Genomic DNA, 57,671 nt, shown 5'->3' on the forward strand with positions numbered 1-57,671 from the left:
GCCGCGGCCGTACTGCTGCAGGTTCGTGCCGAGCTGCGCGAAGTACTGGTCGTACGCACCGGCGGCACAGTCGTTCTCGTTGGCGCCGTCGACCGGCTCGCCGCTGTCGTCGACCGGCCAAAGCGGGACGGCGACCGAGATCTGGCCCGGCCACTTGTCCCTGGTGTACGCGTCCAGCGGCCAGTGGGGTGAGACCAGGTTGCCCCAGCTGTCGCGCGTGACGAACATCAGCGCCAGGTCGACGGGCCGCCCGGTCCACTTCGCCCACTGCTCGATGTCCGCCGGGTAGTTGGCGTTCGCGCCGGACACCCAGCGCACGCCCGTGCCGCCGAGCGCCGCGATGGCGGGGCTGGGCTCATCCGCCTTGTCCTTGTCCGACCCGCCCGAACACGCGGCGAGCCCCACCACGGCGACCAGCATGGCCGTCAGCGCGGCCCCCGCCCTGAGGGCGCGACCGCGCGTCCGACGGCGCCCGGCCGCCCGAGCGCGTGCCCTCCCGGCAGTCGCGACCGCCGCGGACTGCCCGCCCGACGCCTGACCTGTGCCATGGCGCTCGCCCACGTGTTACCCCTTCACGACGACGGTGCCGCTCGACGTCCGTCCCATGGGCGCGGCGCGCGGCTACCAGACTGGCGAGCCGGGCATCACGAGAACGCCGCGTCGCCGGCAACCCTTACCTTACGTAAGACTTGTTGACCTGGGTACCTATCTATCACCCGGACCTGACGATGCCTGCCCACCACTTGGTTCCCACAGGAGCGCATGCGTTGTGGGCGGCGCCCCCGCCGCCGGGCCACCGGCCAAGGCGGCATAGAGTGAACTGCTTGATGGCGTCGATGCTCGTATTTGTGATGTCTGTCCTGGCAGTAGCCTGGACGCCATCGTATGAGTGGAAACGCCCACTCAGTGCACTGTGGGTCGCCCGACAGCCATGGATGCGGCCGCAACGTAGACGCCGCGGCAGCGGCCAGCACCGAACCGGCCGCGCGGCGGCCGCTAGCGATGGAGTGGTAGTGGCAGACCGCGCAGGGTCGACAGGAGACGGCCGGACATGGTGACGACGCTGACCACCCGGATCCCGCGGACCTGGGTGATCCCGACTCCGGACGCGGCGCAGCGCGAAGCTGAGGCGGACCGGTCGACTCTGCGGGTCCTGACCATCCTGATGTTCTGCGAGCTGTTCCTGCAGCGGATCGCGATCCCTGTCGGGGGAACCGGCGTCTCCGTGGTGCTACCGATACTCCTGGTCAGCGCGATGCTGATGGTGGCCCGGGGCGGCCTGCGCATCCATCTGGTGCGCACCAGGGCTTACCTGATCGCTATGGCGGCCTGCTGCACCGTCGCGTTCCTTGCGTTCACGCGTGGCGAGGACAACGTCTCGCTGAACTCGCTGCTGCTGCTGATAGCGATCTACCTGCCGTTCTGCCTCGGACTGTCCCGTGCGCACAGCAAGGTGCTCCTGCCCCGGCTGCTCGACCGGTTCGTCGTCATGACCTCCGTGTTCGCCGGCCTCGCCCTGCTGCAGTTCGCGCTCCAGCTGGTCGGCTGGAAGTACTCGGACATCCTCGCCAACATCGTGCCGTCGCAGCTCCTGATGCACGACTTCAACACCTCGTATCCCGTGCAGTACGGCTCCTCGCTCTACAAGTCGAACGCCTTCCTCGCGCTGGAGCCGTCGTACACCTCGCAGTTCCTGGCCATGGGCCTCGTCGTCGGGGTGCTGCGCCGCACGCGCTGGTGGCGGTACCCGCTGTACCTGCTGGCCATCCTCACCACCGTGTCCGGTACCGGCGTCCTGCTCCTCGGGGTCGCCGGCGTGCTGCTCGCGGTCCACAAGGGCGTCAGGTTCACCGTCACCGCGCTGGCCATAGTGGCGGTGATCGTCGTGGTGCTGTCCTTCACCCCGGCTGCCGACATCTTCGCCTCCCGGGCTACAGAGACCTCCTCCAGCCAGTCCAGCGGCAGCCTGAGGTTCGTGCAGCCGTACACCCGGATGTACGACGATCTCTCCCAGCATCCGGGCACGGCCCTGGTAGGCCACGGGCCTGGCTGGTCCGACCGTGACTCAGCCGCCTTCCTCGCCCGCACCGGACTGCCGCTGAACTACGCGCTCGTGCCCAAGCTGATCCTCGAGTACGGGCTGATCGGTGGCGTCGCCTTCCTCATCTTCCTTGTCACCGCGTTCGTCCGTGGCTCACCGTCGTTCGTACTGTCCGGTGCCCTCATATTCTTCTACTTCGTGCTGTCGAGCAGCCTGCTCAGCCCGGTCGTCGGCTACCTCGTCCTCCTACTGCTGAGCTGGTTCTGCGAGGACCTGCATCCGCTGGTCTCCCGAAAGCCCGCCTATCGGCGGGCCGTGATCCCCGCCCAGCGGAGCTACGCCGAGCAGCACTGACATCGCCGGTCAGACCCCGCCCCCGCGACGCGGTCCGTGAGCCCCTTCAGGCCAGCAGCCTGAAGGGGCTCACTCGTCTCGGACGCAGGTCGGCCAGCCGGGGTTCGGTGGATGAAGACAGCCAACAACGTCCCGGGCCGCCCGCACGGTCCAGCGGCTCCGCGGGTGCGTCCCGGGCCCCGCGGGGGGCCGCTCCAGGCTGCGTTCAGGCGGGCTGGAGCACAGCCGGTCGGCCGGCGGCCCGGAACAGCGGCCCCCATGGCTCGCACGCCCCCGATGGGGCCCGCTGGCCGTATGCCCGCGGCCGTCGTACCCGAGAACCACCAGCCGTCCTCGCTACAGGCGCCGTCACCACGCGACCACCCCCGGGACACGGAGACGAAAGAAAAAGCCCGGCTCCAGAGGACGTCTCGTCCCTGGAGCCGGGCTTGGACCCGCGTCTTGATTCCTAGTACTTGCTGCCGCCGCCAGGACGGGCGTAGCGGTCCGTGGCCTCAGGGTCGCCGCCGCCGTCGAGATCCCGGTCCATGGCGCCGCCGACAGTCAGGCGGCCGCCGCCACCTCGGGCCTCCGTCGCTATCGACGAGGGCCGAAAGCCGCCCCGCTCGGCGTGGATGACGCCGACGATCCGCTCGGCGAGCGCCGGCCAGTCCCGCGGGACCGACGCGAGCTCGTCGGTACGGGTGACCGGCGAGGTGATGACGACGACGGCGTCGGCCTGCAGCGCCGACGCGGCGGTCATCGGCAGGTCGGTCAGCGGCGGCGTCAGCAGCAGCACCAGGTCCACGACCGGGGCGCGGTCGGCGAGGATGGGCGCGAGCCCGCCCGGCCGGGACGCCCGCGACGGCGAGACGCGGTTGTAGAGGACGTGGCCCCGGCCGCTGCCGGAGGAACGGGCGAGGCAGGTCGGCTCGTGCGCCCACCGGGGCAGTTCCCCGGAGGTCGCCCGCGGCAGCCGCTCCAGCATGGAGCGGACCTCGGAGCTGGGCGAGGCGTCGAGGACGAGCACGACCCCCTGGTCATCGGACCAGCTGGCCGCGACGCCGGCGACCGTCTCGGCGGTCAGGTCGCCGGGGGTCGCCGGGGTGAGGGCCACGACCTTGACCGTGGGCGAGAGCACCGCCGCCATCGCGGAGACGATCGTGTCGATGCTCGGCGTGACCCCGCCGGAACCGCCGACGATCAGCGGCGCGCCGAGGGAGTCTGCCGCCGCCCGGCCGTCCAGCACGGTGGGCCGGCGCAGGTAGCGGATCCAGATGACGGCGATGGAGACGAAGAGGCCAATCAGTCCGGCGATCAGGACGCTGGTGAACGGCTTGGGCGCGATCTGGCCCGCGTCCTGCGGGTCCTCGGCAAGCTGGACGGATGTCGCGGCGACAGCCTGCGCCACGCTGGCGTCCGCGAGCTTCTGGTTCAGCGCCGAGATCGTCTTCTGGAGAACCTCAGCGTTCGGCGTTGGGGGCATCCCAGGGCGGGTGATCCTGGTGTACTCCGCCTGGGCGTCATCGCGCGCCTTCTGGATCGCGGTCACGGCGGCCTTGTCGCCGCCACCGTAGCTCGACAGCAGGGACTTGTAGACGTCCCTGGTGGTGCTGACCAGCTTGGTGGCCCGGACCTGACTGTCGGCCAGGGCGGTGATCGTGAAGTAGTAGCCGGAGTCGGCGGGGACCGCGGAGACGTGCGCGGCGACGTAGTCGGGGCTCTGGTTCAGCCTTGTCCCGACCTCGATGTCCGCCTGCGTCGACGTGGCCAGCTCCGCCTGCGTCTGCACCACCCGACTGAGGTCGACGGTACCGCCCGACTCGGGCGCGTCGGTGGACAGGAAGATGCGACCGCTCGCCTTATAGGTCGGCGTGACCGCCATGCTGACGATGAGGCCCAGCGCCCCCGCGACGACCACGGCGATCACGATGTGGAACCAGCGGCGCCCGAGGACCCGCAGCAGTGACAACGCCGGCGCGTTGCCGCCGTCACCCGTCTGAGAACCAGCTGAGCTCACCGCTCCGCCTCACTTCCAACTTGACGCGGTCGAGTTCCGCGATCCCGAGGGAGCCACCGAGAGGCTCCGCATTGGCGCGCTCTGGCACCTCACGACGGCAGATACCTCACGGCGGTGGGGTACCTCCACGACGACCAACACCTCACGACAGCAGTTCTCTTGACCTTGAGGCCCGGAATGTGAGCATAGCCCAGCCGGCCGAGGCACAAATCGCCAGGGCGGCAACACCCCGCCAATCCCCGGGAGTTCGCGCGTGGGCGCCGGCCTACTTCAACGTGGCGTGCATCCACTCCTCGACGGACCGCACCTCCGCCTCCCAGTCAGTGCCCGGAGCGAGCTGCCCCATCTCCATGTGGGTGGCCAGGTCCGGGTCCGGCGCGACCAGGACGCGCCGGCTGTGCTCGGGCCGCGCCAGCGCCACGGCGTTGAGCGTGCTGCGCACCCCGGTCAGCGCGACCCGGCGGGCAAGCCGCTTCACGGCCGGGTGCTCCTCCGGCTCGTCGAGCGGCTCACCGGCCAGTTCCGACAGTCCGAACGGCCGGTAGCCCTGGTAGGCGAGGCAGGTGGCATGGTCGAAGGCACCGCCGACGAAGGGCGCCGTCCTCAGCAGCCGCTCGTCCGCGACGATCGTGTGCACCCAGGCACCGAAGGTGCTCGTGGAGCTGACAGCCCGATACCAGCGCGCCCGGTCGATCGGAACGGCCTCGTCGTCGCCCTCGGCGCGGTCCAGGGCCGAGATCGTCGGACGACGGCGGGTCGCGCCGGGAGCGAACCGCAGCCGGCTGTAGATCGTGAAGTAGTCGGCCTCCGGCAGCTTGCCCGCGGCGGCCACGACGCCGGCCAGGGCATCGGCGGCGTAGAGGTAGTCGTCCTCGGCGAACCAGACGAGATCGTTCGCGTCCCAGCCGCGAATACGGGGAAGGCGAAGCACGAGCCGGTAGGACGAGCGGTTGCTGCCGCACCTGATCGGCAGCACCTCGCCCGCGCCCGACATCATCGCCAGCCGTTCCGGCGGGATCGGCCCGTCGTTCGCGAACACCACCTGGGTCGGAATATCGACGTTCTCCACCGCGCGCAACAACGAGGCCAACGCGAGAGTCTTGTTGTAAAAACTCGGCCGGTTCTTCGCGTTCTCCGAACCGACCGATCGACAGACGACGTACAGCCGCATGTGGCTCACTCCACGCTCAGGTGCTTCGATGCCGGCGCGCCGCGTCCCGGGGCAGGCCGCTGGTCCTGGTCCCGCTCGCCGCGCCGGTCCCGCCGGTCGCTGTGCTCCAGCCGGTCGTCCACCTCATCCGGCTGGTCCCCTCCGGTCCCGGTGGCCTTGGCCCCTCGGTCCCCCGGGGCATGTGTCTCGTCCCACTCGCGCTCGGAGTCCTTGGCTGCCCGGCGCAGCAGCCGGAACCAGGCCGGCACCATGACCCAGTTGGCCACGATGAAGCCGATCACCGCGCCGGTCCCGCCGCCGAGGAGTACCCCGATGAGCGGGTAGAGCAGCAGTTGGGGGGCCATTATGACGTTCAGGCGGAAGGTGTCCTTGGCTCGGCCGAGGGCGATGAGCATGCAGCTCACCCCGACCGTGGACGCGGCGCCCGCCTGCTGGATGATCGACAGGCCGAGCAGGTGGTGCGTGTTGGCCCAGGTGTCGCCGAGCAGATACTCGCCGAGCGGTTTCCCGCCGGACCTGATCTCGCCGAAGACGAGGAAGGCGAGGCCCCAGATGATGCCCATGGCCGCCACGGCCGCCGACAGCAGGTAGGCCGCGCGTACCCGGGCGGCGGCCGTCATGTCCTTGCGCTGGGAGAACTCGGGGATCGCCCAGCTGACGATGCCGATCGCGAAGATCGTCGTGGGGCCGAGCACGGTCTGCACACCGCGCATCGCGCCGACCAGCTCGATCGTGCCGATCGCGCCGATCACCAGCAGGGTCGCGTTCAGCGCGCCCTGCACGGTGACGAACTCGGCCGCCAGGTAGCCGTTGATGTCCCGGTGCTCGCGGACCCAGTCCAGAGCGCGGCCCGGCGCCGGCCAGAACCCGGCCTGCACCACACCGATCAGGGCGGCCACGGCCGCGGCCGCGCCCCAGGCCAGCAGCATCGGCGAGGCGAGCGCGATATGCCGGGTGAGCAGCACCGCGACGCCGGCGATCTGGACCACACCCCAGACGGCGTCGTTGGCCGCCGCGGCCGCCGGTCGGCCCTGCGCGAAGAACACCTGCCGCCACAGGTCCTGCACGAGCAGGCCCGGGAGCACGACCGCGAGGGTCAGCAGCGCCGAGCCGACCGCGCCGCCGATCAGGGTGCCGACCACCGCGCAGCCAAGGCCGACACCCACCCCGAGCACGAGCGCCGAACCGGTGGCCTTCGCGGCGGCGGCCGAGAACACCGACGCCGGGGCGCCGGCGTACCTGATGCTCAGTGGCTGACCGCCCGTGGACTTGGAGAAGCCGATCACGACGGCGAACACCGCGAACGCGACCGAGAAGGCGCCGAACTCCGCCCCGGTCACCTTCCCCGCCACGACGAACATCAGGATCGAGTTGGTGCCACTGGAGATGAGCTGGTCGAGCAGCGTCCACAGCGCCCGGCCGCGGGTGGAGCCCTTGGCCGGAGTGGCCGCCTCGCCGTCGCGCGCCCAGGTCGCGGGCGCCAGCCTGCGCGGCTCCTCGACGAGGTCCAGGTCACGCAGGCCGAGCTCGTCCGCGCCATCCGCCGGCGGGCGGCGGTGCCCGGCCGGGTCGCGGTAGAGATGCTGGGTGCCGTCAACGTCGGCGCCGGGCCGGCCTCGCCCGTAGAGCCGCGCCGTGGCGTCGGAACGGCCGGCCGCGTCCTGCTCCTCCAGCCGGCGGCGCAGCGCGGTGAGGTCGATCGTCTGGGTGAAGCTGTTCATGAAGCTGCTCTGGAAGGGCTGCGGCAGGCCGCGGTCCTCCCGTGAGCGGGCGGGGGGCTGTTCGCCCTCCCGCGATCTGCCGGTCCCGGGCCGGTGGTGAGGCTCCTGCCCGTCCCGCGGGCGTCCCGCGGGCGGTCCGGCCGGCGAGCCGGGCTCGCCCGGGTGCCCAGGCCCCCGCGCGGGCCTGGGCACGAACGACTCGGCGGGCGGCGGCGCGGTGCTGGGCACGGCGCGGCGCGGCGCGGCGCCGTGATCACCTCCGGGGCGCGGGACGCGGGTACGCTCCGCCCGCGCGTCGGGGCGGGAGATCACGTCGGTGCGCTCGGTGGCGGCCGGTCCGTCTGAGCGCGCTCGCCCGGTCCGCTCGGCGCGGTCCGGGCGCACGTCAGGGCGAGAGATCACCTCGGTGCGCTCGATCGCGGCTGGTCCGTCTGGGCGTGCTTGGCCGGTCCGCTCGGCGCGGTCCGGGCGCACGTCAGGGCGAGAGATCACCTCGGTGCGCTCGATCGCGGCTGGTCCGTCTGGGCGTGCTTGGCCGGTCCGCTCGGCGCGGTCCGGGCGGTCCGGGCGGTCCGGGCGACGAGGCGGCTCGGGCGGGTCCGCCTGGGCAGGCCTGCGCGGCTGGCCTGGTCGGGCCGGCCTGCCGGGCCGGCCGGCGCGCGGATCGTCGCCACGGCCGCGCGGATCGTCGCCGCGGGCGTCGTTCCCGCGGGCAGGCGGCGGCTCCACCGGGCCGGCGGGCCCTGGCGGGCGCTGCCCGGCGTGCCGCCCGGGCACCGCCGCTCCGGGCGGCTCCACCTCGGGCGTCCAGGGACGGTCCGCGGGAGCGTCCCGCCGGGAGCCGTCCGGCTGGGGGCGCCGGGGCCGCTCCCGGTCGTCCTCGATGTCCAGGTCGGTCACGGGAAGGCACCGCGCACGGCGACAACCGGCCGGGGCGCGGGTGCCTTCGCCGACGCCTGGCCACGGGGGCGGATGTCTTCCCCAGGCCAGCGCCGCGGGCCCCTGGCGGGCCGCTCCTCGAGGCCGGCGAACACGGCGGCCCGCCTCGTCGTCCTCATCCGCGGCCTACAGGACGACCGGGCGCGGCACGGGGACGATGAACTTGCCGCCGCGCGCCGCGTACTCGGCCTGCTGCGCCATGATCTCGTTCTTCACGTTCCAGGCGAGCAGGAGCAGGTAGTCGGGCTGCCGTTCCTGGAGCGCCTCGGGCGGCAGGATCGGCAGCCGGGCGCCCGGCATGTACTTGCTCTGCTTGTGCACGTTGCGGTCAACCACGAAGTCGATCAGCTCGGTGTTGATGCCGGTCGAGTTGAGCAGCGTGGCGCCCTTCGCGGCGGCGCCGTAGGCCGCGACCGTCTTGCCCTGTGCTTTCAGGTCCGTCAGCAGCGCGCGCAGCTGCGTCTGCAGCTCGTTGACCTCGGCGCCGAAGCTGCCGTAGCGCTCGAACGAGTCGAGCCCGGCGGCCCGCTCGGCGGCGAGGACCCGCCCCGCCGAGTCATCCGGGGTGACGGCGCCCGCGTGGGCCATCCGCCAGCGAAGCGTCCCGCCGTGCAGTTCGGGGAACTCGGTGACCCCGACGAGCTCGAGGCCGTGGCGGCGCATCAGCGCCTCGACCGCGATCGTCGAGAAGTAGCAGAAGTGCTCGTGGTAAACGGTGTCGAACTCGGTGTGCGCGAGCAACGCGCCCACACCCGGGTTCTCCACGCTGACGACGCCGTCATCCTTGAGCAGGATCGAGAATCCCTCGACGAAGCTGTTCAGGTCCGGCACATGCGCCATCACGTTGTTCGCGATGATCACGTCGGCGCGCAGGCCCTCGTCGACGAGGCGCTGGGCGAGCTCGGCGCCGAAGAACTCCTCACGCGTCGGCACGCCGATCTCCCGGGCCGCCGACGCCGGGCCCGGTGTCGGCTCGATGCCGAGCACCGGGATTCCACGCTCGACGAACGCCTTGAGCAGGTAGCCGTCGTTGCTCGCCACCTCGACCACCAGGCTGGTGGGGCCGAGGTTACGGCTCTCGATCAGGTCGATGACCTGCTTCTCGGCGTGCCGGACCAGCATGTCGGAGAACGACGAGAAGTACGGGTAGTCCTCGTCGAAGATCTGGTCGGCCGGCAGCACATGCGTGAGCTGGACAAGCGCGCAGCTCTCGCAGAAGCCGACCTCGAGCGGGAAGCTCGGGTCGACGGCGTCCAGCGCGTCCGCGCGGACCAGCCGATTGGCGATCGGCGTCGCGCCCAGCGACAGAAACGGCCTCGGCCGTTCGCCCCCGCACGACCGGCACGTCGTCACCTCGGTGGCCGCGGCCGCTTCCCCTGCCATGCGTTCCCCTGCCCTGTGAATCCGGCCCGGTGGTCGGGCCGGACATATGGTCTCGCCGCTCGTCGTCCTACGGCTCGGCGCCAGCCGAAGCTGGTGTGAGCCTCATGGTCCCCATGCCCGGCGGGAGGGGCGACGCACCTGCCAGATATCCGACCAGACAGATGTGACGATCCCGCTAACTGACGGGCACAGACAGCCGGCCGCGCAGGCCAGCCAGGCGTATGGCCTGGACCCTCTCGCGCCGTCATGGTATCGCCCGCCTCGCGCTGGCCTGGGAAGGCACATGCCTGGGCACGCGGTCGGATCGCCCGGGGCGAGCCGTGGCGGAGCACCTATGCCTGGCCGGCACCCACCCCCGGCCGGGAGGCCCCGTCGGTCAGCAAAGGCCAGGAGCGGTCCTTGTCCGAGATCACGGTTACGGGCAGCGGCCAGTCGATGCCGAGCACGGGATCGTCGTGTCGCAGCCCCCGGTCGTGCCCCGGTTGGAAGGGCACGTTCATCTGGTACGTGGCCTCGGTGTCGTCCGTCAAGGTCTGGTAGCCATGCGCGAGGCCCGCGTCGATGAAAAGCGCGCGCCGGTTGTCCGCCGTCAGCTCGACGGCGACATGACGCAGCCAGGTCGGCGAGCCGGGCCGAGTGTCGACGATCACATCGAGCAGCGCCCCCCTGGTCACCCGGACGAGCTTCGTCTCGCGCACCGGCTCGCCCGCCCAGTGCATGCCGCGGACCGTCCCGGCGCGCCGGTTGTAGGCGACGCTGCACTGGGCGACGTCGACCGCGAGCCCGGCGGCGGCGAACTCATCCCGGCAGAACGTCCGGGCGAACAGGCCACGTTCGTCGGTGAACGCCTCGACGTCGACGAGGAACACCCCGTCGATCTCGGTCGGCGTGATGATCACGAGAAACCCCCTGTGCTACTGGTTCGCTCCGTCCGGGCGGCGCGCTCCGGCCCGGAGTTGGATCCGGGGCAGGACAGAGACCCGGACGGGGTCGGGCGGGAAGGTTGTTGCTGGTTCGCTCCGTCCGGGCGCGGCGCTCCGGCGCCGTCCTCGCCTGGCGGCTCGGACGACACCTCCACGCCGCGTCCTCCTCCGCTCACGGGCGCTCCGGCGACCTCGCTGCGGCCCGGCCATGTTCGCTTCGCTCCATGGCCGGGCCTCCGCGAGGCGCGCCTCCGCGCCAGCACGGTCACCTTCCGCTGGACCGTTCCGGAACCCCATTCGGGCTGGTGCCGAGGGCACGTCGCTGCGCTCGCGCAGGCGGGGTTCACATCCGGCCAACGGCCAAAACCGGACTGGTGACGATCCAGCGCAACGTCACCGGGCTGGCCCGGAGGCGCACCTCGCGGAGGCCCGGCCCACGAGCGAAGCGACGTGGACCGGGCCGCAGCGAGGTCGCCGCAGGGCACGTTCGCGGAGGAGGACACGGCGCGGAGGTCCCTTGGGAGCGAAGCGAGTAAGGGGCCGTAGCGCCGTGCCCGCACGGAGCGAACCAGAGACTCAGTATGTCCAGAAGAGGTCGGCGTCGAGCTGCTTCGTGGCGATGAGGTACTGCAGCTGCTTGAGCCGGGTGTGGCCGCGGCCGGTGAACGTCGCTTCGTCGAGGTCGATCCTCGAGAACACGTCGTACAGCTGCTGGGCACCGCGCAGCGCGTTCCAGTCGCACGAGAAGCCGGGCAGCTGGGCGTGGATCTTGTCGAAGTTCACCCGGTAGCTGCGGTTGTCCCCACCGCTGTCACCGAAGCTGAGCTTGCAGCCGGTGAACACCGTCGCGACGGCGTCGGCGATCTCCCTGACCTGGTAGTTCTGCGAGCTGTCACCGACATTGAAGATCTCGTTGTGCACGGCGTCACGCGGGGCGTCCAGCACGCACCTGATCGCCTTGGCGATGTCCAGGCCGTGAACCAGCGGCCGCCACGGGGTGCCGTCGGAGGTCATCGCGATCTCGCCGGTGGTCCAGGCGACACCGGAGAGGTTGTTCAGCACGATGTCGAACCGCATCCGCGGCGACGCTCCGTAGGCGGTCGCGTTGCGCAGGAAGGTCGGCGAGAAGGTGTCGTCCGCCAGGGGCGTGACGTCGCGCTCGACCAGCACCTTGCACTCGGCGTACGGCGTCTGCGGGTTCACCTCGGACTTCTCAGTGACATCCTGGCCGGTGGCCACGCCGTAGACGCTGCAGGAGGACATGTACACGAAGCGCTCGACGCCGGCCTGCTTGGCCAGGGTCGCCAGGTGCACCGAGCCCTGGTGGTTCACCTTGTAGGTGACGTCGGGCGCCAGCGCGCCGAGCGGGTCGTTGGACAGCTCGGCCATGTGCACGACCGCGTCCACCCCGGCGAAGTCCTCGACGGTAAGGCTGCGCAGGTCCTTGTCCAGGGTGAGCGCGGTCCGGTCGGTACCACGGTAGAGCCAGCCGTACTTGTAGTAACCGGTGTCGACACCGATGACGTCGTGGCCGGCGCGAAGCAACTCGGGCGCCAGCAGGTTGCCGAGGTATCCCTCCGTGCCCGTGACGAGCACCTTCATGCGCGAGTCCTCCCGCTACTCCAGGGCGCCGCGGCTCGTGGCCCGCCAGCCGCGCGGCCGGGTGACCACGGCCCTCTGGTCCGCTGTTCCACATCGACCGGATGTCCGGACACGCAACATCGCGGTTATGCGCCGCCGGCTCAGGGCAGGGCCGATGCTCAGCTCAGAACCGTACCGACCGCCGGCACTGCCACCGCGACCGCCGCCCCAGAAGCGGAGCGCGGGTCGCGAGGCCATCACGCTGCGCGGCACCGACAGCCGCCTGCGTTCCCGCGCCCCTCGGTTGTCACGGTGACACTCGCGGCGGCACTTCCAGGGGAGGCCCAGGCCGCGGACACCCCATGGACCACGGAGCCCAACCGAGCGGGTTCGCGACGGGCTGGTCCGCGAGGGGGCCGCCGGAGAACCCGACAGCCTACCCGGTTCCCCGGCGCCGGGGAACCGGTCCTAGGAGAACCGGACCACGCGCCACTCGCGGCGGCCGCGGCGGACAAGGATCACCGAACCCTGCAGCAGGTCGGTTGTGACAAGCGCCGCCGCGGTGTCGGTCACCTTGGTGCCGTTGACGAGGACGGCGCCGTTGCCCACGTGCTCGCGGGCGTCCCGCTTGCTGCTCGCGAGCCCGACGGCGATCAGCAGGTCGACGACCGGCCAGCCGTCACCCTCGAGCCTGGAAGCCGGCTCGGTGACGCTCGGCACGTCGGCGAACACGTCACCCAGCATCTCCGCGCCGATGGCGCGCACATCGCCCCGGAACAGGGCCTCCGAGGCCGCCTCGGCCGCTTCCATCGCCGCCTCGCCATGCACCAGCGTCGTCATCTCGCGGGCCAGGTGACGCTGCAGCGCCCGGCGCGCGGGGGTCTCCGCGTGCTGGGCGAGCAGCTTCTCCAACGGCTCCCGCCCGGTGAGCGAGAAGAACAGCGCGAACCGGCGGGCCTCCTCGTCCGAGAGATTGACCACAAACTGGTAGAACGTGTACGGCGAGGTGCGGTCGCCAGAGATCCAGACCGAGCCCTTCTCGGACTTACCGAACTTGGTGCCGTCGGAACGCAGCAGCAGCGGGCAGGTGATCCCGTACACCGGGGTGCGCAGCACCCGGCGCACGTAGTCGATGCCGGCCACGATGTTGCCCCACTGGTCGGACGCGCCCATCTGCAGCGTGACCCCGTGGTCCTCGCACAGCCGGCGGAAGTCGTACGCCTGTAGCAGGGCGTAACTGAACTCGGTGTAGGACAGACCGACGTTCGGGTCGTCCAGCCGGCGGCGGACCGTGTCCCGCCTGGTCATCTCGCCGACCGGGAAGTGCTTGCCGACGTCCCGCAGAAACTCGACCATGCCGAGCCGGCCGAGCCAGGACGCGTTGTCGAGGAACAGCGGCATCTGCTCCGGCTCGAGGGCTCGCGCGAAGATCCCGCGCATCAGCTCCTGATGGCGCGCCACGTTCGCGGCGACGTCCTCGGGCGACAGCAGTGTGCGTTCGACGGATTTCCCGGACGGGTCACCGATGAGGCCGGTACCGCCGCCGAACAGCACCACAGGCGCGACACCGGCCCGCGCGGCCCGGATCAGCAGGGTCATCGGCAACAGGTTGCCGATCGTCAGCGATGGCGCCGTCGGGTCGAAGCCGATGTAGACGCGTCGCGCACCACCGTCGAGATGTTCCCGCAGCTCAGCGGGATCGGTGCTGTCGTGGATCAGCCCACGCCAGGACAGCTCCTCCAGTAGTGATCCTGGGGACGACGGCCGCCGGGCGTGCGAAGAAAGAGCATTTTCGCACGCCCTTTGGCCATCCAGCGCGCTCGTCATTCCCCCATGCTACTGAGCCGCCACCGGCAAGATCGTCGCATCAGGGCCAGGCGGGCCCGCCGGGCGGGACCGGGGCCCCGCGACGGCGCAACGCCGTTCTGGCCACGAAGGCGGCGAGGCCGGCCGCGATGCCGGCGAGCACCGCGGCGGCGAGGCCGCCCACCCAGGCCAGGGCACCGGGACCCGTCTCCTCGCCCGCCGCGGCCACGCCCGGGGGAACGCTGGCCGGAGCGCCAGGGGCCGGCGGCGTGGGCTCGGCGGCGCCGGTTCGGCCTTCGCCGGCCGTGCCAGCGCTCAGCAGAGCGTCCTCGTCGGTATTCAGGGAGTCAGGCTCAAGCGGGGTCGGCGTGACCAGCAGTGGGTTGGTGGCGACCGTTACCGGCACCGTGCGCAGCGCGGCCACCGGGTCGACGACGCCGTACCCGAACCACTCGTCGCGCCCCGACGGCCCGTTGTCGTCCGCGGTCCTGACCAGCAGGTCGATCACGCTCGGCGCGCCCAGCTCCGGATGCTCGGCCCTGACCAGCGCGACCACCCCGGCGACGATCGCGGTCGAGTTGCTGGTCCCGTCGGCGGTCTGGGCGCCGGTCGGGGACAGCGCCACCGGGACAGGGGCGCGGATGCTGGGCGCCGGCGCCGCGAGCACCGCCAGCGGGCCGCTCGCGGAGCCGTCCCAGAAGTCGCCGCGGGGGTTAGAGCCGGTCACCGCGATGACGCCAGGGATGTTCGCCGGTGAGTTGATGGCGTGGTCGGCCGGGTCGTGGTCATCGGAGTCGACGTTGCCCGCCGCGGCGACCACGACGACGTCGCGCGCGAGGGCGTAGCGCACGGCCGCCCGCTCGCCCGGGTCGGCGGGGCCGGAGGAACCGAGCGAGAGGCTGATCACCTTGGCACCCCGGTCCGTCGCCAGCCGGATCGACTCGGCCACCTCGTCGGAGTCGGTCTCGCGGCCGGTGGAGATCGAGAGGATCTTCGCGCCGGGCGCCACGCCGGCGAACCCGGTCGGCTGGCCGTCCGGCCCGACGGAGCGGGCGGCGACGATGCCGGCCATCGAGGTGCCGTGACCGTCCGGGTCGTCGTCGCGCAGCCCGTCCGGCGCCGCGTCGTCACCGATGCCGGCGCCTGGCAGGAGCTGACCGACGAGCGCAGGCACGGTCGGGTCGACGCCGCCGTCGATGATGGCCACCACGACGCCGGCACCGGTTGAGATCTCGTGCGCCTCGTCGAGCCGAAGCGTGGTCACGTACCACGGGCCGGCCCCCCGCTGCGAGGCCAGCGCGGCCCCGCCGAGCCCCGGGGCCAGCAACAGCATCCCGCCGGCCAGCGCCGTCGCCAGCAGCCCCGGCAGGACACCCCGCCGGGACCGGCCGCCGAGGGAGGGCCCGGGTGACGCGGAGAGAGGTACGTGGGCCGGAGGCCGGCCGGGAAGGCGGACGGGCGCGGGTGACACGGGCGCGCCCCCTTCAGCGAGCGGCGACGGCGCACCGCGAACCGCGGACACCTCCTGGTTTCCGGCAGTTTTCCACAACGAGGGCACTCAGGAGACGACCGGTCTCGAACGTGACATCCCGCCCGGGCTAAGGACCGTCGGAGCCTCGCCACCAGAGCTCGCGCGGACACCCCGGAGCAGGGTCCCTGCCGGAGGTCCGCGATCTGGGAGGTAAGACTCAGCGCCCGATGGCCGTGCCGTGGTGGGGCGCTCCGCGGCCCTCGGCCCTAGGCCGTGTCTGACGGCCTCCGGCCACGCGAGGCTCCGCCATCATCGCGTGGCCTTTGGCCTAGGGCTTCGGCGGGCCGACCAGCAGGCCCTTGATGTACGCCGCGTGCTCCTGCGCGGTCGTGGTGCGGCCGCGGGCACGGGACAACATTGTCCGGCCGGCGTAACCCGCGACCAACAGGGAACGCATCGCGTTCACCCGGCCCGGCGCGTTGTGCTTGCGCATGTAGCGGATCATCGACGCGCCGCGCATCTGCAGCATCCAGGTCTTGGCCGCGCCGGACCCACCGGCCCCGTGCTGTACCAGCAGGTCGGTGCGCAGCTTCTGGTGCAGCCCCGCCTCCCGGATCGCCCGGCCGAGCGCCATGTCCTCGTTGTAGACGTAGAACGTCTCGTCGAAGGCTCCGAGGTCGAGGAAGGTCTGCCGGCGCACGGCCATGCAGGCTCCGGTCAGCCAGTCCGGCTCCATCGCCTTGCCGGGGACGGGCCTGGCGAACAGCGCGGACGACGGCGCGATCTTGTGAGCGCCGAGGACGTGCATCAGCACCCGCCGCGGGGTGGGCTCCCAGCCGCCGTTGCCCAGCTCCGGCTTGCCGTCGTGCCCCTTCATCGTCGCCGCGCTGGTGACCAGGGAGGGATCCTCACGCAGGTCACCCACCAGCGCCTCGATGATCTCGACGGTCGGCCGGCTGTCGGGGTTGCCAAGAATGACGTACTCGTAGGTCGACGACCTGATGCCCATGTTGGCGGCCTTGGCGAAACCCTTGCCGCCGCCGGAATCGAGGTAGCGGCCATTCGGCCGGCCCGCCACCAGCTCGTGGACCCGGTCGGCGCCCTTGGCGTTGTCGATGATGACGACCGGCATGTCCAGGGGGAGGCCGGCGAGCATCTGCTCGAGCTGCCCACGACTGTGGAAGCTGACGATGACGACCTCGTACGCCCACCGTGGATCGGCCACGGGCTCAGTCTGCCAGGCCACCTTGGCGAACCCGTCGACGGCCGGGCCGTGCTCGCCCACAGCCGCCGGGCGGTCGCTGACCCATGACGGCCGCAGGCCCGGCTCGTCGCCCGTCGTCTCCTGGTGCCTCGGCGCCGCCGGCCTGGCCCCGGCGGCCTCGGCGCCGTGATCCCCCGCGGTGGTCCACTGGTCGGTCACCGTCACAACTCCCCTAGTGCGCCTTCTGGCCGCCTGTCCCGCCACCGGCCTACTGCGCCGGCCCGTAGGTCCGCGCCTGTCCCTGAGACTGCGTGGAACCAAAACCATCCCCATATTCGCCTTGCTCGAACGCCTTGGGGTCGTAGATCCGGCCGGACCCGAAGCCCGGCGGCATGAGGATCGGACCCGTTGCCGCCGCCTCGGGGCCGATGACCGGCTCACCAGCGTCGAGGGCGCCTCGCGCGGCGGGCGCGCCGCCGCCACCCGGTGCGGGCTGTTCGCCCGGCGCGGTCGGGGCCGGTGTCGCCGCCGATGCCAGTCGCTCCGGCTTCGGCCAGACGGCCGGCCGGTCGTGCGCGAGGAAGCGGCGCACCCCACCCAGCGCCACCGCCTGCAGGAAGAACACCTGCGCGGCCAGCCTCGTCGGGCCCGGTGGCGTCCTGCCCACCGCGAGCGCCCCGGCGCTGCCCGCGCCGACGAGGTTGCCGGCGAGGAAAATCCGCGCGGCCCAGCTGTGCCGCGCCGCCGGAACGCTCATCGCGACCAGCGCGACGTGCGCCATCGGGCCGAACGACGAGCGCACCACCCGGTGCCCCCACAGCTGCGGGGTGACCAGCAGCGCTCCCGGCGCCATGGTCGCGCGGCGCCGCCACATCATGTCGAGGTTGCCGGCGACGATCCGCGTCCGTCGCTCCCACTCCTCGGTGTACGTCGGGCTCGACGTCTCGACCGAGTAGGCCTCGGGCTCGTAGACCACCCGCAGACCGCTCTCGAGGACGTCCAGGGCAAGCCAGGCGTCGTCGACCGCGGTGTCCCCGGGCAGCTGGCGAAACGCCTCCCGGCGGAACGCCAGGAACTCACCGACGACCCCGATCGTCGCGCCCGTCGCCGACTCGCAGCGCTTGAGCCAGGACTCGAACTTCCAGTAGAAGCCCTGCGCTCCCTGCGGGTCGTCGACCTGCTTCTCGCCGGCGACGGCGCCCACGGTCGGGTCGCCGAAGTGCCGCATCGCGGCGCGCATCGCTCCGGGCGCGAGCGACGCGTTGGCGTCGGTGAGCAGGACGATGTCGTTGGTGGCCGCCGAGACACCACGGTTGACGGCGCGTGCCTTGCCCAGCCGCTCGCCGGAGGAGAGGACCCGCACTCCGGCGCGGCGCGCGGCGGTCGCGGTGTCCTCGTCGTCGGCGACTACGATGATCTCCATCGGGCCCGGGTAGTCGGCGGCCAGCAGCTCGTCGAGCTTGGTACCGATGACCGCGGCCTCTCGGTAGGCCGCGACGACGACACTCACCGATGGCCATTCGTCCGGGTCCGTCGGCGTCACCGGGGTGAGGCCCCGGCTCTTCAGCCCGATGTAAACCGGATACAGAACGTGACCATAGAGGGTCGCCGCCCCGAGAAGGGCGACGGTGGCGCCACGGCCGAGGGCCCGCACTCCTGCCATGACAAGTAACCGTAGCTGCCTTGGGTCACCAGGGATCGATGGGGGCGCCGCGCGTCGCGCCGCATACGGACGGATGTGTCTCCGGACACTCACGAAGGTCACCACGGCCCGCCAACCGCCTGCGTCGCCACTCGGCGAACCGCCAGATCGCGACACTTCGCCCAGCTCGCCCGCACCTAACCTACAAGCGGCCAGCCACAGCACTCCCAAAAGACAACAGACCGAGGAGGATGGGGCTGGCGGGTACTACCGGCCCGCGGGCTACAGTGAGCGCCGTGAGCGACGCCGAACGCTGGATCGTGGTCGTCGAGGAGCCGTTCCTGCCGGCCGACGCGGGCGGGCGCGTCGAGACCTTCGGCTTTCTGACGGCGGCTTCGAACGCCGGTATCCGCATGCAGCTGCTGGTTCCGACCCGCGACGAGCTCGATGTCGAGGCCTACGAGGCCGCCGTCCCCGGAGCCGCCGTAATCCGGCTGCCGCGGGACCCGAGCCCGTTGGCACACCTGCGCGCGCAGCCATACATGTACGCCTCCCGGCCGGTCGGCCCGCTGCGCCGGGCGCTCCAGGCCACCCCGCCCCGAGCGGAAGCTGTGATCAGCTACAGCTACCGAGGGTCACACCTCGGCGAGGAGATCGCTCGGATCTGGCGCCTCCCGCATCTCGTGCGGGCGCACAACATCGAGTCGGAGTTCTTCAAGGCCTTGGCGCGCAGTTCGTCCGGCCCGCGCGCCGCCGCCTACGAGATGGAGTACCGCAAGCTCCAGCTGGCCGAGCGGACGCTGTACCACTCGCCACTGGTGACGGCGATCGGCGACATCTCGATCGAGGACCACCTGTGGCGCAGCGAGCGGGCCAGCGTGGCGACATTCCACCTGCCGCCGTTCCTGCCGCTCGACGTACTGGCCCCGGGCGGCGTTTCCGCCGCCGCCGGCGCGGACGTGCCCCGACGGGCGCCCGCGACGCTGGTGTTCGTCGGCTCGCTCGACACACCACCGAACATCGAGGCATTGCACTGGTTCGTCGACAGCTGCTGGGCCGCCATTCGGGCGCGCTACCCGGAGGCGGTGTTCCAGGTGGTGGGCCGCCGGCCGGAGCCGGGGCTCGCCGACTGGCTGGGCGGGATCACCGGCGTCGAGCTGTACACCGACGTCCCGAGCACCGACGAGTACGTGTCGGCGGCGACGGTGTCCGTGAATCCGATGCGGTCCGGTTCCGGGGTGAACATCAAGGCCGTCGCGGCGATGGCTCTCGGCACGCCGGTGGTGAGCACCCGCACGGGCAGCCGGGGACTGAACTGGGAGGCCGGCACCCACCTGTCCGTCGCGGACGAGCCGGCGTCGTTCGTCGACGCGGTCTGTGGCCTGCTGGCCGACCCTGGGCGGGCGCAGCTGCTCGGCCGGTCCGGCCGCGCGTACGTCCTGCGCAACCTGGGCCACGAGGCCCTGCTGCAGCTCATGCGCGACCAACTGCCGCCGGTCACCACAGCTGCCAACTGAGCCGCACCCACCCGACCACAGCCAGTGACGGCGCCTCTAGCACACCACCAAACCCGCAACACATACACGACCAACCTGCCGACATCGCCGCGGCACCGGCCACCACAACTACCAGCTAAGCCGCACCCACCCGACCACAGCCAGTGACGGCGCCTCTAGCGCAGCGTCAAACCAGCCACCTCCTCAACCCCGCACCACGCGAGCCACGGCCATAAGCCTCTATCCGGCACCACGCAGGGGAGGACGCTCAGCGTCCGACCGGCAGGGCGGCGCGTCCAGCGCCCGCACGCCGCTCAGCGTCCGACCGGCAGGGCGGCGCGTCCAGCGCCCGCACGCCCTATGCGAGGGCGTGGAAGCGGTTCTGGGCGGGCTCCAGGCCCTCGCTCACCAGCGCCTCGACCGCGTCGGCGGCCCGGTCCACGAGGAAGGGCACTTCCTTGCGCTCCGGCCCGGCGAAGTCGCGCAGGACGAAGGCGGCCGGGTCCATCCGCCCCGGCGGGCGGCCGATGCCGAAGCGGACCCGCAGGTAGTCACGGGTCCCCAGCGACGAGGTGATGGACTTCAGCCCGTTGTGCCCGTTGTCACCGCCGCCGCGCTTGAGCCGCACCGCGCCGAACGGGATGTCGAGCTCGTCGTGCACCACGATCAGCCGCGCCGGGTCGACCTTGAAGAACGCGCGCAACGAGGCGACCGGCGGCCCGGAGACGTTCATGTAGGACCGGGTTCGCGCCAGCACGACCGCCTCGCCGCCGAGCCGGATCTGGGCGGCGTCCGCGCGGGCCTTGTGGGAGCGCAGCCGGGCACCGTACCGCTCGGCGAGCATGTCGACGACCAGGTAGCCGGCGTTGTGCCGGGTGCTCGCGTACTCCGCGCCCGGATTGCCCAGCCCGATGACCAGCCAGGCCCCGCCGTCCTCGCCCGCCATCCCTTTTGCCCGCCGCTATCCGCCGTCGAGGCGCTGGGTGCACCCACGAACTTAGTACCGAGAATACCGACCTGGACCAGGTAGGCCCGGGGCTGGACGGCGTCAGCCGCACAGCCCCGGGCGAGCCTAGGAAGCGGTGATCGTCGACTCGGCCTCGACCGACTCGCCCTCCGCGGACTCACCGATCTCCGCCTCGTGCTGGGCCGCGGTCGGCTTGAGCAGCACCTGCACGACGACGACCTCGGCGTCGATCTCCAGGGTCACACCGGGCGGCAGGATGAGCTGACCGGCGGAGATGCTCGAACCGGGCCCGAGGCCCGCGACGCTGACCTCCAGCGAGCCCGGGATCGAGGTCGCCGGCGCGCTCACCGACACGGTGTTGTTCTGCACGTCAATGATCGCGTCCGGGTGGGCGTCACCGACGACCACCACCGGGACGTCGACCGTGACCTTCTCGCCGCGGCGGACGAGAACCAGGTCGACGTGCTCGAAGGTTCCCCTGATGGGGTGACGCTGGATGTCCTTCGGGAGCGCGAGCTCCGTGGCGTCACCCAGGTCGAGAGTGAGCAGGACGTTGGTGCCCGCGTCGGTCTTGAACGCGTGCAGCAGCTCCCGGTGGGACAGCGCGACGTGGCGCGGCGGTTGGCCGTGACCGTACAGGACGGCCGGAACCTTGCCGGCCCGACGGGTGCGACGAGCGCCGCCCTTCCCGAATTCGGTGCGCGGCTCCGCGACGATGCGGACCTCGGACATGGCGGTGCTCATCCTCTCACGACTGGCTCAGGTGCTGGCGGGGCCTGGACGACGACAGGATCTCGTGCCATGGGCAGAGCGTCTGTATGTCTGAGTCTGTGGTCTGGAAACAGAGCCAGACTCAGACGCCGCCGTCGTCATCAGGATCGCGGCTCTTCACAGTACCCGACGCGTGTCCAGCCCCACGTCTGTCCCCTCCCCACAACACCGTCAGCAATGCCGGGAGATTTCACCCGGCCGTGGACCGCCGCCTCCCGCCGGCACCGAACCGCGCGGTGCCGCGCGGGCCCGACCCGCCAGCCGGGCGCGGCGGCGCGGGCGGCGCGAGAAGCGGAATGCGCCTCGACCGGCCGGTGCGCCGCCGAAGCGCGGTCAGCGCCGGATAGGTTCTGCGTGGAAGGCAGGCCTCTCGGAAGGAGCCCCAGCTGTCCACCGAGCTGTCCACCGGACCCACCGGACTCGCGCGCGCCGGCGCCGCTGTGACCGTCCGCGCGCCGGCGAAGGTCAACCTGCACCTCGGGGTCGGGCCGCGCCGCGCCGACGGCTACCACGAGGTCATCACCGTCCTGCAGGCCGTCTCGCTGTATGACGAGCTGACGGTGACCACGCCGCCCGGCGCCCCAGGTGACGTCCGCGGCCGAGAATCGGCCGCGACCGAGGGCGCGCCGGCCGTGGCCGCGACCGTCGAGATCGCCGGCGAGGGAACCGCCGCGCCGGGCGGCGCCGGCGCGGCCGACGACGTGTCGGTGGTGCCCACCGACGCCGACAACCTGGCCGTCCGGGCGGCCCTGCTCGTCGCCGAGGCCGCCGGCATCCGCGGCGCGCGGATCCACCTGGCGCTGGCGAAGGGCATCCCGGTCGCGGCGGGGATGGCCGGCGGCAGCGCGGACGCCGCCGCCGCGCTGGTCGCCTGCGACGCGCTGTGGGGAGCCGGGCTGTCCGCCGAGACGCTGGCGCGGCTCGCCGCCCGCCTCGGCAGTGACGTGCCGTTCCCGCTGACCGGCGGCACGGCGCTCGGCCTCGGCCGCGGCGAGCGGCTCTCCCCGGTCACGAGCGCCGGCGAGTACCACTGGGTGTTCGCGCTCGCCGACGGCGGCCTGTCGACGCCCGCCGTCTACCGCGAGTTCGACCGGATCGACGACGGCCGGACCGAGCCGACGCCGGCCGACGCGGTGCTCGCCGCGCTGACCACCGCGGACCCGGCCCAGCTTGGGGCTGCGCTGGTCAACGACCTGCAGGCGCCCGCGATCCGGCTACGCCCGGCGCTCGGCGACGTGCTGGCCGCGGGCCGCGGGCACGGCGCGCTCGGCGCGCTGGTCTCCGGCTCAGGGCCGACCTGCGCCTTCCTCGCCCGCGACGCCGAGCACGGCGCGCGGCTCGCCGCCGGGCTCGAGGCGAGCGGCCTCGCGCGCGCCGTGCGCCGGGCAACCGCGCCGGCCGCCGGCGCGACGATCGTCACGGCGCCGCCGCCGAGCGCCATCCCGGCCCCGGCCGCCCGCTCCTGATCCGTGCGCCGCGGCCGGCTCCCGGCCCCACCCGAATCCTGGTGCCGTGGAGCGCATCCCTAACTGGTCGGCGGGGGCTGCGTTGTCCGCTCGGAGAGCTCGAGCCAGCGCTCCTCCAGGGAGGCGATCTCCGCCTCCAGCCCGCCGACGTTCTTGGTGATGCGCAGGACACCCTCGTAGTCGGACGGATCGTGGCTGGCGAGGTCCGCATGGGCGGCGGCGACCTGGCCGGCGAGGCGGTCCAGGCGCCGCTCGGCCGCCGTGAGCTCCTTCTGCGCGGCTCGCAGCTCGGCGCCGGACATCCCCACCGGCGCGGCCGGGGCGACATTCCCGGTGGCCGAGATCGCGGCCGCCGCCGGCGCCGCCGGCTGGGCCGGGGTCCCGCCGCTCTCCCGTAGCCGCAGGTACTCGTCCACGCCGCCGGGCAGGTGCCGCAGCCGGCCGCCGAGAATCGCGTACTGCTGGTCGGTCACCCGTTCCAGGAAGTACCGGTCGTGCGAGACGGCGATCAGCGTGCCCGGCCACGAGTCCAGGACGTCCTCCATCGCCGCGAGCATGTCGACGTCCAGGTCGTTCGTCGGCTCGTCGAGCAGGAGGACGTTCGGCTCGGCCAGCAGCACCAGCAACAGGTGCAGCCGCCGTCGCTGACCGCCGGACAGGTCCGCGACCCGGGCCGACAGGTGCTCGCGGGCGAACCCGAGGCGCTCCAGCAGCTGCGCCGGGGTCAGTTCCCTGCCATCGACGACGAACGTCGTCCTGGTGCGCGCGAGCACCTCGCGCACCCGGTCACCGGCGATCGCGCGGAGCTGCCCGAACTCCTGGTCGAGCACGCCGACCCGGACGGTCTTGCCGGTCTTCACCAGCCCGGAGCCGACCGTGATGGTCCCGGCGATCAGGCCGAGCAGGGTCGACTTGCCGGATCCGTTCGCCCCGAGGATGCCAGTGCGTTCGCCGGGACCTATGCGCCATTCCACGTCACGCAGGACGGGACGCCCGTCGAAGGAGACCGACGCGTCCAGCAGGTCGATGACGTCCCTGCCCAGCCGTGCCGTCGCGAGGCGGGAGAGCTCCACCCGGTCGCGCGGCGGCGGGACGTCGGCGATGAGCGTGTTCGCGGCCTCGATACGGAACTTCGGCTTGGACGTGCGCGCGGGGGCGCCCCGCCGCAGCCAGGCCAGTTCCTTGCGCATCAGGTTCTGCCGTTTCGCCTCGCTGGCCGCGGCCTGCCGGTCCCGCTCGACGCGCTGGAGCACGTAGGCGGCATAGCCCCCCTCGAACGGCTCGACGGTCTGGTCGTGCACCTCCCACGTCATGGTGCAGATCTCGTCGAGGAACCAGCGATCGTGCGTGACTACCAGCAGACCACCGGTGTTGCGGGCCCAGCGCCGCCTGAGGTGGTCGGCGAGCCAGGTGATGCCCTCCACGTCGAGATGGTTGGTCGGCTCGTCCAGGACGATGACGTCCCATTCGCCCACCAGCAGGGCGGCCAGCGCGACACGGCGTCGCTGCCCCCCGGACAGCTCGCCCGCCTTGGCGTCCCAGGGGATGTCCGCGACCAGCCCCGCCATGACGTCGCGCACGCCCGCGTCGCCCGCCCACTCGTGCTCCGGCCGGTCACCGACGATCGTCTGGCCGACGGCGCGCGCGTGGTCGAGCGTGTCGGACTGGTCGAGCGCGCCCACCCGCACGCCGCCGCGGCGGGTCACCCGTCCCGAGTCCGGCGACACCTGGCCCGAGAGCATCCCCAGCAGGCTGGACTTGCCATCGCCGTTGCGCCCCACGACCCCGATCCGGTCGCCCTCGTTCACGCCGAGCGTCACCGAGTCGAAGACGACCCGCGTCGGATACTCCAGATGTAGGGCTTCCGCTCCGAGAAGATGGGCCACCTTCTCAGCCTATGGTCGAGCCGGTTCGGGCAGTGAGCGCCCGAACCGGCTCGATGCGCGGATCGGTCAGCTGGCGGCGGATGGAGCGGTCGTGGCCAGCTTCGCGAGGCGGTCCGGGGTTGCCCAGCGGACGTCGCGGACCAGACGGGTCAGCTCCATCGCCTTGATGAGGTAGAAGCTGGTGTCGATCTGCCAGAACTTCACCCCGTGCCGAGCCGACGTCGGCTCGGCGTGGTGCAGGTTGTGCCACGACTCGCCCATCGACGGCAGGCACATCCACCAGACGTTGCCCGACCGGTCACGCGACTTGTAGGGGTGCCGACCGGCGACGTGGCAGATGCTGTTCACGGACCAGGTGGTGTGGTGCAGAAGCGCGACCCGCACCAGGCCGCCCCAGAAGAACGCCCGCAAGGCCGCCTCGAACGAGCCGCCCCACAGCCCGCCGATGAGGGCCGGCAGCGCCAGGCTCAGGAACGCGCAGGCCGCGAACGTCCGGCTCACGAGGACGATGTCGCGGTCGTCGAGCAGGTCGGGCGCGTAGCGGCGCTGGTCGGTCTGCTCGACGTCGAACAGCCAGCCGATGTGCGCGTGCCACAGGCCCCGGGTCAGCGCGCGGGTGCCAGGGCCGTACCGCCACGGCGAGTGCGGGTCGCCATCCTTGTCGCTGTAGGCGTGGTGACGGCGGTGGTCGGCGACCCAGCGGATGACCGGGCCCTCGATGGCCATGTTGCCGAACACGGCGAGCGCGATACGGACGGGCCTGGACGTCTTGAAACCCCGGTGGGTGAAATACCGGTGGAAACCGACCGTCACGCCATGCCCGGTTATGGCGTACATGAACGCGGCAATCACCACGTCGTGCCAGGTGATCCACCGATCCCACAGCAACGGGACGGCGGCGATCAGTGCGGCGATCGGCACGATGATGATCGTCGCGAGCACCACCTGCTCGGTACGGGCCTTCGCCATCCATCGCGGGACGCTGGTGTGTTCGCTGTCGGTAACGCTGGCCGAACCGGGCGTCAGGCCTGTGGCCGCGCCCTCCCGATCCGGCGGGCTGGAGTCAGTCGGCGGCACCGTCTCGGTCGTCGCGGTCATCGCGGCATCCTGTCTGTCGCGGCAGGTCCACACATCTGGTCCTCTTGGGCTCACGGTAACGGTCGCCAGGGTGCGTAGGCCCCCGTGACGGCAACCGTGACACAAACTCTTTCGGTCCTCTCGTGGCCTCTAACTACCCGTCCGCCGGCCGGTTACCGCTCGCCGAGAGTTTCGTCCGCATCGTGACGTTCTGTGCCCGATCCATGCACCCCGACGAGACGAGCCAGCCCTTCCCGGCCCAGAAAGCGGAGCGTTTGTCAACACCTACCCACAGGTAGCCCAGACAACCAAGCCCGCACGTCGCCGTTTAAAGACGCAGAGTGCCTGGCACCTGGACCTCAGACGGACCCCCAAGCCACCCCAGGAGCGCCGCCAGGCACGACACCGGGAAGGCAAGCCGAAGCCGACCAAAGGCCGGCAAGCACACAACCCCGCCGCTAACACGCCAACCACGCCCCAGCCCCAACCACGACGGGGGCCCAAGGGGGGCGAAGCTTCTTGATGTGGGGTCTGGGCTCGGCCACGGGGCAAAATCACGCCCACCGTCGAAGCCGACCCAAAGGTCGGCGAGCGCACAACCCCGCCGCTAACACGCCAACCACGCCCCAGCCCCAACCACGATGGGGGTCCAGGGGGCGAAGCCCCCTGGCGTGGGGTCCGGGGCTCGGCCCCGGGGTAGAATCACGGCCCCCGGCGAAGCCGACCAAAGGTCGGCGAGCACGCAGCCCCAGCTCGCTCCGCCGCCACGACTCGAACGTGGACTAGAAGAACCAAAATCTCCTGTGCTGCCTATTACACCACGGCGGACCGCGAAAACAGCAGAAGTCTACCATCGCCAGCTTGCTCGACGTCGAATTCCCCACCCCCTGGTCCTGGGCTGGACGGCCAGCGCGGACTCACCACGGTCGACCTGATGCTGAGTGCACGGACGGCGCCGGGCCCGCGGTCGCCTGTCCGTCGTTCTTCTCGTCACGGTTTTCCGGGGAGTCGTTTCTGCCGCGGATCTCTCCGCGTGCCGTGAGGAAATGACGATGGGGTGGGATGAAGGAGGAAGGTGGCCGGGTAGGGTGTGGGCGTCGGCGGGGAGCGCGGGTTGGACGCGGTCCAGGCCCGGCGCGGATCACAAGGGGAGCGGTCGTGACCCAGACACGTCTGGCGGCCACCATCGTCTTGGCTGCGGGCGCGGGGACCCGAATGCGGTCCGCCACGCCGAAGGTGCTACACCGCGTCGCCGGGCGGTCTCTGCTCGACCACGTCCTAGCCGCCGCGGGCCCGCTGGGCGCGCGTCACACGGTGGTCGTCATCGGGCATGGGCGAGAGGAAGTCGCGGCGTCGCTGCGGAACCGCGACGGGGTACGCACCGTCGTGCAGGACCAGCAGGGTGGCACCGGGCACGCGGTGCGGGTCGCGCTCGGCGCGCTGGACGGCCTGCGTCCCGACGACTGGGTCGTCGTGCTGCCCGGCGACACTCCGCTGCTAACCGCCGAGACGCTCACCTCGCTGCTCGCGCTGCACGCCGACCGCGGCGCGGCGGCGAGCGTGCTGACGGCGGTGGTGCCCGACCCGACCGGCTACGGGCGCATCGTGCGCGACCCCGCCGGCGGGTCCGTACGGGCGATCGTCGAGCAGCGGGACGCGGACGCGGCGACCGCGGCGATCCCGGAGGTCAACGCCGGGGTCTATGTCTTCACCGCCGGAATGCTGCGCTCGGCGCTGGGCCGGCTGACGACGGACAACGCGCAGGGCGAGGAATACCTCACCGATGTGATCGGGCTGCTGGTGGCCGACGGCGAGCCCGTCGCGGCGCACACCGCCCCCGACGCGGGTGAGACAGCCGGCGTCAACGACCGGGTGCAGCTCGCCGCGACCGGCGCGGTACTGCGTGACCGGCTCGCGCGGGCGGCGATGCTCGGCGGCACCACGATCGTCGACCCGGCGACCACCTGGATCGACGCGGGCGTGACGTTCGAGCCGGACAGCACGGTGCTGCCGAACACCCACCTACGCGGCGCCACCCACCTAGCCGCTGGCAGCGTGGTCGGGCCGGACAGCACCCTGACTGACACCGTCGTGGAGTCCGGGGCGTTCGTCGAGCGCAGCACGGTCACCGGGTCGTGGATCGGCCCGGGCGCCGGTGTGGGCCCGTACGCGCACCTGCGGCCGGGGACCCGCCTCGGCCCGAACGGCCGGATCGGGGCGTACGTCGAGACCAAGTCCGCCGAGATCGGCGCCGGTACCAAGGTGCCGCACCTCGCCTACGTCGGCGACGCGACCGTCGGTGAGCGGTCCAACATCGGCTGCGGCACGGTGTTCGCCAACTACGACGGCGTTCACAAGCATCGGACCGTGGTCGGCTCGGACGTGAAGATCGGTAGTGACACGGTGCTCGTCGCCCCGGTCGTGATCGGTGACGGTGCCTATACCGGCGCCGGGGCGGTGGTCCGGTCGGATGTCCCGCCGGGCGCGCTCGCCATCACCGAGGGCCGGCAGCGCACCATTGAGGGGTGGGTCGAGCGGTCCCGTCCGGGCACGGCCGCGGCTGCCGCCGCCAACCGGGCGGGCGAGGCCTCTCCGACAAACGACGCACAGCCGGCATCCGATCGTCTAGCCGTGAACTAGGCCACATCACTCCCTCGCCGTCTCGCATCGCTGGCATTCGCGAGCGGCGCCACGGAACCTAGGGGGCTGGTTGGGGCCGGCATGGGCGCCAGGAGACGTCAAGGAGACACGGTGGGCTACCAGACGGAGAACCGGCGCAGCCTGATGCTCTTCTCGGGCCGCTCCCATCCGGACCTCGCGGCCGAGGTGGCGCAGAAGCTCGGCGTGCGGACGGTGCCGACCAGCGCGTACGACTTCTCCAACGGCGAGATCTTCGTGCGGTTCCAGGAGTCCGTCCGCGGCTGCGACGCCTTCGTCCTGCAGGCGCACTCCGCGCCGGTGAACACCTGGCTGATGGAACAGCTGATCATGGTGGACGCGCTGAAGCGCGCCAGTGCCAAGCGGATCACCGTCGTCGCCCCGTTCTACCCGTACGCCCGGCAGGACAAGAAGCACCGCGGCCGCGAGCCGATCTCCGCCCGGCTGGTCGCCGACCTGTTCAAGACCGCGGGCGCGCACCGGCTGATGTCGGTCGACCTGCACACCGCGCAGATCCAGGGCTTCTTCGACGGCCCGGTGGACCACCTGTTCGCCCTGCCGCTGCTGGCGGACTACATCGAGAGCAAGGTCGACGCCTCCGAGGTGACCGTGGTGGCGCCCGACTCCGGCCGGGTCCGCGTCGCCGAGCGCTGGACGGACCGGCTCAGCTGCCCGCTCGCGATCATCCACAAGCGTCGCGACAAGGACGTCCCGAACCAGGTCAAGATGTTCGAGGTGGTCGGCCAGGTGGCCGGGCGCACCTGCGTCATCGTCGACGACATGATCGACACCGCCGGCACGATCACCAAGGCGGCCGAGGCCCTGAAGGCCAACGGGGCCAGCACGGTCATCGCCGCCGCGACCCACGGGGTGCTGTCCGGCCCGGCGATCGACCGGCTGAAGAACTCCGACATCAGCGAGGTCGTGCTGACCAACACCCTGCCGCTGCCCGCCGACGCCAGGATTGACAAGATCACCGAGCTGTCGATCGCGCCGCTGCTCGCCGCCGCGATCAAGGAGGTCTTCGAGGACGGCTCGGTCACCAGCCTCTTCGGCGGAGATGCTTGATTTTCTAGTTCCCTATGTTGCTGGCTCGCTCCGTCCGGGCACGGCGCTACGGCCCCTTACTCGCTTCGCTGGTGGCCGAATGATTTAGCGGGCCGGGCGGAAGGTTGTTGCTGGTTCGCTCCGTCCGGGCACGGCCCTCCGGCAGCCCGCTCGCCTGGCGGCTCGCGGGCTACCTCCGGGCCGTGTCCTCCTCCGCGCCAGCACGGTCGCCTGCCGCTGTAGCGTCACCCAGCCCCCCGCGGGGGGCCACTTCGCTTCGCTCGTGGACTCTGAACCGCTGCTGGTCGTGTTCCGTACCGATCAGGCACAAAGGCCACCCCACGAGCGAAGCGAAGTGCTCCTCGCGAACGCGGCTGTCTTCGGTTTGGTGACGTACAGCGGAACGCAACCGAGCTGGGCGCGGAGGCGCACCTCGCGGAGGCCCTCCTACGAGCGAAGCGACGTAGGGGGGCCGCAGCGAGGTCGCCGGAGCGCCCGTGAGCGCAGGAGGACGGCGCGCGGAGGTCCCGTGGGAGCGAAGCGAGTACGGGGCCGTAGCGCGCCGCCCGCACGGAGCGAACCAGCAAGCAACCTTCCACCCCGGCCCAAATCTTTGAGGAGGGCGCCGCCCGCACGGAGCAAACCAGCAACTCAGATCCAACCCGGGAACCACATGCGGGCGCGCCAGCCGGAGAGTGGGATCTGCTGGGCGGCGAGGATCGGGTAGAAGTAGGCGAACAGCAGGACGACGGCGATCAGGTAGACGCCGACTGACAGCGCGCCCACGAGTCGCCTGGTATCGGACGCCTCGCGCGGCCCCAGTGCGAGGCCGGCGGTCGCGGTGATGCCGAGGACCAGGAATGGCAGCAGCGGCAGCGCGTAGAAGAAGAACATCGTCCGGCTCGGGACGAGCTCCCAGGGCAGGAACGACGAGGCGAAGCCGACCAGCACCAGCGCGGCCCGCCAGTCCCGCCGGACCACCCACAACGCCAGCATCACCACCAGGCAGGCCGTGCCGACCCACCAGACGGCCGGGTTGCCGATCGCCAGGACCTCGCGGGAGCAGCCGCCAGCGGAGGTGCAGCCCTTCTGGCCGTACGCCGGGCCGTCGTAGTAATAGGGCACCGGCCTGCCGAGAACCAGCCAGCTGAACGGCGCGGACTGCGCCGGGTGCGGCGAGGTCCTGGTGGTCAGATGCTCGTGGAAGTTGAAGATCGCGTCCTGGTAGGCCCACCAGCCCCGCCACATCGCCACGAACCCGTTGCCGTAGGCGTGGCGGTCGTAGCCCCCGTCGGTGACGAACCAGCCCGTCCAGGTCGCAAGGAAGGTCGCGATCGGCAGGGGCACATAGCAGCCGAACCAGGCCGGGACATCCCGCCTCAACGCCCCCAGGATCGGCTGCCGCGCTCCCGCGGTCCGCCGGGCGCCCGCGTCCCAGGCGATCGCCAGCACCGCGAAACCGAGCAGCGTGTACACGCCGCTCCACTTCACGCCCATCGACGCGCCCAGGAAGAACCCGGCCGCGAGCCGCCAGGGGCGCAAGCCCAGCTTCGGCCCGTAACGAACGTCGCGCTCGCGGGCGGCCCGTTCGCGCGCGGCCCGGTCGCGGGCGCCAAGGGCCTCCTCGACAGCCGTGCCACCGCCGGCGGACGGGGGCGCGTCCCTGTCCTCATCCGTCGGCACGGCGGCAAGCGCGGCCGTCCGGTCAGCGAGCTTCGAGCGCCCATAGTCGCGGTCAAGAACCAGGCAGGCCAGCGCCACGATCAGCAGCGTCATCAGGAAGATGTCGAGGATGCCGATCCGGCTCTGGACGAACTCCAGCCCGTCGAATGCCAGGAGGAGCCCGGCGAAGCAGCCCAGGATCGTCGACCGGAACATCCGCCGCGCCGTGCGGGTCAGCACCAGCACCGCGATGGTCCCGAACAACGCCGACGCGAACCGCCACCCCAGCTCGGGACTTCCGTGCACCGCGCCCGAGCAGTCCGTGTAGCCGAAGAGCTTCTCCGACGCCGCCATGAACCACTTACCCAGCGGGGGGTGCACGACGTAGCCGGGGCCGACGCAGTTCTTGCTGTCCACCTCGTAGCCGTGGGTCATCAGGCCCCAGGCGTCCTTGGTGTAGTAGACCTCGTCGAAGTAGATGCCCTTCGGCTCCGTCAGCCGCCAGAACCGCAGGATGCCCGCGACCAGCGTGACGGCGAGCGCGGCCAGCCAGCCGGCGAGGCGGTCGGACGGCATCGGCGGGCAGAGCCGGTCATGCAGTGGCCCGCGCCCGCGCACCTCACCGACGTGGTCGCTCACGCCCACGTGCCCCGCGGCCGCGGGCGCGGCCGGGCCGGAATCGGCCAGGGTCGGATGGGCCGTCGTCGTCACGGTCACGCCATCAGCGTAGGTCGTCCGGGCTGAAAGACTGCGCAGTGTCCGAACGATGCACGATCATGATCTTCCCGTGTGAATCCGGAGACCTCCGGACAGACGGTCAGTCGCCCGGCTGGGACACCCGTCCAGACGGGGCAGGACGCGGCCAGGCGAGACGAGACAGGGGCGACGATGACCGGGTTGCTGATCGTGTGCGGGGCGCCCATCGGTGACCCGCGAGACGCCAGTCCCCGGCTCGCCGAGGTGCTGACGACGGCGGACGTCGTGGCCGCCGAGGACACCCGGCGGGTCCGCCGGCTCGCGCACGCGCTCGACGTGACCATCACCGGGCGGGTCATCTCCTGCTATGACGCGGTCGAGGGCGCCCGGGCCGCCGCCCTGACGGAGCAGCTGCTCGCGGGCCGGACGGTCGCGCTCATCACCGACGCTGGGATGCCGGCGGTCTCCGACCCCGGCTTCCGGGTGGTCGCGGCGGCGGCCGCCGCCGGCGTGGCCGTCACCGTCGTGCCCGGGCCGTCCGCGGTGACCGCGGCGCTGGCCGTCAGCGGGCTGCCGAGTGACCGGTTCACGTTCGAGGGCTTCCTGCCGCGCCGCGGCGGCGAACGCCGCTCTCGGCTGCGCGAGCTAGGGGCCGAGCGGCGCACGATGGTCTTTCTGGAGGCTCCGCACCGGCTGGCCTCGAGTCTGGCCGACCTCGCCGCCGTCTTCGGCGCCGACCGCCCCGCCGTGCTGTGCCGGGAGCTCACCAAGACCTGGGAGGAGGTCGTGCGCGGCGACCTCGGGCGGCTGGTGGGCTGGACCACCGACGGCCGTGAGATCCGGGGCGAGCTCACTCTGGTCATCGGCGGCGCCCCCGCCGGCCCACGCCGGCCCACCGCGACGGCCCTCACCGGCGCCGCCACCCCGGCCGCGCCCGCGGGCGCGGCCGGCGGGGCCGCCACGACGGACGCGAACGGCCGAGGCACGGATGGGACCCGCGACCGCTCCGTGGTTGGCGGGCCTGCCGTGGACGACGAGGATGCCGTGGACGACGAGGAGCCGCTCGGGCCGCCCGCTCCCCCGACCCCGGCCGAGCTCGCCGAGGCGGTTGCCGGCCACGAGGCCGCCGGACTCTCCCGCGCCGACGCCCGCCGGGCCGTCATGGTCGCCTACGGCGTCTCCCGTGCCGACGTCTACGCGGCTCTCCTCGCCGCCCGCCCCAAGAACTCCGCCAGCGGCTCGTCCTGACAAGCCAGGGCACGGTCAGATCGCGGCGGTCAGGGCTGTGCGGCGCGGGCGGCGGCCAGGCGGCAGTAGGCGGCGACGTCGAGGGTCTCGCCGCGGGCGCCGGAGTCCACGCCGGCCGCGGCGGCGATCCGGTCGACGGCGGCGGGCGAGCCGGCCCAGCCGGCCAGCGCCGTGCGCAGCGTCTTGCGGCGCTGGGCGAAGGCCCCGTCGACCGCGGCGAACACGTCGGCGCGCAGCGCCTCGGGCGCGGGCGCCGGCCGGCGGGCGAACGCCACCAGCCCGGAGTCGACGTTCGGCACCGGCCAGAACACCGACCGCGGGACCAGCCCGGCGGAACGCGCTTCGGCGTACCAGGCGAGCTTGACGCTCGGCACGCCGTAGACCCGGCTGCCCGGCGGGGAGGTCAGCCGGTCGGCCACCTCGGCCTGGACCATCACCAGGCCGCGCTGGATCGACGGGACCCGAGCCAGCAGCCCGAGCAGCAGCGGCACGGCGATGTTGTAGGGCAGGTTCGCCGCGAGCACGCCCGGCGCGTCCTCGGCCGCCGGTTCCGCCCCCGCCAGCGTGTTCGCCCCCTCCGGTGGGGGCGACAGGTCGGCGGGGCCGAGCCGCAGAGCGTCCTGGGTGAGAACAGTGAGCCGCCCGGCCACGGCGGGGCCAAGCCGGGCGGCGGCGGTCGCCGGCAGCGCAGCCGCGAGCGGCGGGTCGACCTCGACGGCGACCACCCGGCGCGCGGCGCCGAGCAGGCCGAGGGTCAGCGACCCGAGCCCTGGCCCCACCTCGAGCACCACGTCGTCCGGCCCGACGCCGGCCAGCCGTACCAGCCTGCGGACCGTGTTGGGGTCGACCAGGAAGTTCTGCCCGCGCTTCTTCGTCGGCCGCAGGTCCAGCGCCGCCGCGATCGCCCGGATGTCAGCACCGGACAACAGCCCGCCCACCCGCTCACCCGCCGAGGCGCCGCTTACCAAGGCCCGAACACTCGTCTGGCGGTCGCGGCGACGGTGGCGGCCAGCTCGTCGACCGGCATGCCGCGGACCTCGGCGATCGCACGCAGGGTCAGCGGCACCAGGTAGGGGCCGTTGGGCCGGCCGCGGTAGGGCATCGGGGTGAGGAACGGCGAGTCGGTCTCGACGAGCAGCAGATCCGCGGGTGCGACGGCCGCGGCGGCGCGCAGCCCCTCCGCGTTCTTGAAGGTCACATTTCCGGCGAAGGACATCACGTAGCCGGCGTCGGCGCACGTCTTCGCCATCCCGGCGTCGCCCGAAAAGGCATGGAAGACGACCGTCTCGGGTGCGCCCTCCTCGGCCAGGATCCGCAGCGTGTCGGCGTGCGCCTCCCGGTCGTGGATCATCAGCGGCCGCCCCGTCTCCTTCGCGATCGCGATGTGGCGGCGGAAGCTCACCTGCTGGGCGGCGTGCTGCTCGGGTGCCGTCCGGTAGTAGTCCAGGCCGGTCTCGCCCACGGCGCGCACCTTCGGCAGCCGGGCGAGCGCCGTGAGCTCGGCGAACGTCCGCTCGTCGACGCCGCGCGCGGCCTCGTTGGGGTGGATCGCGACGGCCGCGTAGACGTCCGGGAACTGGCCCGCGACGTCGGCCTGCCAGCGACTGGTCGGCAGGTCCACCCCGACGGTGACCATCCGGCGGATGCCGACGGCTCGGGCGGCCGCGACCGCCTCGGCCGGGGAGGTATCCATCAGGTCGAGGTGGCAGTGGCTGTCGATGATCTCGACGCCGAGCGGGTCCGGCGCGGGCGGCGGCTCACCCTTGCGTCCCGTGTCCTTAGCGCGCGCATTTTCGGCCGTCACCGGTCCACCCCTACCAAAGACCTCACACCTACCTTCACGGGCTTGTTGGCGCCCGGATACGCTGCGGCAGGACGCTGTTCGCGTGGTTCCAGATCCTATGGCTCGCGGATGGCAGTCCTCGTGTGGCCAGATCCGGGGGTCTGGCCGCCCTGCCAGCATCGGGGATGCCACTCCATGGGTCGCTTGCTACACGGATGCCGATGACCGCTCTGAACGTCGCCCTTGTCACTCCACTCGCCGGTCCCGACGCGACGCAGGGTCTGGCGAGCGTGCGCGGGCTGACCCTGTGGGCTCGGGACGAGTATCTGCCCCCGCCGTGGACCGAGATCAGCGTGACGGCCTATGACGCCTACCCCGACCCGGCGGCGGCGATGCGGTCCGCGGTGGCCGCCAGGCCCGCGGCGATCATCGGCCCGTACGGCCGGCGCGCGGCGCTCGCCGCGACCTCCGCGACCGACCGGGTGGTCTTCAACGCCGGCGCCCCGACCACCCGGTTCATGCGCCAGGCCTACCCCAAGGTCATCAACATCGCCGCCCCGTCGTCGACCTGGCCGCGCCAGGTGCTCACGCTGGTCCGGTCCGCGGACCGGACCGCCCGCAAGGCCGTCCTGCTGCTGGCGGCCGGCGACTTCGCGGTCGAGGCCACGGCCAGCACGAAGGCGGCCGCCCGCTCGCTCGGGTTCGAGGTCACCACCAGCACGTTCGGCCCGGGCCAGGCCGCGATCGCGGCCAGCCGGCTGCCCACCGCCGATGTGCTGATCGTGCATGCCGACCCGGACGACGAGCTGACGGCGGCCAATGCCCTGCTGCGACGCCCGTGGAAGGCCGCCGCCTTCTCCACCGCGGTCAGCGTCCAGGGCGCCGCCACCTTCGGCGACTCCAGTGACGGCCTCCTCGCGCCCGGCAGCTGGCTGCCGGACAGCATGGCCGAGACGACCACTGGCCCGAACGCCTGGGCGTTCACCGCCGACTTCAGCGCCCTGCACGGCACGCCGCCCACGGCGACCGCCGCCTGGACGTTCGTGGCCGGCCTGATTCTCGGCGCCTGCATCCGCCGCTCCGGCAGCGCCGACGACACCGCGGTACTCGCCGCGGCCCGCGGCCTGGACACCACGACGCTGCTCGGCCGGTTCCGCCTCGACGAGACGACCGGCCTGCAGGTGGGCCACCAGATCCCGATCGTGCAGTGGCAGTCGGGCACGTCCTGGACGGTGTGGCCCCGGGAGGGCGCGCGGGCGCGGTTCGCGCATCCCCGCTGGCAGGCCCGCACGGCGAACCCCGGCCTCACCCCGCGTCCGTACCGCTGACCGGCGTTCGCCGGTCGTGGACGGTGGCTGGCTGGTGCCGTGGCCGGGTTCGCCGGCAGGTGAAAGGCTGGGTTGGCGCGGCGCTGTGACGAGGGTGCCGCCGAGGCGAAGATCCGGCCGAAGGCCGCGTGGCGGGGGGTACCTGATGACGACAGGACCCGTCGCGCCGCCAGCGTCCTCCTCCGGTGGGTCGGCGCGGCCAGCGGCCAGCGGCAAGGTCCCCGACGGGGCTCGCGGGCCAGGCGGCGGCGTCCCCCACGGCGGCCCGGCCGGGCCGGGCGGCGCGCCCGGCGCGCTACGCCGCCGTCGGCTGCTGCGCAGCGCCGCCGGGCTGTTCGCGGTCGCGTTCATCCTGACCACGGCGAAGCTGTTCGTGTTCCCGAAGCGGGACGTGCCGGCGCCCGTCGACGCGATCGTGATGTTCGCCGGTAGCCCCGGGCGCCTGGAGCTCGCCGTCTCGCTCGCCCGCTTCGGGTATGCCCCGGTGCTCGCGGTCTCCCAGCCGACCCCGGACAACATCTGCCCGCCGGACACGATCCCGGCTGTCGAGGTCATCTGCTTCCACCCCCAGCCGCTGACCACGCAGGGTGAGTCACGCTGGACGGCCGCGGCGGCGGCCGCCCGTGGCTGGCGGTCCATCATCGTGATCACGTCGACGACGCAGGACAGCCGGGCGCGGCTGCGGCTGGGCCGCTGCTACGACGGCCAGATCAAGATCATCCCTATCGACCCGCCAAACCGGGCCACCTGGGCTTACATGATCACCTACGAGTGGGCCGCGATGGCCAAGGCCCTCGTTCTCCAGCGCGGCTGCTGACCGCCGCGGCGCGGGCCTCCGCCCGCCGCTGTCCCCTCCGCGCTGCCCGCGCTGTTCCCGGCGCGTGTGGCCCAGTCGGTCAGAGGCCGTCGACGCCGACGGCACGGCGGACGCCGGCGAGGATCGGGCGCGCACGCTCGCGGGCGCGCTCCGCGCCCTCGGCCAGGATCGCGTCGATCTCGCTGTCCGGCTCCATCAGCTCCTCGTAGCGCTTCCGCAACGGGGCCAGCTGGGCGTTGAGCTCCTCGAACAGGGCGTTCTTCAGCTCACCCCAGCCCGTGCCGCCCGCCTCCAGCCGCCGGCGCATCTCGGCGACGTCCTCGGGCGCGGCGAAGTTCTCGTAGAGGTGGAACGCCGCCGAGCTGTCCGGGTCCTTCGGCGCCTCGACCGGGGTGCTGTCGCTCTTGATCGACCGCACGAGCTTGCGCAGCCGGGCCTCCGGGGCGAACAGCGGGATCGTGTTCTGGTACGACTTGCTCATCTTGCGCCCGTCGAGGCCGGGCAGCACCCGCCCCGACTCGCCGGGCGGCGTGACCGCCTCGGGAATCTTCAGCGAGAAGACGTCGCCGAACAGGTGGTTGAACGAGCCGGCGATGTCGGCCGCGTACTCCAGGTGCTGGACCTGGTCCTGGCCGACCGGCACGACGTCCGCATTCATGATCAGAATGTCGACCGCCATCAGCACGGGGTAGTTGAACAACCCCATGTTGATGCCGGCGTCGAGGTCGGCCAGCCCCGCCTCGGCGTTACGGTCGCGGGCGGCCTTGTAGGCGTGCGCCCGGTTCATCAGGCCCTTGCCGGTGACGCACGACAGCACCCACTGCAGCTCGAAGACCTCGGGAATGTCGGACTGCCGGTAGAAGATCGTCTGCTTCGGGTCGAGGCCCAGCGTGATCCAGGTGGCCGCCACCGAGCGGGTCCAGCTCGCCATCTGAGCGCGGTCACGCACCGACGTCAGCGCGTGATAGTCGGCGATGAAGTAGAGCGACTCGAACCTCGACGCCATCTCCAGCGCCGGCCGGATCGCCCCGATGTAGTTGCCCAGATGCGCGTCACCAGTCGGTTTGATGCCGGTGAGCGAGACCTTCTGGCCCTCGTGTGCCATGCGCCTCAGTCTACGGACGCCGCGGGCCGCCCCCTCGGTCCGTCAGGCCGAGGAAGCGGGCGCGGCGCGGCGATGGCGGGCGGCATAGGCCAGCATGAAGCGGACGTGCCGGCCAGCGTCACGAAGCGAATGCAACTTCGAGACGCCGGACCGCGGGTGGTAGGTGATAGGGACCTCCTCGACCCGCAGCTGGCTCGCCGCCGCCGCGACAATCAGCTCCGAGGCCAGTTCCATCCCGCCGTGACACGGCGCCATCCGCTCGTAGGCGGCCCGGGTGAAAGCCCGCATCCCCGAATGCGCGTCGGAGGTCCGCAGCCCGAACAGCCGGTTGAGCATCCGGGTGAGCACCGGGTTGCCGATGTGCTGGTGTGTCCACGGCATCGCCCCCGGCAGGATCTCACCGGTGAACCGGGAGCCCAGGACGTAGTCGGCGTCGCCGGCGCGCAGCGGCGCCAGCAGGCCGGGAAGTTCGCCGAAGTCATACGAACAGTCCGAGTCGCCCATGACCAGGTATCTACCGCGCGTAGCGGCGAACCCGGCAAGGTAGGCGTTCCCATATCCGCGGCGAGGCTCGCGCACCACCCATGCTCCAGCTTCGGCGGCGACCCGGCGTGAGTCGTCCATCGAGCCGTTGTCGGCCACGATGACCTCCCCCGGCAGGCCGGTCGCGGCGATGCCCGCCAAGGCCGCGCGCACGCAGCGGCCCACCGACTCCCGCTCGTTCAGGCACGGCATCACGACGGAGACCATGGGCCGGCCGCGCGCCGGCGAGGTGGCCGCCGGTGGTGACTGGCCGGTCAGGCGCCACGGGTCGGGCTGAGCATGCCGCGTGGCCAGGCGCGTTCGACGCGCCGCCGCGGGCGTCCGGCCCACCGGCGGGCTCTGGGCGGGAGCGGCCGCGCCGGCTGCCGCCTGCGTGGGAGACGCCACCCGAACTGGCGAGGCCGGACGTGCTGGGTTGGCGGGGCGCGTCGACATTCCCGCCTGGTCCACGCCTCCCGCCGCCACCTGGGTGGCGGCGGGAGGCGCCTGCGGCGTCGGGGGCGCGGTTCTGGTCGCGGTCGGTGCCGCTCGGCCGGCCCGCTGGCTGCGTCTGGTGGCCGGGCGTCGCTCCGGCCTCGAGGTGTGCTCGGTCACGCAGATTCGTCTACCCCTTCCGAGGCGGAGAACGCACAGTGCCCGACCTGGCACGAAATGGCACCACCTCTAGGTGGAAGTCGAGTCGGGAAGGAGACAACGAAGTCGTCCGATGACGATGAGTGGACAACGGTAGATCACGCCACCCCGCATGATCGCGAGGTGGAGGGGGGTCATTGGAAGCGGAGCGGCCCGGTCAGGGATCGTGGAGTCACCACGTCCCGCGCCGGGCGCGGCAGCCGCGGTCAGATTCCGCGTGTCTGAGGGCGCCGGCGGCATGACCAGGGAACGCGCGGCGAGTCCTGCCGCGCCTCCGGGGCATTCGGGGGGGCCAGTCCGGCCGCTCCGGTGCAGGGACGGCGATCGAGAGGAATCACCATGGCGGATGTGTCGGTGCGCTTCGCGATGACCGACGACAGCGAGATCGTGCTGAACCTCTCGCTGACCCAGGCGATCCGGCTGACGGAGGCGATCGCGTCCAAGGTGAGCCAGGCCATGACCGAGCAGCCCCGCGGGATGGGCGGCCCGATGACCGGCTCGATGCCCGCGGGCATGACCGGCGGCCTGAACGGCACCGGCGCCTACCCGCCCGGGGTCCGGCCCGGCCCCTACGGCGGCGCATAAACCGCCGCCCGCCAGCCGGCGGCCCCGTGGCCGGACCCGTGCCTGCCGCGCGCCCCGCCGGGCGGGTGCCGGCGCGGCCGAGCGTGCTGGCACCCGCGCACGCCGCGCGCAGGCCTGGCCACGGGCGGCGGCTGCCGGGTAGCCGACAGCTCCCGACCGTGCCGTCGACAGTGGAAGATACGGAAATCCGCTCGCCGGCCCGATAACCTAACCCCGAAGATCGCACGCGGCCAGCGCCGCGCGCCGTGGCTCGAGGCGAGCCGTCGGCGCGGGTGCCAGGCCGGCGAGCGCCGATCGGACCACAGCCGATCGGATCACAGCAGGCCCGCGGCCGCACCTGGCCCGGGCTACACGGACCGGGGCTACACAACCGAGCCGACGGGCGCGGAGGGCGAGGCAATGGCGGGACTGGACCGTTTCCGGGTGGTCGTGGAGGCGGGCCGTGGCCACGAGACCGGTGTGGTGGTCCGGCTGCCCGGCGTCCTCATCGTCGCCAGGGCCGGCCGGCCGCAGACGGCCGATACCGCGCGACGGCTGCTGGACCTGTGCGCCGAGGTCGTCGCCGAGCCGGGTGACTCGGCCAGCACCGGCCGCCGGCTGGTGCGCCGCGTGGCGGGGCTGCTCGCCGCCGCGGATCCGGAGGAGGTACCCGACTTCTCGCTGCTCACGGCGGTCGGGGAGCGAATCGCCGCGCTGGTTCACGGCGCGATGGATGTCGTCGCCGCGGGCCCGATCCCGCTCACCCTCTCCGGCATCGATTCGGCGACCTGGGTCGACCGGCTGCTCCCCGACGGGATCACCCATCTGCACATCGCCCCGTCCGGCTCTCTCGGCCTTCACAGAGCCCCGGACGACGAAGCGGAAATGACCGGGACCGGCCTCGGTTTCCCGCTCGACCTGCGCATCGGCGCGGTTCCCGGCATCGGCGCCAGCCTGCTGCCGTCCCGGGACGCGCCGCCGCCGGTCCCGAGGTCCGCGACCGACGACCTGCTCGCCGGCTACGGCCCGCCGCGCGAGCCGGCGACCGCCGCCGAGCGCATCCCCGTGCCGGCCGAGCGCACCCCGGAACAGCAGTCCATCGCTCCGCCGGTCCTTGCCCCGCTGCTGAGCAAGGAGGAGCAGGCGCACCGGGCGCAGTCCGGCGCCGAGCCGACCCAGGCGGCGGACTTCGACGAGCTCAACGAGCTGGACTACTTCGACCAGGACCCGCCCACCGAACTCGCCCGGCCGGCGCCGAGCGCGAACGGGCAGACGGACGGCCGGGCGCACGGCGAGCTCACCGAGGAGGACGACAGCGAGGCGCTGACCCAGCTGCCTGGCCAGACGTTCACCGTCTCGGACCTCATCGACGACGGCGACGACGCCCCGACGATGCTGCCGGGCAGCGACCAGGAGCAGCAGGTCGAGGGCGTGCTCTGCCCGAACGGGCATTTCAACCATCCGCAGGCGCCCTACTGCGCGCAGTGCGGCGCGTCGCTGTCCTCGACCGAAGGGCAGTCGGTATGGCGGCCCAGGCCGCCCATCGGCGTGCTGGTCTTCGACGACGGGCAGACGGTGCCCGTCGACATCGACCTCGTGATCGGCCGCCAGCCCGACCGTGACGACGCGGTACGCGCGGGCACCGCCCGGCCGCTGCCGGTCGAGGACGGCGAGAGCGCGGTCTCCCGGGTGCACGCCGTCATCACCCTGAACGGCTGGGACGCGGTGATCACCGACCGCGGCTCGGCCAACGGCACCTACATCGCGCCGCCCGAGGCGACCGTGTGGACCGCGTTGGACCCGCACCAGCCGGCGCCGCTGACCTCCGGTACCCGGGTCCAGGTCGGCAAGCGCACATTCGTCTTCAACAGCCAGGTAAACGCCTAAGGCGGGCGGCGCTGGACGCGCGCCCCGCCATCGGACGCTGAGCGGCGGCGGGCGCTGGACGCGCCGCCCGCCTGTCGGACGCTGAGCGTCCTCCCTGCGTGGTGACGGCTACATGTGTATGGCCGTGGTTGCTGTGACGCCGGGTCGAGGACGTGGCTGGTCTGGCGCTGCGCTAGTGGCGCCGTCACCTGCTGTGGTTGCGTGTCGCCTGGACCTGGCCGCTGGCCGTGGCGGTGCGGCCTTGTGACCGGGGCTGGCGTGGTTTCAGGCAGAGGACATGGCTGGTCTGACGCTGCGCTAGTGGCTCCGTCGCTCGCTGTGGCTGGGCCTCGAAGCCAGGCCGCGTGTCGGCTCGTGGTCTGGGGTCGGGGTTAGCCTTGGGGGGCGAACTCGTGTGACTGGCGCGCCGTCCCGACGGGACGGTGACCGGCGGGGGCACGTTCGGTCAACAAACCGGACCACTAGGAGCCGCCTTGCCGGAGCCCACCGCTACCCCGCCGACCGCGACCGAGGAAGCGCAAACCGCCACGCGGATGCTCTCCGCTTCCGGGGCGGCGGAGCCCGGCGACACGGCCTCGGCGTCAGCCGTATCGGAGCCGTCCGCCCTCGATCAGGCCGAGCTCGACCTTGAGTCCGCCCCGGCACGGCGGCGGCGGCCACGGCTGCTGTGGGCACCCCTGGTTGTTCTGGCCGCCGCCGCGCTGGTCGCGGCGGGGTTTGGCCTGCGCGGGCTGGCCGGCGGCGCCCCGGGCGACGACTCGGTCGACGCGGGCTTCCTGCGCGACATGACCGAGCACCACGCGCAGGCCGTGCAGATGAGCATGCTCGAGTTCAGCCACGGCGCGGACGAGAACACCATCGCAATCAGCCAGGACATCGCGCTCGGCCAGCAGCGCGAGATCGGGGTGATGGGATCCTGGCTCGCCGACTGGGGACTCGGTCAGTCGACCGTCGGCGAGCCGATGCGTTGGATGGGCGGCACCGGCGCCGCGGCCGATGGCCATGACATGGCGGGCATGCACGACGGATCCGGCTCGCTGGGCACCCCGGTCGGCACGGACGGAGTCCGGATGCCAGGCATGGCCAGCGGCACGGAGCTGACCCAGCTGGCCTCTTCCCAGGGGCGGGACAGCGACGTGCGGTTCCTCACGCTGATGATCCACCATCACCGCGGCGGGATCATCATGGCGCAGTTCGCCTCCCAGCACGCGAGCGAGGACAAGGTGCGCGCGCTGGCTAAGGCGATGGTTACCGTGCAGTCCTGGGACATCTCGCAGATGCAGTTCGATCTACAACGACTAGGAGCCCCGCCGGCCTGACGCGCCCCCGTCGAGGGTCGCCCTCGCCGCGACCATCGCGGAAAGTCCACGGCATCCCTGGGCCGACCATGCCGCCAGAAGATCATATTATGCGGATTCGGTAGGCTTCCTCCGTTTCGGCGGGCTGCCCGAGCCGCCAAGCGCTCCGGGGAGGTCGGCCGGATGCGCCCGCCGGGACCGCCTTTGCCCGCCGGCACCATCGCGCTGGCTCGCCAGGCACCGGACAGCCACCGGGGGCACCCGGGCTACCGGTGTCCCTGCTTGTGTGAGGTTCGTCATGTCCGCACTGCCAGGCCCTGTCCCAGTGCCGTCCCCCCGGACGCGCCGCGGCGCTACCCGTCTGGCAATCACGATGCCAGGGCTGCGCCGCGCCCTGCCAGGGCTGCGCAGGGTCCTGCCGGGGCCACGGCAGGCAAGCGTCGAGCTGGTCGCCGGGCTGGTCACGGCGCTGGCCCTGATCCCGGAGACCATCTCGTTCTCCGTCGTCGCCGGAGTGGATCCGGCGGTCGGGCTGTTCACCTCGTTCGTCATCTCGGCGGTGATCGCGTTCACCGGCGGCCGGCCGGCGATGGTCTCCGCGGCGGCCGGCTCGATGGCGCTCGTCGCCGCCCCGCTGGTACACGCGCATGGCTTCCAGTACCTCATGGCCGCGACGATCGCGGTCGGCATCCTGATGTTCCTGCTCGGCCTCGCCGGCGTCGCCCGCCTCATCCGTTTCGTGCCGCGGACCGTCATGATCGGATTCGTCAACGCGCTCGCGATCCTGATCTTCCTGGCTCAGATGCCGCATGTCTTCGGCCACGGCTGGCGGGTGTACCCGCTGGTCGCGGCGGGGCTGGCGATCCTGTTGATCCTTCCCCGGGTGACGAAGGCCGTGCCGGCGCCGCTCGCGGCCATCGCCCTGTTGACCCTCGTGACGACGACGTTCAACCTGGACGCGCCGACGGTCGGCGACGAGGGCGCGCTGCTCACCGGCCTGCCCCTGCCCGGCCTGCCGGACGTCCCGATGACCTGGGAGACCGTCCGGATCCTGCTGCCGTACGTGCTCGCGCTGACCGCGGTCGGCCTGCTGGAGACGCTGCTCACCGCGCAGATCGTCGACCGGATGACGGACACCCGCCATGACCCGAACCGGGAGGCCTGGGGGCTGGGCATCGCCAACCTCGTCGCCGGGGCGTTCGGCGGGATGGGCGGCTGCGCGATGATCGGCCAGACGATCCTCAACGTGTCGTCCGGCGGGCGCGGCCGGCTGTCCACCTTCGCCGCAGGCGGCTTCCTCCTGCTGCTGGTGCTGCCACTGCACGCGATCGTCGGCGTGATCCCGATGGCGGCCCTGGCGGCCGTGATGGTCGTCGTGGCGGCGATGACATTCGAGTGGAACAGCGTGCGCCCGACCACTCTGCGCCGGATGCCGGTCGGCGAGACGCTCGTGATGGTGGCGACGGTCGCCGTCGTCGTGCCGACCCACAACCTCGCGTACGGGGTGGTCGTAGGCGTGATCCTCGCCGCGCTGATGTTCACCCGCAAGGCCGCGCACCTGGCGAACGTGACCAGCGTGCTCGACCCGGAGGGCGGCGTCCGGATCTACGCGGTGCAGGGGCCGTTGTTCTTCGCGTCGACGGGCGAACTGGTGACCGCGTTCGACTACGCCCACGACCCGCCACGGGTCGTGATCGACCTTTCCGATGCCGACGTGCTGGACTCCGCGGCGGCCGCGGCGATCGACGACGTCCTGCACCGCTACGCGGGGCGGGGCCAGACAGCCGAGATCACCGGCGTCAGCCACGCCAGCGCGGCCCTGCTGCGCGGCATGACCAGCGCCAAGGCCGCGAGCTCCTAGGCAGGACGGTCCGGACCGCCGTCTGGGAGACCGCCGTCCGGGCGAGAGCGGCGCGCCGATCCGTGGAGTGGGTCACTGGGGGCGTCCCGCGCGGCCCGCGGCGCCGATAGTGAAAACGGCCACGGCTTCGGTCGGTGTGCGGATCATCCGCCGACCGCGGTGTCGAGGCCACGCAGGGCCTCCCGGGCCGCGCGGCGCGCCCGCGGGCCAGGGCATCCAGAGCATCGAGCACGCCTGGGGGTGCGGTGGGCACGAGCACGGTCGACGCGCAGGGCACGACGATCGCCGGGCCGGTCGGCGATCCTGCCGGCCGCCCCGGAGGAACGGACGGCGTCCCGCCCGTCGGCGCCGAGGAGCCGCCCACGGAACTCGCCGCGACGCTCCCGCCCGGCTCGTTCCCCCGCCCCGAGTCCGAGCTGTTCAGCCTCGCCGACGTGCTGGCGGCGCTCGACCTCGCGGGCGACGCGACGCCGCCGCTGCCGGTGCGCGTCCTGCGCAGCCCCCACGGCGGGGTGCTCGCCGCCCAGCAGCTCGCCCAGCAGGTCGTGCTCGCCGAGCGGCTCGCGCCGGGCAAGTCCACCCAGACGCTGCACACCATGTTCCCCAACTCCAGCCGCTGGGACGAGCCGCTCGACGTCGACGTCGAGTGGCTCCAGTCGGGCCGCACGTTCGCGAACCTGGCGTTGACGTTCCGCCAGGGCGGCCGGGCGATCAGCCGCGGCGACGTGCTGCTCGGCGCCGACGCCCCGGACTTCGTGCGGCACGAGGCGGCGGCGCCCGAGCCCACCGACGGCCCGGCCGCCGCCCGGCCGGTCGACTACCCGTTGCTCCCCTGGGAGGTCCGGCTGTCGCCGGGCCCTGGGCCGTACAGCCTGGACGTGTGGCAGCGGATCCCCGGTATCCCCGCGGACCCGGCGCTGGGCCGCGCGCTGGTCGCCTTCGCGAGCGAGCCGTGGACCGGGCACCATGTGGCGAACAGCCATTTCCAGCGGGGCACGGCCAGGTTGGCGCCGGGCGAACGGCTGGCCGCCGCCGTGCTCGCCCAGACGGTGACGTTCGTCGAGGACCTGGACGTCGGGGAGTGGCACCTGCTGCGGGTCGACTCGCCGCACGCGGGCCACGGGCGGGTGCTCGGCCGTGGCCGGGTCTACACCGCGGACGGGAGGCTCCGTGCCGTCTTCGAATGCCTGGGCATGCTGCGTGCCCTCCCCGCGAAACCGACCGCCGCTCCCCCGGGGCCCCTGCCTGACAGAACAGGCCGCTTCCGGCTTGCCGCCGGCGCTTTCTTTCATCACATGGTTGCGCCGTAGGACGCGAGGAACCTATTATTTTCCCGCTAGGCGCCGAGCCACCTTCGTGGCGGAACCGAGCGACCGAACTGAGCGACGGAACTGCCCCACAGGGAACGTCGTCACAGGGAACGTCGCCACAGAGAGGATCCGACATGCACTCGCTCGACATGCACACTGACGATGACGACCTCGTCGTAGCCGTCGAAAGGCTGTCCGAGGTCCAGGACCGCCACGACGCCGAGCACTCCGACAGCGACGGAAGCGACGGCTGACCGCAGCGAAATTCCGATCGAAGACGGCTGGTCGACGCGTCCCGAGCCGACCTTGGGATCTTCTGCCGCGGAAAAAAGAACACTCGCGACGGAGCATCTTCTGGTATGCGGTCTCGAGGGCGCGCTCGGCTGGCCCGATGTCGCTCCGCTGGGGCGCCAGTTCGGGCGAGGGCGGCTTGAGGACCCATCACTCTGTGACCGGCTGATGACCCCGTCGCGGCTTCTCGACATCGTGACGAGACGCCGGCTCGAACCACCCCAGCTGCGCCTCTTCCAAGACGGTCGCGAGCTCCATCCAAACGCTTTTCTTCGCCCCCAGGTGAACCGGCGCGGCCAGACGCTGCGCATGGTGGACACCCCGGCGCTGGAAAACCTGCTCGATACCGGCGTGACGCTGGTTCTTGACGCGGCTGAAATATTTGATCCCGCCCTGGAGGTCGCCACCCGCGCGCTGCGCTGGTGGTCCCATGAGGTGGTACAGGTCAACGCCTACCTGACGACCCGCTCGACCGGTGGCTTTCCACTCCACTGGGACGATCACGATGTGGTCGTCGTCCAGCTCGCGGGGAACAAGACCTGGGACGTCCGGAGCCATTCCCGGCGGGTACCGATGTACCGGGATGCCGTGCCGAACTCGGTCCCGAGCGAGGAGGTGGTCTGGCGGGGCACTCTCACGCCGGGCGACGTCCTGCACATCCCGCGCGGGCACTGGCACCAGGCGACGCACGCGGACCACGAGGAGCCGCTGAGCCTGCATCTCACCTTCGGCTTCGTCAAACGTACCGGCATCGACTGGCTGGCCTGGATCGCCGACCAGGCGCGCGAACTGGAGATCTTCCGGCGCGATCTGATCCGTTCCGGTTCCGATGAGGAGCGGGAGGCCGAGCGCGCGCGGCTCGAGGCGGCAGCCGTGGAGCTGCTGCGCTCCCGGCCACCGGCCGCCTTTCTGACCGACCGAGAACGGTCACGGCCCCCCGCGCGGCACGCGCCGGCGCTGCCGGCCGCGCACGAGCCGGACGTCGTCGTCTGCGTCACCGAGTTCGCCCCCGATGTCGAGCGCGCCGGTGGTGACCTCGTGGTCTACGCCGGAGGTCGAAAGATCACCGTACGGGAGCGGGCCGAGCAGGCGCTGGCGCTGCTGCTCAGTGGCTGCCCGATCGACCTGGAGCTGGCGGGCGTGGAATGCGGGATCAACGTCAGGCCGCTCGCCCAGATCCTCATCCAGGAGGGGATATGCACAGGCCTGACCGACGAGTTGTCCTCGGCCTATACCGGACTCGTCACCGGCGGGACCTCCTGGAAGCTGCCCTAGCGCACGGCGTCCGGGACCTGGACACCGCGTTCAACTACGCCGGTTTCGCGTCCCACGCCCGGCTCGCGGCCGCCGCCGCCGACCTGCTGCCCGAGTTTCACCTCTCGACGAAGGTCGGGTTCTTCCCGGCGCCGGCCGGCGGCGCTGGGCAGGAGCCCGGCATGGCGGGTCGTCGGGAGCACTCCCTGGACCCGGCCCGGCTGCGGGCCGCGCTCGAGACGAGCGCCGACAAGCTGGGCAGAGCGCCCGATGTCGTCTTTCTGCACAACCCGGAACGGACCCTGCGGGCGGCCGGGCCCGAGCATGGCCACGACCTCTTCCTGGCGGCCGCGGAGGCGCTCGCCGACGCGGCCCGGTCCGGGCTCTGCGGCGCCTGGGGCGTCTCGACCTGGGACGCCCAGCCGCTCATCGACGCGCTGTGCGCCGGCGGCACCGCGGCGCCACCCCGGCCGGGGCATCTGATGCACCGCGCCGGCGTGCTCGTCGGGCCCGACGCGCTCGCGGCGGCGGAGACGCTCGCGCGCCTGCTGGGCGTGGACGTCGGTGGACGCTGGGCGATGAGCCCGTTCAACGGCGATACCCGCCAGTCCTTCTGGGAGGACCTGCGTGTCACCGCGCTGCTCGGCGACCCGCCACCGGCCGGCGTCAGCACGGCGCAGGCCGCGTTCCGGCTCGCCTACGAGCTGCCGCCGGTCACCCGGGTGGCCGTCAGCACGAACGACCCCGCCCATCTGGCGGAACTCGCAGGCGCCGCGCGCCTGGACGTCGACCACGCACGAGTCCAGCGATACCGGACCCTCCTGGAGAATCGCCAGCGTCTCGTCGACGCGTCGTAAGGGCTCCCCGGCTCCCCAATGCTGTTCGGGCGCCCGGACGCCCCGGTGGCCGTCTCAGTGGACCGGACCGGCGGCCAGGAGGCTGTCCGTCTCCTCGGTCACGTCGACTTCCCAGTGGTAGACCGGCTTGGACAGCGCGGCCGTGCAGGTGTACTGGATGGTGGCGTCGTCCCGCTGCTCGCGGCGGAGCTCGATACGCCAGCGCCGGACGCCGTCATCCACCAGCACGTTGTACCGAGGGACAGCCTCCGGACGCGCGGGCGTCGCCATCGACGACGCCGCCCCCAGGGATCCTTTCCGGATCGCCGATGCCAACCCCCCGGAAAGCAGGGACTCGGAGCCAGTTGAGCGCGCGGGGAGCACTCCGGCCGGGATGTGGTGACCAACGCCGACCGGGCCGACGACGCTGATGGCCGGCAGGTCCGCCGGATCGCGCCGGTGGAACTTCTCCCGGTACCAGATCTCCGCCACCGCCTCGGCGGGCGTGACGCCGAGGCGTCCCCGCAGGTGGGCGAGCGGGAGGAGCCCCTCCTCGACGAGCTCGCGCAGGTCCTCGTCCGCCATGTCGTCGAGCCGGCCCAGCAGGTAGCCGCTCGGCAGCAGGACGGCCGTCGGCGCGAAACGATCCCCGCCGAGATGGCTGACGCCGTAGATGGGCGCGTCAGGAACGAGCTGCTGGACCCGGCGGATGAAACCGCCGCCCCGCACACCGCAGCAGGTGTCGTGCCGGCCGTGGATGCAGACGCCGATGAACTGCGGCACCGTGGTGGGCGCCGCGGCGTGCCAGGCACCGTCCGCCGAACGCGTGCTGATCTGCCTGCTGTATGTGTCCCAGACGATCGGGCTCTCGGTCGTCGGGCGGCCCGGGTACGGGCGGTAGTAGAGCGTCTTGAGACGGGTAGACGGCGGCAGTCGGAAACCGTCCGGTTCCGCCGGGCGCACCGCCTGAGGCCACGGCCCCGGAACCGGGAGGAAATGGAAGGCCTCGAAGTTCGGGATGGTTCCGCGCAGCTCCTCGTCGACCAAGCGCGACTGCGCGCCGCACCGGGCGAAGGTAGAATCGCCCATCACCGCGCGCCCATCCCCGCGCGCGGCTTCCGGCCCCGGGAAGTGCTGGGCCGTGGGAGCTTCTGCCACCAGGAACCTCCGAAGTCCGTCAGACCACGCTACTTAGGTATACTTGACCTTCTTAAGTTCACCTAACTTTACCCCACCCCCCTCGCCGCGTGCGCGTGCAAGCAAGCTGGTGACATGTGCCACCATCCGGCCCGGGTCAGAGACGGACCACACCCCCGTGCCCGTCTGGAGGGGTGAGCCGGCCTCAGGGCGGGTAGCTGGGGGACGGACTCGTCCCACCGCCCAAAGGAGACCCGACGACGCTGTTGCCGTCACGTTCCCGGAGGCCGCACGGTCTGCCGTCCTGACACACGTCCTGGCGGTCCTCCAGCCGGGATGGCTGCGTCATCGTCTCCCACGGGCGGGCAACGGTCCGCGGGACATGAACCGGGTCTGCCCGGTCAGGCCCACGTCAGTGCCTGGTGGGGCCGCGACAACGGTCGACCGCCACCGGGTCCACCTTGGCGCGAGGAGGCGGACATGACCGCTGGAAGATCGGCGAGGGAACCGTCCCGCCCGTCGGGCGCGGCCGAAGGCGCCGCCGCCCACGACCCTGCCGGCATGCGAGCCGGCCATGACGCCGCCCGGGGCACCGGCCACACCGGGCGCGCTGGCCGGCCCACCAACGGCCGGCGGCTCGCGCTCGCACTGCCGCTCGCGGCGCTGGCCGCGCTCCTGACCGGCGGCGGCCCGGTCGCCGCCGCGGCGTCGCCCGCGGCCTCTTCCACAGCGCCGGGGCCCGTGGCCACCGCGTCGCCCACCACCGCGTCGCCCACCGCCGCGTCGCCCACCGGCGGGCTGTCCGTGGCCCAGGCGATCGCGGTCGTCCGGGCGAGCGGGTACACCCCGACCGACACCACCGGCTACGACCCGGACCGGACGTTGAGCGTCATCCTCGGCATGCTCGCCACCTCGGTCGACGGCCACCCGCAGCGGGCGTTTCTCTTCCACGACGGGCGCTACGTGGCGACGGACGCGGCCGTGCCGAGCGCGACCGTCAGCTGGATCTGGTCCACCGACGACACCGTCGCCCTCCAGTACCAGCTCTACCGCCCGGAGGACCCGATGTGCTGCCCGACGGCCGGCGCCGCCACGGTTCGCTTCAGCTGGAACGGTGCCGCCGCCGCGCCGCGGGACACGCTGCCGCCCACGGGCTGGAATGCGCCCGCGAGCCGGCGGTGACTCCCGCCGAAGCCGTTGTGTGACCGGTCAGCCAGCAGGTGCTGGCACCGCGGGGGCCGTCCCGGCCTCGGTGTCCGGGACGGCCACGGCGGCTGGTGCGGGCAGGACGACCGCGTCAGGCTCCGTCCCGGCCACGAGTGCCCGGCCGAGCGCGGCGGCGAGCGTGCCGCGCGGCGCCACCTCCACCTCGCCCAGGCCCAGCCAGGCCGACATGGCCACAAGCTCCGCCGCGAGCGCGGCCGCGACCGCTCCGGGCGCGGGGACGGACCTCGCGGCGCCGCGCGACCCCGCGTCGGGCTGGTTCTCCGCCGGCTCCAGCCAGGCGGCCGGCACTCGCAGCACCCCGGCCGCCCGGTCGGCCTTCAGGTCGACCCGGGCGACGAGCCGGTCGCCGAGCAGGAACGGCAGCACGTAGTACCCGTGGCGGCGCTGGTCCGCGGGGGTGTAGACCTCCAGCTTCACTTCCATGCCGAACATCCGCCGCGTCCGGGCGCGCTCCCAGATCAGGGAGTCGAACGGGGAGAGCAGCGCCGTCGCCTCGACTCGTCGCGGGATCGCGAGGCCCGGGCGCAGGTAGGCGGGCGATGACCAGCCGTCCACCGCGACCTCCGCCAGCTCCCCCGCTTCGACCAGCTCGGCCAGCCGGGGGCGGACGGCCGCCGCGGGCAGCCGGAAGTAGTCACGCAGGTCGGCGGCGAGCGCCACCCCGAGCCGGTCCGCGGCGTGCAGCAGCAGCGCGCGGTGCGCCTGCGCCGGGCCGGGTGTCGGGGCGGCGCGTACCGCCGCCGGGATCACCCGCTCGGGCAGGTCGTAGGTCCGCTCGAAGGTCGTCCGCCGGCCGGCGGCGCAGACCTGACCGGTCCACAGCAGGAACTCCAGCGCCCGCTTCCCGTCCGCCCAGCCCCACCAGGAGCCCCGACCGCGCCCCGGCTCGGACAGCTGGGACGCGGTGACGGGGCCGCCCTCGGCGACCTCGGCGAGCACCCTGGCGACGTAGTCCGCCCGGTCCTGGCCGAACCGCGCGAGCCCGCCCCACATGCCGTCGCCCGCCAGGGCGGCCGCGGCCCGCCAGCGCAGCAGCGGCTCCCACTCGATCGGCACGAACGACGCCTCATGGGCCCAGTACTCGTAGGCCCGCCGATCCCGGTGCACATAGTCGTCCAGCGCCGGCCGCGCGTAGGCGCCGAGCCGCGACCAGCCCGGCAGGTAGTGCGACCGGCTCAGCACGTTCACTGAGTCGATCTGGAGCACGCCGACCCGTTCGAACAGCCACCGCAGCCGCCGCCGGTCCGCCCGCGCCCCCGTCGCCACGGATCCCCGGGCCCGGGTAAACCCCTGCGCCGCCAGCGCCAGCCGCCGCGCCTGCGCCGCCGTCAGCCGTTCCGTCGTCGACCGCTCCGTCGTCGACCGCTCCGTGGGCCCGCCAGCGGGCGTCTCGGCCACCGTCATGGACGCACAGTACGGTGTGGATCCGACATTCAGCCGGCCGAGGAACCGGCCCCGGAACCGCTCGGCGCGCCGCTTGCCGCCGGAGCCGCCGGCGCCCGCGCCGAGGTACCGGCCGGGGCCTGGCCGAGCCGGTCGGACGAGCCGTCCGGCTCGGACGGGGCTGGCGGCGGCGGGAACACGGCCGACAGGACGGCGACGGCCTCCGCCAGCTCGTCGAACGCCGCGTCGAGCGGCCCTGGCTCGCCGGCCGGGGGCTCCGGGCGCTGGGCGGGAACGGCGTTCGCCGGCTCGGGACGGCCGGCGATGGAGCGGCGGACCGAGCCGATCCGGCGCGCGAGCCCACCGGCCCGCCGCCGCGCCGCGCCGGCCGCGAGGGCCGCCGGAGCGTCGGCCGCGGCCAGCGCGAGCGCGTCCACGGGCTCCCGGCAGCCCCGCACCGCGTCGACGGCGTCCGCCAGATACGGCGCGGGTCGGCGCGCCACCCTCCAGACCAGCCTGCGGGCAGCGAGCGTGCCGGCGATCAGCTCCAGCTCGCCGACCGCGTCCAGGAACGCGGCCCGGTGGGCCGCGGCCGGGCCCGTCTCGGCCCTGGCGACGGCCAGGAGCAGGTCGGTGAGCGCGGCGAGCGCCCTGGCCAGGCGCGATCGGGCGAAGTCGCGGGAGCGGACCGGCAGCACCAGCCAGCTCGCGGCGACCGCGAGCACCGACCCGACGGCCATCGCGGCGAGCCGCTCGGCCAGCATGTGCCCGGCCGTGAGGCCGAAGTAGCCGTAGAGCAGCGCGAGCACCGCCGTCACACCGGCGGCCCAGAACGCGTAGTGGACGGTGCGCAGGCACAGCGCGCCGGCGAGCACCAGGAAGATCGCGACGACCGTCCAGGCGCTGTGCGCGGGCGCAGCCGCCACCACCGCGGTCGCCACCGCGGTCCCGACCGCCCCGCCGGCGAGGCGGGCGACGCTCTTCACCGCGACATCACCGCGACCGCGGTTACCGGCGGCGACGATGTAGGCGGTGACCACCAGCCACGGCCAGTGATCCGGGAACGCGACCCGCCCGACCAGGAACGCCGCACCAAGCCCGACCGCCATCTGCGCGGCCATCCTGCTGGCGGGCGCTGGACCCGCCTTTCGGGCGCGGGGCGACGGAGGGGCGGGAGCCGCGGGAGTGACCGGAGCCGCCGGAGCGGCCGGAGCGGCGGCAGTCACGCCATCGGCGGCTGCGGGCGAGGGCAGGAGCCGGATGCGCTCAGCCAGCGCGTTCAGGGTGAGCACCCAGAACGACGCGATCATCGCCATCAGGGCGGACCACCAGCGCGTCGAGCCGTCCGGAGCGGCGACGGCCGGCGTGATGAGCAGCGCGATGAACGGCAGCGTCGCGAGCGTGCCGAGGCGAGATGCCGCCGGGCCGAAACGGCGCACCCAGATGCCGGCGCTGATCCCCAGCACGAACAGGGTGTCACCGACGTTCGGGTGCTCGACCATCAGCCGGCCAACCTCGCTCGCTACCACCGCGACGACGGGCAGCAGGGCGAGCCGGAGCGCCATCGGCGCCCGCGCACGGCCGAGCGCGGCGGCGCGGCTCGCGCGGGTCCGCTCGACCCGGGCGAGCGTCAGCGCCAGCACGACGGCCTGGACGACGACGCCGAGGCCCAGATGCGCCGCGCGCTCGACCTCCAGCGCGCTGCCGAAGGATGCGAGAACGGCGGCCATGGCGACGGCGGCCGCCGGCACGCCCCCGCGCAGCGCGGCCGCGAGAGCGGTCACGCGCCGCCTTGGAAGGGCAAACGCGGACATGTTCAGCAGCATCTCACCGGTCCCGGCCGCGCGAGGCTGTCCGCGCCACGTCTCCACGGCCAGGAAGGACAGTCCCACCGCCGCGCTCCGCGATCTCCGCGATCTCCGCGATCTCCGCGATCTCCGCGACCGCGGGACCGTCGCGACGAATGGTAGGTTGGATTTTCGAACTCACTGGGCGCGCCCTCCCGCGGCATCGGCCGCCAGGGTCGCCCCGCGCCCATGGAGGGAGGCGGGCACGGTGGCCCAGACCGGGCGGGAGTGCTCGATCGCGAACGCGCTCGCGGTCGTGGGCGAGCGGTGGAGCCTGCTCGCGCTACGCGAGATCAACCTCGGAGCGACCAAGTTCGACCAGATCGCCCGCAACACCGGCGCGAGCCGCGACATTCTGGCCGCCCGCCTGCGCGCGCTGGTCACGGCGGGCGTCATCGAGCGCCGCCTGTACCAGGAGCATCCACCTCGCCACGAGTACGTGTCGACCGAGGCCGGCAAGGCTCTGCGGCCCGTGCTGCACGCGTTGATGGAGTGGGGCGACCGGTACGCGACCGAGGGCGATCCGCCCACGGTCCTGGCGCACGACTGCGGCGCCGAGCTGCGCGCACAGGCCGTCTGCTCGCATTGCGGTGGTCCGGTCGCCTGGGGCGAGAACACCCGCCTTGTCCGGCTCGGCACCGTCCGCTGACCGTGGCGCGCGGGCGAGCCCGACCCGGCCTCGAAGGCCGCCGCCGGCCTTCGTCGCCGGCTCCCGTATCCAAGGTCACAATGGCCTCAGTTGCGATTTCCAACCCACGGGCGGTACACCAATATCAGTGAGTTGGGTTTTCCAACCCTCAACGAGGAGGCCGTCATGCGGGACGCAGTGATCGTCGACGCCGTCCGGACCCCGGTCGGCAAGGGCAAGCCGGGTGGGGCGCTCGCCGGCGTGCATCCCGTCGACCTGCACGCCCACGCGATCCGCGCGCTGGTGGAGCGGACGGGAATCGACCCCGGGCTCATCGACGACGTGATTGGCGGAACGGTCGGGCAGATCGGCGAGCAGAGCTCCAACAACGCCCGATGGGCCGCGCTCGCCGCCGGACTACCCGAGTCCGTGCCCGCGGTGACGATCGACCGTCAGTGCGGCAGCAGCCAGCAGGCGATCCACTTCGCGGCGCAGGGCGTCATCAGCGGCGCATACGACGTCGCCATCGCCTCCGGCGTCGAGTCGATGAGCACAGTGCCCATCGGCAGCTCGTCCGCGGGCCGCGACGCCTCGGGGCCGGGCGTCGCCGCTCGCTATCCCGACGGGCTGGTACCGCAGGGCATCTCCGCCGAGCTGATCGCACAGCGGTGGGACCTCTCCCGCGTCAGGCTCGACGAGTTCGCGGCCGAGAGCCACCGGCGCGCGGCCGCGGCCTGGGGCGACGGCCGTTTCGACGCGGAGGTCGTCCCTCTCAAGGCCCCCGCGCCCGATGGCTCGGGTTCGCTGGTCCAGGTCACTCGGGATCAGTCGATCCGGCCCGCGACGACGGCGGAGGTGCTCGCCGGCCTGAGGCCCGCGTTCCGCTCCGACGCGTGGGCCGCGCGTTTCCCGGCCCTCGACTGGCGTGTCACCGCGGGCAACTCCTCGCCGGTCAACGACGGTGCCGCCGCCGTCCTGATCACCGACGGCGACACCGCCCGCCGGCTCGGCCTGCGCCCGCGTGCCCGGCTGCACAGCTTCTCCGTCGTCGGCGACGACCCGCTGCTCATGCTCACCGGCGTGATCCCGGCGACCGAGAAGGTCCTGCGCCGCGCCGGCCTGCGCATCGAGGACATCGACGCCTTCGAGGTCAACGAGGCGTTCGCGAGCGTGGTACTGGCCTGGCAGGCCGAGACCGGCGCGGACCTCGCCAAGGTCAACGTGAACGGCGGTGCCACCGCGATCGGGCATCCGCTCGGCGCCAGCGGCGCCCGGCTGATGACCACGCTGCTGTCGGTGCTGGAGCAGACCGGCGGGCGCTACGGCCTGCAGACCATGTGCGAGGGCGGCGGCATGGCGAACGCGACCATCGTCGAGCGGCTCTGACCCACGCGCCGGCCGGGGCGGTTCCCTGGCCGGCTGCCCGCCGCATCCATAGCCTTTGCGTCATCAGCCCCCCCGACAGGGCGCAACTCGCGGGGAGGTCTACGGTCATGGCCGACAAATGCGCCTATTTGCGCGAAGCGTCCGCTTTCCGGACAGGGACAGACGCGCAAAGCGGGCATTCCATCGGTTCGACCCCGCGAAGGCACCCATGGACAACGAGACACCACAACCGCCGGCCGAAGCTGGACGGCCAGCAGGCGGGCCGCCCCCCACGGCCGCCAGCTGGGCACCCCCGACCGGACAGCCAGTCCCACCACAACCGGGCGCGGGCCAACCCGGCCCAGTCCCGCCGGGTCCGCCACCCAGTTGGCCGCCGGCTTCCGGCTCACCGGCCGCCGGGACCACGCCCCCATGGCCGCGGCCGCCCGGCGGCCCGGCGGCGCCCGGGTCTGCCCCACCGCCGGCCCCGAGCAAACCGCCACGGCGCGGCCGCGTCGTGGCCCGCCGGGTGCTCGGCGTCGTCGTCGCCCTGGTCGTCGCCGGCGGGGTGCGCTACGGCGTCGCGCAGGCCATCCATCACGGCGACGGCAACGACTCCTCGTCGTCGGACTCCTCGTCGACGTCCTCCTTCGCCGCGGGCAGCTGCGTAAAGATCACCGAGCAACCGCGAGTGATAACGAGCAGCCCGCAGAACGGCGAGTTGAAGTCGCCGCCCCAGTACGGCCCGGTGAAGTGCGACGACGAGACCGCCTACGCCAAGATCACGGCACTGGACGTCGCCGACGGCGCGGCGGCGGACCCCCTTGGCGGCACGTCCTCGGTGGCCGACGTCGGTTGCCCGGCCGACACCGACGAGATCGTCACACTGACGAACAGCCTCAGTCTCGAGAAGAGCACAGGCTGCCTGCGCAACCTCAAGGCGCCGCACCCGGGCGACCTGGGCGGAGGCGGTGGGCTGATCCGCATCGGCGACTGCCTGGAGGTGTACGACAGCTACTCGAACAACCTCGGCGAGGTGCCCTGCACGAATGAGGAGTGGATCGTCGACGGCGTGAGTTTCGGCAAGATGTGGTTCGGCAAGATCGCGGGTCGGGTGGACGCGAAGAACCAGTGCCCGCCGCAGGCCAGCTACTCCGTGGAGATCGACGCCTCGAGCAAGAGGGTTCTCTGCGTGGCGAAGGATGGCGGCTGGCTCCCCGGCGTCGGCGACTGTGTCGACGCGAACAGCTTCAGCGCGTCCGACCCGTCCGCAAACCCGCGGCGGCGCTTGTGCACTGACCAGTACCTCGCCATGCAGATCATCGCGATGCTCCCCGCCGGCCAGCCCTGTCCCGCCGGCTCGGG

At 72.5% G+C, this 57,671-nt stretch carries 42 protein-coding genes (2 of these 42 cut by a window edge); 19 read left to right on the plus strand and 23 right to left on the minus strand.

All coding sequences use genetic code 11. From position 1 onward, the window contains the following. On the minus strand, positions 1-420 hold the start of the coding sequence (locus QOZ89_RS17310; protein WP_071051484.1) for a glycoside hydrolase family 26 protein. 570 nt of this gene lie to the left of the window's left edge; 420 of the gene's 990 nt are visible here — the first part of the coding sequence; the start codon lies at positions 418-420; its stop codon lies off the left edge, out of view. 631 nt (positions 421-1,051) lie between these two features. Here QOZ89_RS17310 and QOZ89_RS17315 point away from each other — a divergent pair. Then, positions 1,052-2,395, plus strand: coding sequence for a hypothetical protein (locus QOZ89_RS17315; RefSeq protein ID WP_071051485.1), 1,344 nt, complete (start codon positions 1,052-1,054; stop codon positions 2,393-2,395). Between the two features lie 448 nt (positions 2,396-2,843). Here QOZ89_RS17315 and QOZ89_RS17320 read toward each other — a convergent pair whose 3' ends face one another. The 10 genes from QOZ89_RS17320 to QOZ89_RS17365 form a co-directional block, all read right to left on the minus strand. Further along, complete coding sequence (locus tag QOZ89_RS17320; protein WP_071051486.1) at positions 2,844-4,394, minus strand: Wzz/FepE/Etk N-terminal domain-containing protein; 1,551 nt, start codon at positions 4,392-4,394, stop codon at positions 2,844-2,846. A gap of 265 nt (positions 4,395-4,659) precedes the next feature. After that, positions 4,660-5,565 carry a hypothetical protein gene (locus QOZ89_RS17325; protein WP_312624217.1) on the minus strand — a complete coding sequence of 302 codons (906 nt, stop codon included), beginning with the start codon at positions 5,563-5,565 and terminating at the stop codon, positions 4,660-4,662. A 5-nt stretch (positions 5,566-5,570) separates the two neighbouring features. Then, entirely contained in the window at positions 5,571-8,186 is a 2,616-nt protein-coding gene (locus tag QOZ89_RS17330) for an MATE family efflux transporter (protein ID WP_312624218.1), read from the minus strand. Positions 8,187-8,351: 165 nt separating this feature from the next. Next, positions 8,352-9,608 carry a methyltransferase domain-containing protein gene (locus tag QOZ89_RS17335; protein WP_312624219.1) on the minus strand — a complete coding sequence of 419 codons (1,257 nt, stop codon included), beginning with the start codon at positions 9,606-9,608 and terminating at the stop codon, positions 8,352-8,354. Between the two features lie 332 nt (positions 9,609-9,940). Beyond that, positions 9,941-10,507 carry a dTDP-4-dehydrorhamnose 3,5-epimerase family protein gene (locus QOZ89_RS17340; RefSeq protein WP_312624220.1) on the minus strand — a complete coding sequence of 189 codons (567 nt, stop codon included), beginning with the start codon at positions 10,505-10,507 and terminating at the stop codon, positions 9,941-9,943. A 600-nt stretch (positions 10,508-11,107) separates the two neighbouring features. Further along, positions 11,108-12,133 (minus strand): NAD-dependent epimerase/dehydratase family protein, encoded by a 1,026-nt coding sequence (locus QOZ89_RS17345; protein WP_071051491.1) that lies wholly within the window; start codon positions 12,131-12,133, stop codon positions 11,108-11,110. A 447-nt stretch (positions 12,134-12,580) separates the two neighbouring features. Continuing rightward, positions 12,581-13,939: a tyrosine--tRNA ligase gene (gene tyrS, locus QOZ89_RS17350; RefSeq protein ID WP_312624221.1), complete on the minus strand. Its 1,359-nt coding sequence runs from the start codon at positions 13,937-13,939 to the stop codon at positions 12,581-12,583. Between the two features lie 40 nt (positions 13,940-13,979). Further along, positions 13,980-15,389, minus strand: coding sequence for a S8 family serine peptidase (locus tag QOZ89_RS17355; protein ID WP_312624222.1), 1,410 nt, complete (start codon positions 15,387-15,389; stop codon positions 13,980-13,982). Positions 15,390-15,717: 328 nt separating this feature from the next. Beyond that, the gene (locus tag QOZ89_RS17360) at positions 15,718-16,635 is read right to left on the minus strand and encodes a glycosyltransferase family 2 protein (RefSeq protein ID WP_198543432.1); all 918 of its coding nucleotides are present in this window, start codon (positions 16,633-16,635) and stop codon (positions 15,718-15,720) included. Positions 16,636-16,861: 226 nt separating this feature from the next. Further along, positions 16,862-18,256, minus strand: a complete 1,395-nt coding sequence (locus QOZ89_RS17365; RefSeq protein ID WP_071051493.1) for a glycosyltransferase family 2 protein — start codon at positions 18,254-18,256, stop codon at positions 16,862-16,864. A gap of 275 nt (positions 18,257-18,531) precedes the next feature. Here QOZ89_RS17365 and QOZ89_RS17370 point away from each other — a divergent pair, with 275 nt between their 5' ends. After that, the gene (locus QOZ89_RS17370) at positions 18,532-19,752 is read left to right on the plus strand and encodes a glycosyltransferase (protein ID WP_071051494.1); all 1,221 of its coding nucleotides are present in this window, start codon (positions 18,532-18,534) and stop codon (positions 19,750-19,752) included. A gap of 337 nt (positions 19,753-20,089) precedes the next feature. On the opposite strand, the gene pth is transcribed toward QOZ89_RS17370, so the two are convergent. Together pth and QOZ89_RS17380 are read right to left on the minus strand one after the other, a co-directional pair. Further along, a complete protein-coding gene (gene pth / locus QOZ89_RS17375; RefSeq protein ID WP_312624223.1) occupies positions 20,090-20,677 on the minus strand; it encodes an aminoacyl-tRNA hydrolase in 588 nt (195 codons plus the stop codon). Positions 20,678-20,803: 126 nt separating this feature from the next. Then, entirely contained in the window at positions 20,804-21,430 is a 627-nt protein-coding gene (locus QOZ89_RS17380) for a 50S ribosomal protein L25/general stress protein Ctc (protein ID WP_071051496.1), read from the minus strand. Between the two features lie 479 nt (positions 21,431-21,909). On the opposite strand from QOZ89_RS17380, the gene QOZ89_RS17385 reads away from it, so the two are divergent. Then, positions 21,910-22,935 carry a 4-(cytidine 5'-diphospho)-2-C-methyl-D-erythritol kinase gene (locus QOZ89_RS17385; protein ID WP_071051497.1) on the plus strand — a complete coding sequence of 342 codons (1,026 nt, stop codon included), beginning with the start codon at positions 21,910-21,912 and terminating at the stop codon, positions 22,933-22,935. Between the two features lie 59 nt (positions 22,936-22,994). On the opposite strand, the gene QOZ89_RS17390 is transcribed toward QOZ89_RS17385, so the two are convergent. Beyond that, positions 22,995-24,821: an ABC-F family ATP-binding cassette domain-containing protein gene (locus QOZ89_RS17390; RefSeq protein WP_312624224.1), complete on the minus strand. Its 1,827-nt coding sequence runs from the start codon at positions 24,819-24,821 to the stop codon at positions 22,995-22,997. A 66-nt stretch (positions 24,822-24,887) separates the two neighbouring features. Continuing rightward, a complete protein-coding gene (locus QOZ89_RS17395; RefSeq protein ID WP_071051534.1) occupies positions 24,888-25,919 on the minus strand; it encodes an acyl-CoA desaturase in 1,032 nt (343 codons plus the stop codon). 1,137 nt (positions 25,920-27,056) lie between these two features. On the opposite strand from QOZ89_RS17395, the gene glmU reads away from it, so the two are divergent. Together glmU and QOZ89_RS17405 are read left to right on the plus strand one after the other, a co-directional pair. After that, a complete protein-coding gene (glmU, locus tag QOZ89_RS17400; RefSeq protein WP_312624225.1) occupies positions 27,057-28,538 on the plus strand; it encodes a bifunctional UDP-N-acetylglucosamine diphosphorylase/glucosamine-1-phosphate N-acetyltransferase GlmU in 1,482 nt (493 codons plus the stop codon). A gap of 111 nt (positions 28,539-28,649) precedes the next feature. After that, positions 28,650-29,624 (plus strand): ribose-phosphate diphosphokinase, encoded by a 975-nt coding sequence (locus QOZ89_RS17405; protein ID WP_312624226.1) that lies wholly within the window; start codon positions 28,650-28,652, stop codon positions 29,622-29,624. Between the two features lie 630 nt (positions 29,625-30,254). Here QOZ89_RS17405 and QOZ89_RS17410 read toward each other — a convergent pair. Then, a complete protein-coding gene (locus tag QOZ89_RS17410) occupies positions 30,255-31,982 on the minus strand; it encodes a dolichyl-phosphate-mannose--protein mannosyltransferase (RefSeq protein WP_397428795.1) in 1,728 nt (575 codons plus the stop codon). 171 nt (positions 31,983-32,153) lie between these two features. On the opposite strand from QOZ89_RS17410, the gene rsmI reads away from it, so the two are divergent. Then, positions 32,154-33,209: a 16S rRNA (cytidine(1402)-2'-O)-methyltransferase gene (rsmI, locus tag QOZ89_RS17415; RefSeq protein ID WP_312624227.1), complete on the plus strand. Its 1,056-nt coding sequence runs from the start codon at positions 32,154-32,156 to the stop codon at positions 33,207-33,209. 29 nt (positions 33,210-33,238) lie between these two features. Here the strand turns inward: rsmI and rsmA are convergent, their stop codons facing one another. Both rsmA and QOZ89_RS17425 read right to left on the minus strand, forming a co-directional pair. Continuing rightward, a complete protein-coding gene (gene rsmA, locus QOZ89_RS17420; protein ID WP_397428796.1) occupies positions 33,239-34,177 on the minus strand; it encodes a 16S rRNA (adenine(1518)-N(6)/adenine(1519)-N(6))-dimethyltransferase RsmA in 939 nt (312 codons plus the stop codon). Then, entirely contained in the window at positions 34,171-35,013 is an 843-nt protein-coding gene (locus tag QOZ89_RS17425) for a TatD family hydrolase (RefSeq protein WP_312624228.1), read from the minus strand. Before QOZ89_RS17425 ends, rsmA begins: the two co-directional genes overlap by 7 nt. Before the next feature lie 200 nt (positions 35,014-35,213). On the opposite strand from QOZ89_RS17425, the gene QOZ89_RS17430 reads away from it, so the two are divergent. Together QOZ89_RS17430 and QOZ89_RS17435 are read left to right on the plus strand one after the other, a co-directional pair. Further along, positions 35,214-36,320: an ABC transporter substrate-binding protein gene (locus QOZ89_RS17430; protein ID WP_071051503.1), complete on the plus strand. Its 1,107-nt coding sequence runs from the start codon at positions 35,214-35,216 to the stop codon at positions 36,318-36,320. Positions 36,321-36,465: 145 nt separating this feature from the next. Beyond that, complete coding sequence (locus QOZ89_RS17435) at positions 36,466-37,137, plus strand: YdcF family protein (protein WP_241842051.1); 672 nt, start codon at positions 36,466-36,468, stop codon at positions 37,135-37,137. 79 nt (positions 37,138-37,216) lie between these two features. Here QOZ89_RS17435 and QOZ89_RS17440 read toward each other — a convergent pair whose 3' ends face one another. Then, a complete protein-coding gene (locus QOZ89_RS17440) occupies positions 37,217-38,242 on the minus strand; it encodes a tryptophan--tRNA ligase (protein ID WP_071051504.1) in 1,026 nt (341 codons plus the stop codon). A gap of 42 nt (positions 38,243-38,284) precedes the next feature. Next, the gene (locus tag QOZ89_RS17445) at positions 38,285-38,977 is read right to left on the minus strand and encodes a glycosyltransferase family 2 protein (protein ID WP_312624245.1); all 693 of its coding nucleotides are present in this window, start codon (positions 38,975-38,977) and stop codon (positions 38,285-38,287) included. A 780-nt stretch (positions 38,978-39,757) separates the two neighbouring features. Between QOZ89_RS17445 and QOZ89_RS17450 the strand changes: the two genes are divergently transcribed. The 7 genes from QOZ89_RS17450 to QOZ89_RS17480 all read left to right on the plus strand — a co-directional run bounded on the left by QOZ89_RS17450 (position 39,758) and on the right by QOZ89_RS17480 (position 48,740). Beyond that, positions 39,758-40,003: a hypothetical protein gene (locus QOZ89_RS17450; RefSeq protein ID WP_007518242.1), complete on the plus strand. Its 246-nt coding sequence runs from the start codon at positions 39,758-39,760 to the stop codon at positions 40,001-40,003. Between the two features lie 399 nt (positions 40,004-40,402). Beyond that, positions 40,403-41,869: an FHA domain-containing protein gene (locus QOZ89_RS17455; protein ID WP_071051505.1), complete on the plus strand. Its 1,467-nt coding sequence runs from the start codon at positions 40,403-40,405 to the stop codon at positions 41,867-41,869. A gap of 473 nt (positions 41,870-42,342) precedes the next feature. Continuing rightward, on the plus strand, positions 42,343-43,188 hold the full coding sequence (locus QOZ89_RS17460; protein ID WP_312624229.1) for a DUF305 domain-containing protein: 846 nt from the start codon (positions 42,343-42,345) through the stop codon (positions 43,186-43,188). A gap of 277 nt (positions 43,189-43,465) precedes the next feature. Further along, a complete protein-coding gene (locus QOZ89_RS17465; protein ID WP_071051507.1) occupies positions 43,466-45,028 on the plus strand; it encodes a SulP family inorganic anion transporter in 1,563 nt (520 codons plus the stop codon). Positions 45,029-45,273: 245 nt separating this feature from the next. Beyond that, entirely contained in the window at positions 45,274-46,338 is a 1,065-nt protein-coding gene (locus QOZ89_RS17470) for an acyl-CoA thioesterase (RefSeq protein ID WP_312624230.1), read from the plus strand. Between the two features lie 459 nt (positions 46,339-46,797). Further along, positions 46,798-47,904, plus strand: coding sequence for a JmjC domain-containing protein (locus QOZ89_RS17475; protein ID WP_312624231.1), 1,107 nt, complete (start codon positions 46,798-46,800; stop codon positions 47,902-47,904). After that, positions 47,826-48,740: an aldo/keto reductase gene (locus QOZ89_RS17480; RefSeq protein ID WP_071051539.1), complete on the plus strand. Its 915-nt coding sequence runs from the start codon at positions 47,826-47,828 to the stop codon at positions 48,738-48,740. The genes QOZ89_RS17475 and QOZ89_RS17480 overlap by 79 nt, the downstream gene beginning before the upstream one ends. A gap of 54 nt (positions 48,741-48,794) precedes the next feature. Here QOZ89_RS17480 and QOZ89_RS17485 read toward each other — a convergent pair whose 3' ends face one another. Continuing rightward, on the minus strand, positions 48,795-49,808 hold the full coding sequence (locus QOZ89_RS17485) for a sucrase ferredoxin (RefSeq protein WP_312624232.1): 1,014 nt from the start codon (positions 49,806-49,808) through the stop codon (positions 48,795-48,797). 528 nt (positions 49,809-50,336) lie between these two features. Between QOZ89_RS17485 and QOZ89_RS17490 the strand changes: the two genes are divergently transcribed. Next, positions 50,337-51,038 carry an LppP/LprE family lipoprotein gene (locus QOZ89_RS17490; protein ID WP_312624233.1) on the plus strand — a complete coding sequence of 234 codons (702 nt, stop codon included), beginning with the start codon at positions 50,337-50,339 and terminating at the stop codon, positions 51,036-51,038. Between the two features lie 27 nt (positions 51,039-51,065). Here the strand turns inward: QOZ89_RS17490 and QOZ89_RS17495 are convergent, their stop codons facing one another. Continuing rightward, a complete protein-coding gene (locus tag QOZ89_RS17495) occupies positions 51,066-52,487 on the minus strand; it encodes a winged helix-turn-helix domain-containing protein (protein ID WP_312624234.1) in 1,422 nt (473 codons plus the stop codon). Between the two features lie 29 nt (positions 52,488-52,516). Beyond that, positions 52,517-54,358, minus strand: a complete 1,842-nt coding sequence (locus tag QOZ89_RS17500; RefSeq protein WP_071051512.1) for an FUSC family protein — start codon at positions 54,356-54,358, stop codon at positions 52,517-52,519. A gap of 163 nt (positions 54,359-54,521) precedes the next feature. Between QOZ89_RS17500 and QOZ89_RS17505 the strand changes: the two genes are divergently transcribed. From QOZ89_RS17505 to QOZ89_RS17515, 3 genes are all read left to right on the plus strand, one after another. Further along, positions 54,522-54,962, plus strand: a complete 441-nt coding sequence (locus QOZ89_RS17505) for a winged helix-turn-helix transcriptional regulator (protein ID WP_071051513.1) — start codon at positions 54,522-54,524, stop codon at positions 54,960-54,962. A 165-nt stretch (positions 54,963-55,127) separates the two neighbouring features. Beyond that, positions 55,128-56,327 (plus strand): thiolase family protein, encoded by a 1,200-nt coding sequence (locus QOZ89_RS17510; RefSeq protein ID WP_071051514.1) that lies wholly within the window; start codon positions 55,128-55,130, stop codon positions 56,325-56,327. A 496-nt stretch (positions 56,328-56,823) separates the two neighbouring features. Continuing rightward, on the plus strand, positions 56,824-57,671 hold the 5' portion of the coding sequence (locus QOZ89_RS17515) for a hypothetical protein (protein WP_083419345.1). Its footprint extends 55 nt past the window's final position; only the first 848 of its 903 coding nucleotides appear in the window; its start codon is at positions 56,824-56,826; the stop codon falls past the right edge of the window.

This window comes from Pseudofrankia coriaricola, assembly GCF_032027725.1.
Lineage (GTDB): Bacteria > Actinomycetota > Actinomycetes > Frankiales > Frankiaceae > Pseudofrankia.

Bases quoted from the DNA above. Each gene is read 5' to 3' on its own strand.
- QOZ89_RS17315 (WP_071051485.1), top strand. From the start codon at position 1,052: ATGGTGACGACGCTGACCACCCGGATCCCGCGGACCTGGGTGATCCCG.
- QOZ89_RS17325 (WP_312624217.1), bottom strand. From the start codon at position 5,565: ATGCGGCTGTACGTCGTCTGTCGATCGGTCGGTTCGGAGAACGCGAAG.
- QOZ89_RS17335 (WP_312624219.1), bottom strand. From the start codon at position 9,608: ATGGCAGGGGAAGCGGCCGCGGCCACCGAGGTGACGACGTGCCGGTCG.
- QOZ89_RS17345 (WP_071051491.1), bottom strand. From the start codon at position 12,133: ATGAAGGTGCTCGTCACGGGCACGGAGGGATACCTCGGCAACCTGCTG.
- tyrS (WP_312624221.1), bottom strand. From the start codon at position 13,939: ATGACGAGCGCGCTGGATGGCCAAAGGGCGTGCGAAAATGCTCTTTCT.
- QOZ89_RS17365 (WP_071051493.1), bottom strand. From the start codon at position 18,256: ATGGCAGGAGTGCGGGCCCTCGGCCGTGGCGCCACCGTCGCCCTTCTC.
- pth (WP_312624223.1), bottom strand. From the start codon at position 20,677: ATGGCGGGCGAGGACGGCGGGGCCTGGCTGGTCATCGGGCTGGGCAAT.
- QOZ89_RS17380 (WP_071051496.1), bottom strand. From the start codon at position 21,430: ATGTCCGAGGTCCGCATCGTCGCGGAGCCGCGCACCGAATTCGGGAAG.
- QOZ89_RS17395 (WP_071051534.1), bottom strand. From the start codon at position 25,919: ATGACCGCGACGACCGAGACGGTGCCGCCGACTGACTCCAGCCCGCCG.
- rsmI (WP_312624227.1), top strand. From the start codon at position 32,154: ATGACCGGGTTGCTGATCGTGTGCGGGGCGCCCATCGGTGACCCGCGA.
- QOZ89_RS17430 (WP_071051503.1), top strand. From the start codon at position 35,214: ATGACCGCTCTGAACGTCGCCCTTGTCACTCCACTCGCCGGTCCCGAC.
- QOZ89_RS17435 (WP_241842051.1), top strand. From the start codon at position 36,466: ATGACGACAGGACCCGTCGCGCCGCCAGCGTCCTCCTCCGGTGGGTCG.
- QOZ89_RS17440 (WP_071051504.1), bottom strand. From the start codon at position 38,242: ATGGCACACGAGGGCCAGAAGGTCTCGCTCACCGGCATCAAACCGACT.
- QOZ89_RS17445 (WP_312624245.1), bottom strand. From the start codon at position 38,977: ATGCCGTGCCTGAACGAGCGGGAGTCGGTGGGCCGCTGCGTGCGCGCG.
- QOZ89_RS17450 (WP_007518242.1), top strand. From the start codon at position 39,758: ATGGCGGATGTGTCGGTGCGCTTCGCGATGACCGACGACAGCGAGATC.
- QOZ89_RS17455 (WP_071051505.1), top strand. From the start codon at position 40,403: ATGGCGGGACTGGACCGTTTCCGGGTGGTCGTGGAGGCGGGCCGTGGC.
- QOZ89_RS17465 (WP_071051507.1), top strand. From the start codon at position 43,466: ATGTCCGCACTGCCAGGCCCTGTCCCAGTGCCGTCCCCCCGGACGCGC.
- QOZ89_RS17475 (WP_312624231.1), top strand. From the start codon at position 46,798: ATGACCCCGTCGCGGCTTCTCGACATCGTGACGAGACGCCGGCTCGAA.
- QOZ89_RS17480 (WP_071051539.1), top strand. From the start codon at position 47,826: ATGCACAGGCCTGACCGACGAGTTGTCCTCGGCCTATACCGGACTCGT.
- QOZ89_RS17485 (WP_312624232.1), bottom strand. From the start codon at position 49,808: ATGGGCGATTCTACCTTCGCCCGGTGCGGCGCGCAGTCGCGCTTGGTC.
- QOZ89_RS17490 (WP_312624233.1), top strand. From the start codon at position 50,337: ATGACCGCTGGAAGATCGGCGAGGGAACCGTCCCGCCCGTCGGGCGCG.
- QOZ89_RS17495 (WP_312624234.1), bottom strand. From the start codon at position 52,487: ATGACGGTGGCCGAGACGCCCGCTGGCGGGCCCACGGAGCGGTCGACG.
- QOZ89_RS17510 (WP_071051514.1), top strand. From the start codon at position 55,128: ATGCGGGACGCAGTGATCGTCGACGCCGTCCGGACCCCGGTCGGCAAG.